Origin of the sequence: Streptosporangium sp. NPDC048047 (assembly GCF_040653115.1) — a bacterium.
GTDB lineage: Bacteria > Actinomycetota > Actinomycetes > Streptosporangiales > Streptosporangiaceae > Streptosporangium.
This window is the reverse complement of sequence record NZ_JBEZNH010000011.1, coordinates 1-57671: the sequence shown is the minus strand read 5'-3', so window position 1 is coordinate 57671 and position 57671 is coordinate 1. Positions and strand designations below refer to the sequence as shown.

The following is a 57671-nucleotide window of genomic DNA, read 5'->3' as shown; positions in this document are numbered from 1 at the left end:
GGGCCCGGCGTCCGGGCCGGGGGAACGAGGCCGGGACCGGGGCCGGTGGAAGCGGGCCCGGCCCCGGATGACGGCCGGGGCCGGGACCCGGATCCACCGGGGCGGGCCGGCCCCGGCCCGGGATGACGGCCACGGGACGCCGCCCGCCCCAGTCCGGCGGGCGGCGTCCCGGCCGTCCGGTGACGGCGCCGCCGGAGACCTTCACGGGGGAGACCTCCCCTCCGGGGCGCCGTACCGGGTCAGGAGTGGGCGACGAACCGCCCGAACCGGCCCCGGTGGTACAGCAGCGGCAGGTCCCGGTCGTGCACGCTCGCCTCGGCGACCAGGCCGACGACGAGGATGTGGTCGCCCACGTCGACCGTCCGGTGGGGCAGGCAGACCAGGTGGGCGGAGACGTCCTGCAGCAGCGGCGCCCCGAGCGGCCCGGGACGCCACCGGGTGGGTTCGGCGAAACGGTCGACGCCCTTGCCGGCGAACCGCGCGGCCAGTGCCGCCTGGTCGCCGGCGAGGATGTTGACCGCGAAGTGGTCCGCCGCCCGCAGCCGGGGCCAGGTGGCCGAGCCCCGGTCCACGCAGAAGGAGACCAGCGGCGGCTCCAGACTGACCGAGGAGAACGAGGTCGCGGTCAGCCCGGCCGGGATGCCCCCGCTCTGCGCGGTGATCACGACGACCCCCGCGGCGTGTACGGCGAGGGCCCGCCGGAACGTGTCGTGGTCCACGGGCCCGCCCCACGGGGTTTCCGTCGCTCCTCCGCCGACGGGAACGGGCACGATCCGGGATGGCTCCGGCACATCCCCGCTCACCGGAACGGGCACGGGCCGGCGCCGCGGGGTCTTCGTCGCGGTCCCGCCCTGGGACGCGGACCGGTTTCGCGAGCTCTCCGTCATGTTCCCGCTCCCTCCCTGACCGCCGCCGCCACTTGGGGGGCGACCCTGCCGGCCCAGCGCGCGAGGACCTCGCCGAGATCCGGGATCTCCGCCTCCAGGAGCGCCAGCCCCGGGGTGGGGACGTGCGCGCCGAGCTCCACCAGGAGGGGCCGCAGGTGCACCTCGACGGCGAGGGCGTGCCGGGGGTCGCCCATGACCAGCACCGGCAGCGCCACGCCCCCGGCCAGCGCGGCCGGGGGCAGCCGGTCGAGGAACGCCTTGAGCAGGCCGGTGTAGGTGCCCTTGTAGGTGGGGCTGGCCACCACGAGCACGTCCGCGCCCCCGACGAGTTCCAGCGCCACCTCCACGCCCGCGGACGGGCCGGGCGCGAGCAGCTGCGGCCCGAGCGCCGACAGGTCCACGACCTCGTGGGTGCCGTCGCGCCCGATCCGCTCTCCGACCGCCTCGGCCGCCGCGATCGCCGCGATCCGCGTCCTGGACCCTCCGCGGGGGTTGCCGACCAGCGTCACGATGGAGGTCACGAGGCCACCACCGCGTCCACCGGCTCCACCGAGCCCGCTGAGCCCACTGAGCCCACCGTGGCCGGCGTGGCCGCCCCGGAGGGCCGCGCGTGGCGGGAGGCCGGCCGGGGCAGGTCGTAGTTGTCGCGCAGAGTGCGGCCCTCGTACTCCCGCCGGAACAGGCCCCTGATCTGCAGTTCCGGCACGACGTGGTCGACGAAGTCCTCCAGGCCGGACGGCAGGACCGGCGGCATGATGTTGAAGCCGTCGGCGGCGCCGTTCTCGAACCAGAGCTGGATCTCGTCGGCGATCCGCTCGGGGGTCCCGGCGACGACCCGGTGTCCCCGGCCGCCCGCGAGGCGGCCGAGGAGCCGCCGGACGGTCAGGTTCTCCCGGCGGGCGAGGTCGATGACGAGCCGACGGCGGCTCTGCGCCCCCTCCGTCTCGGCGGAGACGTCCGGCAGGGGGCGGTCCAGCGCGTCCTCCGTCAGCTCGATGCCCACCAGGTGGGACAGCTGGGCCAGGCCGTACGCGGGGATGATGAGGTCCTGCAGCTCCTGTTCCAGCCGGCGCGCCTCCCGCTCGGTGGAGCCGATGATCGGGGAGATGCCGGGGAGGACCAGCAGGTCGCCGGGGCCCCTGCCGTACCGGGCGAGGCGGCCCTTGATGTCGGTGTAGAACGCCTGGGCGTCGGCGAGGGTCTGCTGGGCGGTGAAGACCGCCTCGGCGTACCGGGCCGCGAAGTCCTTGCCGTCCTCGGAGGAGCCGGCCTGCACCAGCAGCGGGTGGCCCTGCGGCGGGCGGGAGGTGTTGAGCGGGCCGCGGACCCGGAAGTGGGGTCCTTCGTGGTCGAGCGGGTGGATCCGGCCGGTGTCGGCGTAGAGGCCCCCGAGGCGGTCGCCGACGACGGCGTCGTCCTCCCAGCTGTCCCACAGCCCGGTGACGACGTCGAGGAACTCGGTGGCCCGGGCGTAGCGGTCGGCGTGGGCGGGGCGGTCGATCCCGAAGTTGCGCGCCTCGGCCTCACCCGCGGAGGTGACGATGTTCCAGCCGGCCCGGCCGCCGCTGATGTGGTCCAGCGAGGCGAACTTGCGGGCCACGTGGAACGGCTCGTTGTAGGTGGTGGACACCGTCGCGATCAGGCCGACGTGGTCGGTGACCGCGGCCAGCGCCGCCAGCAGGGTCAGCGGTTCCAGGCCGCCCAGCGCGTTGTGCCGGACGTCGCCCTGCAGGGCGAGGCCGTCGGCGAGGAAGACCGAGTCGAGCCGGCCCCGCTCGGCGATCCTGGCGAGCTGCTGGTAGTGCCGGACGTCGGTGAGGCGGGCGGGTTCGGTGCTCGGGTGGCGCCAGGCCGCCTCGTGGTGGCCGACGCCCATGAGGAAGGCGTTGAGGTGGAGCGTCCGGATGGGCATCAGGTGGTCCTCCAGGTGGAAAATCGCCGCTCCACGCCGAGCAGGAGCAGGTTGAACAGCAGGCCGAGGGCGGAGATGGTGATGATCCCGGCGTACATGTCGGGGATGCGGAAACTGAACTGGGCGTCCTGTACGAGGTAGCCGAGGCCGGCCTTGGCCCCGACCATCTCGGCGAACAGCAGGACGAGGATCGAGGAGGCGCCCGCCAGCCGGATGCCGGTGAAGATGGTGGGGACGGCCGCCGGGAGGATGACCTTCCGGAAGAGGCTGAGCGGGCCGAGCCCCAGGGAGCGGGCCGACTTGACCAGCAGCGGCTCCACGGTCCTGACCCCGCTGACGGTGTTGAGCAGGATGGGCCAGGAGCAGGCGTAGAACACGAATACGATCTTGGACGGCTCCCCCAGGCCGAGGATCAGGATGAACACCGGCAGGAGGGCCACCGCCGAGGTGTTGCGGAAGATCTCCAGGATCGGATTGAGGAAGTCGGCGACGGGCCGGTACCAGCCGATGGCCAGCCCGAGCGGTACGGCCAGCACGACGGCCAGGCCGAACCCGGCGAGGGAGCGGACCAGCGACGCCTGGAAGTGCTCCAGCAGCTGCCCGCCGAGCAGCAGGTCGTACCAGGCGCGCAGCACCTCCGACAGCGGCGGCACGAACACCGGGTCCACCGCCCCGGTCCGGGGCAGCAGCTCCCAGATCGCGGCGAGCAGCACCACGGCCGGCGCCCGCCGTACGAGGCGGCCGGGCCTGACGCGGCGGCCGAGCCGGGCCAGGCCGCCGAGCCGGGTGGACCGCGAGGCCGCCGGGCTCTCCGGCGTCTCCGGGTTCTTCGGGATCTCCGGGTTCTCAGGGACAGCGGGCGGCACCGGGCTCGGGGCCGGGGTCACGACAGGGGTGGCGGACGGCGTCAGGGCCGGGGCGGCACCCCGTGCGGATCCGGTCGCGGGTGCGGCGAGGATGTCAGTCAACGGTCCGCTCCTGTTCCCGGCCGGCCGCGACCTCGTTGCGCAGCAGGCTCCAGACGTGGTGGCGGTACTCGCCGAACACCGGGTCGGCGCGCAGGTCGCCCTCGCGTGAGTCGAACCGGACGTCGACGATCTCCTTGATCCGGCCGGGGCGGGAGGTCATGACGGCGACCCGCTGGCCCAGGTAGACGGCCTCGTCGATTCCGTGGGTGATGAACACGACCGTCTTGTGCGTCTTCTCCCACACCCGCAGCAGCTCCTCCTGCAGTGACTCCCGGGTCTGGGCGTCCAGTGCGGCGAACGGCTCGTCCATCAGCAGCACGTCGGGGTCGAAGGCGAGGCTGCGCGCGATCGCGACGCGCTGGCGCATGCCGCCCGACAGCTCGTGGGGGTAGCGGTGCTCGAACCCGGTCAGCCCGACCAGGTCCAGGTAGTGCCGGGCCCGCTCGCGCCGTTCCCGCCGCGGGACGGCCTTGGCCTCCAGCCCGAACTCGATGTTGGTCAGGGCCGTACGCCACGGGAGCAGCGCGTACTGCTGGAAGACGATGCCCCGGTCGAGGCCGGGACCGTCGACGGCGCGGCCGTCGATGAGGATCTCACCGCTGGTCGGCGTGGTCAGTCCGGCGATCAGGTCGAGCAGGGTGGACTTGCCGCAGCCGCTCGGGCCGACGAGGGTGAGGAACTCCCCCTCGCGGACGTCCAGGTCCGCCCCGGTGACCGCGGTGAACGGGCGGTCCGAGCCGCGGGTGCGGAAGACCTTCCCGACGTCCCGGATCCCGATCTTCACCGGCCGTACGGCCGTCCCCGTCCCGGCGTGCCGCACGCCGGCTTCCGTCCCGGTGCGCTCCGCGGCGGCGCCGGGGGCGGCCGGTACGGCGGTGCCGTCCGCGGAGATGTCCTCCGCGGTGTCCCTGTCGGTGAGGTGCGCGCTCACGAGGTCCTCCCGTTCGCGAAGGGGTTGAACTCGTTGGTGTAGACGTCGGACGCCTTGACCTGGCCGGGCCTGATCTCGCCTTCGCGTCCCAGCCAGTCGATCCAGGTCTGGAAGTCCTTGTCGGCGATCGTCCCGCCCCGGGCGGCCACACCGCCGCTCTTCCAGAAGCCGACCGTCGAGGGGTCCTCGTTACGGCCCCGCCGGGCGATGATCTCCCGGTACCTGGCGATCACCTCCTGGCGGGAGTGGGTCTGCGTCCACTTGACGGCCTTGGCGAACGCCTCCACGAACTTCCGGGTGGTGTTCGGGTTGCTCCGGATGAACCGCTCGGTCAGCACGACGCTGCCCGCGGTGAAGGAGCCGAACAGGTCGATGTCCTTGAACAGGGGGCGGATGCCGCCGCGCTCCAGGGCCTTGTCCCGCAGGATGCCGGACAGCGCGGCCACGTCGATCTGGCCCTGGCGCAGCGCCTGCTCGGTGTTGACGGGCGGCACGACGACGAGCTCGACCTTGTCGATCTCCTGCGGGGTCAGGCCACCGCGCTTGAGGTACTCCTTGAGCACGGCCTCCAGGTGGGCGCCCAGGGTGTTGACCCCGATCTTCTTGCCGATCAGGTCGCGGGGGCCCTTGATCGGCGAGTCGCCGGCGACGTAGTAGCCGATGTAGCTGTCGGCGTCGCTGCCGTAGTAGCCGATCACGGCCTTGATCGGGGCCTTGGCGGCCTTGAGCTTGACGATCGCGCCGTTGAACGCGCCGCCGAAGTCGGTCTGCCCGGTGGCGGCGGCCTGGATGTCCTGCGGGCCGGAGATGGTGTTGCCGATCCACTTCAGTTTGATCGGCCCGAGGTAGCCGAGCGACTCGGCCAGTTCGGGGAAGGTGACGGCGCCGACGCTGCCCTGGTAGCGCAGCTCGGTCACCTCCGGCGCGCCCGGCTGGGAGGAGCCGGAGGCGGAGGCGGAGCCGCAGCCGGCGAGGGCGGCGACGAGGAGGAGGGACAGAAGGGCGTGTCTGGTTCTGATCACGGGGGTGGTTCCTCGTGGAGGGGCGCGCTCGTGCGGCGCCGTGCCGCTGGCGGGGCGCGCCGGAGGGAAGTGAGGGGAAGGACGCGTGGGCGTCGTCGGCCACGCGGGGACGCGAGGGTTCGGATGCGGCGGCAGGCCGGCCGTACGCCCTCGGGGAGTGCGGTCGGAACGACGGTGATGGTCCGCGATCAACGACACTGCGCGCTGGCGACGTGGCAGAAGTCCACGTGCGAGCGGCGCGTCAGGTGAAGCCCCAGGCTCATGTCCTCGAACCTACGATCCCCCGCCGAATAAGTCAACTTTTCCTACTAAGATTACAGGAAATAGGGGCGGACCTGCCCATGACGACGCGCCCGCGCGCGCCGGAGGCCCCGTGGCCGATGCCCTCACCCGGCCGGCGCGACCGCTCCCCACCTGGAGACGCGACCGCTCCCGCCCGGGACCGTGATGGCTCCCCGCCCGGAGACGCGACCGCTCCTCACCCGGGGCCGTGACGGCCCCTCAGCCGCCGTGACCGCCCTCGCGGCGCAGCACCGCGGCCGGCGCGGGGATGGCCGGGAACGGATTGTCGGGCAGCAGGATGAGCCGCCGGGTCCCGCCCTGCAGCGCGGCGTCCAGGTGCAGCAGCGCGGCGCCGACGCCCGCCGCGCCCGCCATGTAGCCGGTGTCGGCCGACACCTCTCCCGGCCGCAGCCGCCGGTACGCCTGGTACCAGCGCAGGCCCCGGCCGTCGTGGCCGTCCGCGCGGCCGATCAGGTCGTCGGCGAGCCCGCGGGCGAACTCCAGGTACGGCTCCCGCCCGGTCTCGGACCACAGCCCGACGAACAGCTCCAGCAGGCCGGCGGTGCCGCAGCACTGGCAGGCCGAGTTCCAGAACCCGGCCGTGCGCCGGTACGGCACGCCGCTGCGCATGACGCCGCGCGCCAGCCGCTCCACCCACTCCAGGTCGGACGCCTCGCCCGTCACCCGGTACAGCTCGTAGAACATCCTCGCCACACCGGCCGAGCCGGAGCAGAACCCGAGGTAGTGCAGGCCGCGCCCCTCCGGCAGGTGGTGCGGGACGACCGCGCACTCGCCGCTGACGACGCTGACCGCGCGGACGAAGTCCGCCCCCCGCCGCGCGGCCTCCAGGAACCGCACGTCGCCGGTGACGCCGTACAGCCGGGCGAGCAGGAAGGCGGTGCCGGCCGTACCGGACAGGAAGCCCGGGGTGACCGCGTCGGCGGGCAGGCCGGGACAGTCGCCGAAGAGATGGCCGGGCACCGGCTGTCCGGCGATGCGCTCGCCCGCCTCGACGGCCGGCTCCTCCAGGGCGGGAGCCCCGAGGACGGCGGCGGCGTGCAGCAGGCCCAGCACCACCCCGCCGTCGCCCCGCTGGGCGGGCTCGCGCGACCAGCCGAGGCCGCCGCGCACGGGACGCGCGGCGCGGACGATCCGGCCGGCGGCGGCCAGGGCCGCCTCCTCGAACTCCTCGTCGCCGAGCACCCAGCCCGCCTGCGCCAGCGCGAACACCGTTCCGGCCAAGCCGTGGTAGAGGGAGACGTCCTGCTGCTCCCGCCAGGTGGCGGCGAGGTGGCGGGCCCCGGCCCGGGCGTCGTCCAGGTAGGCCTCGTGGCCGGTGGCGGCGGCGAGTTCGAGGAAGAACAGCACGATCCCGGCCGCCCCGGCGTAGAGCGAGCCGGGCTCCGGGGAGAGCGCCGACCTGCCGCGCGGGTCGGGGTTGGCCCGCCAGTGCCGCCCCCGTTCGTCGTCGACGGCCGCCGATCGGATCCAGCGGCCGGCCATGATGGCGGCGGTCAGGGGCGTCTCGGCGTGGGCGCTCTGTGAGCGTGTCGGATCCAGGCCCATGGTCAAACTATCCCACAAAATTGGTAGGGAAGACCGGTATTCACCACGGCGTACCGAGGGACGACGATGCCCCTGCCCGACTTCCTGGTCGCCGGCGCTCCCAAAGCGGGGGCGGGCCCTCCTCACAACCCCGCCGGGACGGCGGAGGACGGCCGGCGTCAGCCGCCCGGCCCTCCATCGGGCGCCGCGCCGTCTCGGGCGGTGCGCCCCGGGCCGGCTGGCCCGCGACCCGGGCCGGCCGGCCCGGCGGCCGCCCTCAGGACCCTTCGGCCGGCTGCCGGCCGAAGGCGTGGCGGAGGGTGTACTCGGCGGTGGCGAAGTCGCCGCCCTGGAGCGGGCCGGCGGCGTAGTACTCCGCCACCCCGGGGATCCGGTCGGCGTACGCCTCGGCGTCGTCGAGGGGCCGGTAGCCGAGCCCGTCGTCGAGCTCCCAGTACCGGCGGGTGTTGGCCGAGACCGCGTACGCGGCGGTGAAGGTGACGCCGGGCCGGGTCAGCGCGGCCCAGACGAACCCGGCGCAGTCGCGCGGGCTCAGCCAGGTGGCCAGGTGCCGCGGCTCGCTCGGCTCGGGTTCGAGGCTGCCGATGCGCAGGCACACAACCGACAGGCCGAACTTGTCGGCGTACAGCCGGCCCAGCGCCTCCACGGCGACCTTGCTGACGCCGTACAGCCCGTCGGGGCGGGGCGGCGCCGACGCGGAGACCGGCTGCGCGGCCGGATAGCAGCCGGTCAGCCGGTTGCTGCTCGCCAGCACCACGCGCCCGACCCCCGTACGGCGCGCCGCCTCCAGCACGTGGTGGGTACCCAGGACGTTGCCGGCCAGGAGGTCGGCGAGCGGCGCCTCGTCCGGCACCCCCGCCAGGTGCACGACCGCGTCGGCGCCCTCGATGACCGAGGCCACATCCTCGATGTCGGCCAGGTCGGCCCGGCGGATCTCCTCGTCCGGCCCCTGGGCGGTCAGCGGCTCCCGGTCGACCGAGACCAGCCGGCGCAACCGGCGCCGCAGCGGCTCGCGCAGCACGGATCCGACCCGGCCGGCGGCACCGGTGAGCACGACTCTCTCAACTGTCATGGATCGGGATTATGGCAGCGGCCGCCGACATCTTCCGATCACGCGGCCCGCCGGGCCGGTCGTCCCGTCGCGGCGGCCCGGAACCCGTCCGGCGGCCGGTGTCGTGAACCCCGCTAAAGCCGCGGATCGCCCACCGGACCCGCGGGCGGGTCCGGGAGCGCCCCGACGTACACCCAGGCGCCCTCCTCGCGGACGAAACGGCTGTGCTCCTCCAGCCGCCCCTCGGCTCCGCGCTCCACGTAGCAGGCGCGGAAGCGCACGGTGCCCTCGGTGTGGAACGCGCTGCCGCCGGTCGTCTCCAGGACCTCCAGGCCGGTCCACCGCAGCGAGCGGTCGAGGTCGAGACGCGGCGGGCGGGTCCGCGGATGCCAGGTGCGCAGGAGGTACGCCGTGTCGCCGACGGCGAAGGCGCTGTACCGCGAGCGCATCAGCGCCTCCGCGGTGGGCGCGGCGGCCTCCCCCCGGTGCAGCCGTCCGCAGCAGTCGCGGTATGGCGCGGGCAGCCCGCACGGGCAGGGACCGGCGGAGGCGGCGGACGGGCGCGGAGAACGTGGGCTGCGTCGGGACACGCCCCCATTGTGCCCGCCACCGTGCGCGACGGCGCCGGTGACGGCCTCCTCGCGACCGTCCGGACCCCGCCCCGGCTCGATCCGCCGGCGGTCCCGGGGCCGCCGGGGCCCGCCGGGTCGGTTTCACCGACGTGGAGCTGGAGCGGTGCGACCTGTCGAACCTGCGGGCCGGGATGTCGTCGATGCACCGGGCGCGGGTGTCGGCGAGCCGGCTGACCGGCATGGCGTGGACCGGGTGCGTCTTCCGGGAGGTGACGTTCGACGGCTGCCGTGCCGATCTGGCGGGCTTCCGCTTCTCGTCCTTCGAGAACGTCGTCTTCCGCGACTGCGTCATGCCGGAGGCCACCTTCCAGAACGCCGACCTGCGGGGGTCCGGTTCGAGAGCTGCGACCTGACGAGGGCCCAGTTCTCCGGCGCCCGGATGGACGGCGCCCGCTTCACCGACTGCGTGCTGCTGGGCATCGGCGGCGTGACCGCCTTCGCGGGTGCGACCGTCGGCGGCCGGGACGCCCAGGGGCTCGTCCACGCCCTGGCCGGCGCGATGAGCATCACCATCGAGGACTGAACCCTCACTCGTCCTCCGGGAAACGGGGGTGGCATGCTCGTCGGGACGACGGAAGACGGCGGACGGCCGGGCGCGCGGCGCGTGGGTGACGCGGCACGCGCGGACGGCGGAGAGGCGGCGGTGATGCGCACCTGGCTGACCGAGCGGTTCGGAATCGAGGTACCCGTAGTGGGCGCGCCCATGGCCGGTGTGGGCGCGGGCCGCCTGGCCGCGGCCGTGTCGGCGGCCGGGGCGCTGGGCATGATCGGCGTTTCCGCCACCGCGACGGCCGAGTGGATCACGGAGCAGGCCGCGATCGCGGGCGGGGACGGACGGCCGTACGGGATCGGGCTCATGGCCTGGGCGCTGGACGGCGTCGAGGGCGGCCCCGCGCAGCTCGACGCCGTCCTCGACGCCCGGCCGAGCCTGGTCTCGGTGAGCTTCGGCCCATACGCCGGTCACGTCGAGCGGCTACGGCGGGCCGGGATCACCGTGGTCACCCAGGCGGGCACCACCGGCGAGGCGCGTGCCGCCGAACGGGCCGGGGTGGACGCCGTGGTGGCGCGGGGCGCCGAAGCGGGCGGGCACGGGCGTGACGACGTGGCGACCCTGCCTCTGCTGCAGAGCGTCCTGGATGAGGTTCGGATACCGGTGATCGCCGCGGGCGGTGTCGCGACCGCCCGCGGGCTGGCCGCCGTGCTGGCCGCGGGCGCCGCGGGCGCCTGGGTGGGCACGGCTTTCATGGGCTGCGCCGAGACGACGCTCCCGGAGGCGGCCACCGGACGGGTGCTGGCGGCCGGGGAGACCGACACCGCCTACGGCCGGGTCTTCGACGTCGCCCAGCGGCTCGCCTGGCCGCCGGAGTACGGCGGGCGCGCGTTGCGCAACGCGTTCTTCGACCGGTGGGCGGGCCGGGAGGACGAACTGGCCTCGGACGAGAAGGCGCGCACCGAACTCGAGACGGCCCGCCGGTCCGGCGACTACGACACCGCCTACGTCTACGCGGGCCAGGCGGTGGGGATGGTACGCCGGCGGCGGACCGTCGCCGAGGTGGTCGCCGGGTTCGCCGAGGCGGAACGGCTCCTGCGCCGCTTCGCCACCTGACCGGGTCCGGCCTCTCCCTCGTCGCGCCGCACGCGCGCCGTGCCCTGCCGGGCGGCGAGACCGTACGGATTCACCCGGAACCCGGTCCGCCCGCTCACGGGCGGCCGGTCAGCCGTCGAGGGCGGCGGCCATGCGGTCGAGGTCGGCCAGCAGGGCGTCCAGGCGCCGGGGCGGGACCGCCTGGATCATGCGCCGCTCGACCGCGTAGACCGCGGCACGCGCCGCCTCCAGGCGGGCCAGTCCCTCATCGGTGAGGTGGACCGGCAGGGCCCGGCCGTGGTCGGCGGTCGCGGGCCGGGTGACCAAATCCGCCTCCTGCAGGCCGCGCAGCACCACGCTGGAGGACTGGCGGGTGACGAAGGTGCTCCGGGCCAGCTCGGCCCCGGAGATCCCCGGGCGTTCGTCCAGCAGTTCCAGGCACGCGTACTGCGGCACGGTCAGGTCGTGATCGCGCAGCACCTGGTCCATCGCGGACCGCAACGCCGCCGCGGCCCGCTTGAGCCGGTATCCCACATGGTCCGTGACCTTCTCGGTCTGATTCGGCGCCTCTTCTTTCATGTCAATATTTTGACATAGGCAACAGGGTGCGCGTACCTTCGGTCATGTCAAAGTCCTGACATAAGGACTCCGGTTCGAAACCCCCGGGAGCACCCCATGAGCGCCACCGTCACCGGCCCCGACTTCCTCGCCCTGCAGGTCCGCGACATCGAGACCGCAGCCGCCTTCTTCGAGGAGCACCTCGGCCTCGTCCGCGCGCCCGCCGCACCCCCGCGCGCCATCGTGTTCGACACCCGGCCGATCCCCTTCGCCGTCCGCGAGCCCCTGCCCGGCACCGACCTCGACGGCGGGCGGCCCGGCCTGGGCGTCGCCCTGTGGCTCGCCGCCGACGCCCAGGCCGTGCACGACCGCCTCGCCGCCGCGGGCGTGCCCATCCTCGTCCCGCCGCAGGACGGTCCCTTCGGCCGGATGTTCACCTTCACCGGCCCCGAGGGCTACGCCCTCACCGTGCACGGCGGCTGACGTGGGCGGCGACCCGCAGGCGCCTGCCCCGGGAAGTGCTCCGCCGCCGGGAACGAGGGCCGGAGGAACGCCCTTCGCCGGGCGCGGCGGCCGAGAGAGCGTCCGCCGTCAGGGCCGGCGGCCGGCGAAGCAGAGGAACCTCGTCTGCGGGCCGGCGCCGGCCGGAGGGTCGACCGCCGGGGAGAACGCGCCGGTGGCCTGCAGCGCGGCGTAGTGGGGACGCAGGGCCTCGTAGGTCCGCACGACGGCCTCGGCGTCCAGGGTCTCGTCCCCGCCGACGGCGCGGGCCAGGTCCCAGGTGTGCACGAGCAGTTCCAGCGCGCCGATCGTGTCGACCGCCTCCGCCACGGTGACGGAGCCGATGGGGGCGCGGAAGCCCGCGGCGGCCAGGTCCGGATCGGCGAGTACGGCGAGCACGCCCGCCCGGCACTCCGCGAAGGCGGCGGCCAGGTCCGCGCCCGGAGCCACCTCCGGGGCACCCGCCATGCCCGAGACGCCCACGCCGTGCGCCGGTTCCGGGCGCGTGCCGCGCACCGCCGCGATGATCCCGCGGTGTCCGTTGACGACGTGCGCGACGACGTCACGGGCCGTCCAGCCCTGGCAGGGGCTGACGGCGTCCCATCGGTCGCCGGGCGTCGCCTCGATCCGGGCCAGGAAGCCGTCCGCGAGCCGGCCGTATCTCTCCGCGATGTCAGACATCGTCATCCTTTCGTACGCCCCGGTCGTCCGGGGCGGGGAGGTTCGTGCCCCGGACGGCCGGAGCGGGGAAATTCGTGCTCCGGCCGTCCGGGATCGGGAGGTTCGGGTTCCAGCCGCCCGTAGCCGGGAGTCCTGGCTCCGGCCGTCCCGCCGCGAGGTCGGCGCCCCGGTCATCCGGGGGACTCTTCACCTCACCCGGGAAGGGTCCGGGAAGGGGAGGCGGTCCAGGACCTCCGCCAGGGCGGGCACGACGCGGGACCGCCAGCCGCCGCCCATGATCGCGTGGGCCCGCCGCTGGAGGGGTCGTCCGGGTCGAAGCCCTCGTGCGTCAGGAACAGCCGGGTGCCGGTGCCCTCCGGCTCCAGGGTCCAGGTGACCGTCCAGTCGACGCCGGCTCCGCCTCCGGGGGCGGCGTCGCGCCAGCCGAGGCGGAGCATCCGCCCGGGGGTGAAGGTCAGCACCTCGGCCTGGACGACGCCGGAGAACCCGGTTCCGGGCATCGCGACGCCGCGCATGGTGTAGCGGTGCCCGACCTCCAGCCGGAAGTCGCCGGGCATCAGCCACCTGGCGATCAGCTCCGGTTCGGTCAGCGCCCGCCACACCTTGGCCGGAGGGTGCGGCAGGAACTGGTCGAGGTGGAGAACGGTCGGGTCGTCGCCGGTCATCGGTGCCTCCGGTGGGGAGCCCGCCGCCCCCGGGCGGCGGGACGGCCGGGAACGGTCAGGGTTCGTCCATGTCGTCGAGCAGGTCGCGCAGCCCGGTGAGCCTCTCGCGCCAGAACCGCTCGAACGGGTCCAGCCACTCGCGCACCTCGTGCAGCGGGACCGCCTCCAGCCGGTAGAGCCGCTGCCTGCCCGCCTTGCGCTCGCTGACCAGCCCGGCGTCCCGCAGCACCCTCAGGTGCTCGGAGAGGCTGGGGCGGGCCATGTCGAAGTGGCCGGCGATCCGCTGGACGGGCTGGGGCCCCTCCTCGCGCAGCAGTCGCAGCACCTCCCGGCGCACCGGGCTGGCCAGCGCCGCGAAGACCCGGTCCCCGGCCATGTCCGCGGTTTTCGACGGCACGCCGCCGCCTGGCCGGGCGGACCCGGCGCGTGTGTCGGTCACGCGCCCACTATAGGTAGGAAATCTCCTACCTATCAAGTCGCTCCCTCCCGCCCGCCGCGCCCGGCCCGCGCCGCCGGGATGTCAGGTGAGGCAGCCGACGTGCGCCAGCGCCTGCTTCAGCAGGACGCCCTGGCCGCCCGTCATCTCCTGCTGCACCATCGGCGACGCCGCCTCCTCGGGGGTGAACCAGACCAGGTCGAGGGCGTCCTGGCGGGGACGGCAGTCCCCGGCGACCGGCACGATGTAGGCCAGCGAGACCGCGTGCTGGCGGGGGTCGTGGTAGGGCGTGACGCCCTCGGTCGGGAAGTACTCGGCGATGGTGAAGGGCTGCGGCGAGGGCGGGACGCGGGGCAGCGCCACCGGGCCGAGGTCCTTCTCCAGGTGGCGCAGCAGCGCGTCACGGACCCGCTCGTGGTGGAGGACCCGCCCGGAGACCAGGGCGCGGCTGACCGTCCCGTCCGATCCGATGCGCAGCAGCAGGCCGACGTGCGTGACCACCCCGGTGTCGTCGACGCGCACGGGCACGGCGTCGACGTAGAGGATGGGCATCCGCTCGCGCGTCAGCTCCAGCTCCTCGCGGGAAAGCCAACCGGGCGTTGTTTCGGTCATTTCGGTCATTGGTCGATCGTACGTCGCCGCAGGCCGCGGGGCACGGCGGCTCCCCTGGCTCCTCCCGCCTCCCGTGTCACCGGGCCACCGGAGGCCGGGGACCGTGAAAGCCGCCGGTCCCCGGGGAGCACCGGCGTCGGACGGGCAGCCGTTTCCAACCGGGTCACAAGTCCCCGCGGCCACCGTGAGGAGGAACATCCCCGACGACGAGGAGCAGCCATGCGAGTGATCAGAGGTATCCGGATGGCGGCCGCGGTGCTGGCCGTACCGTTCCTGGCGGTCATGACGAGCGATGTCGTGGAGGCCGGCATCCGCATCGCCAACCACTGCGAGCCGTCCCTTGCCGAGGACTGACGGTCTCCTGGGCCGCCGCCGGGCCCGTGTGGTCCGGCGGCGCGTCCTCCGGGGGGCCTACTGCCTGCGACGCGGCTGGTACGCCGAGGGCGAGCGGTGGGCGCGGCGCGCGGAGGAGGTCGCGCGCCGGGTGGATCCCGCCGCGCACCCGGCGCTCATGGTGGAGCTCGCCTCGCTGTGGCACGGGCTCCACCGCCATCGGCCGGCGCGCGAGTGCGTCCTGCGGGCGGCGGGTCCGCTGTCCGCCGCGCCGCCGGGTCCGGGACGCGACGGACCGCTCGCCGACGCGCTGGTCCTGCTGGGCGACGTCGAGCGCAGGCTGGCACGGTACGACCGGGCCGAGGCGTACCTGCGCCGCGCGGAGGAACCGGCCCGCGCGGCCGGCGGAACCGGACGGCGACGGCTCGTGGCGGTGCGCCTGGCCCTGGGGGTGTTGTGCAAGGAGACCGGACGGTACGGCGAGGCGGAGGTCCTCTACCGGGAGGCGCTGACCCTGCTGGAGCGGTACGGCGGTGACCCGCTGGCGCGGGCCGACGCGCTGCACAACCTCGCCGGGCTCGCCCACGCCCGGCGCGACGACGACGGGGAACGGCATATCCGGGCGGCGATCGGCATCAGGCGGGCGGTGCTGGGTCCCCGGCACGTCCAGGTCGCCGCCGACCTCACCGTGCTGGGCGCGCTGCTGACCGAGCGGGGCGACCTCGACGAGGCGGAGGACGCGCTGCGCCGGGCCGAGGGCATCCTTCGCGAGCACCTGGGCGGCGACCACTACGAGGTGGCGGTGTGCCAGGTGAACCTGGCGCGCCTGGACGCCCTCCGGGGCCGCGCCGGCGAGGCGGCGCGGCGGCGGCGGGACGCCCTGCGCGTCAAGCGCCTCGCCCTCGGCCCCGACCACCCGGAGGTGCTGCGCCTGGCGGCGTCCGTACGGGGGTGAGGAAGGACGTGGGCGGTGATCCCGGATCGGGCGGGCGAAGGCACGGAGGACCGGCGGCGGTTCCCGGCGGTTCCCGGCCGGACTGGGCGGAGCGCCGGCGGCGGCCTCAGGCCGGGCGGGCGAGCCGGGCGAAGGAGAGCACCACCACCGTCGACAGCAGCCAGCCCAGCAGGCCGGCCACGTTCAGCGACGCCGAGACCCACCGCCCCGCCGCGCTGCGCGTCTCCGGATACCACGTCGCGCGCTGGCCCAGGGAGACGAGCGGGATGACGGTGTCGACGGTGTAGAACAGCGGGTCGAAGCAGCGCACCTGCCCGTCCCCGCACGGCCCGGGACGGGCTCCGCGCGGCGCGGCGGTCGCGGTGCCGTCCCCGGCCGCCGACACGTCGTCCACGGTGACCAGCCGGCCGTCCACCGCGTAGACGTTCCCGCGCGGGTCGGTGGCCCGGAGGGTCTGCTGGACGACGGGACTCATCATCATGACGCCCACCAGGGCGAGCAGGGCGCCCAGCATCCACAGCACCCGGCCCGGACGGTAGCCGTAGCCGACGGTGAGGCCGTAGAGCGTGTCACGGGTGTTCCTGATCCACCGGCTCGGCGAGGGGCCGCCCGGCGGGGGCGTCTTCCTGGCCTGCCTCCGCTGCTCGATGAGCAGGTTCTCGGCCTCCACCGGGCGTCCGTGCTGACGGAACACCCTGGCCGCCTGCTCGTAGGGACCGGCGTCGAAGGGGACGACCGCGCGCAGCCAGTCGCGGCGGGCCCGCCAGTCCCACCCGCCGTCGAACCGGTCGTAGACGAAACCCGAGATCGCCGAATCCCGCGGCCACCGGGCCGGGTCGTCCGCGAGCACCGTGGTGGACGCGCCGGTCAGGTCCACTCTCGGCGGGATCTCGGCCCAGCGCAGCCGCATGCCGCTGCGCGCCGTGACCGAGACCGCGTCCAGCCCTCCGGCGAACGTGCCGCCGTCGCAGTCGAGCCGGCCCTCCACCGCGCACCGGTTCAGCGTCACCCTGCCCTCGGCGGCGAACCCGCCGCCGAGCAGCACCGGACCGCGGACCAGCGCCTGTTGCAGCGCGAGCGCCTCGCCGCCCGGATTGCGCAGGCGCGCGCCCTGGACATCCAGGACGCCGCCGAGGGTCGCGGAGCGGAACCCCGCCCTGCCGCCGTCGGTCTCGACGCCGCGCAGGTCGGCCACGCCGTCGATGGTGACGCCCTGGGCGGCGATGAGCGTGTCCCTCTCCGGCCGGCTCCACCGGGTGTCCCTGACGACCAGATCGCCCCTGATGTGCGCCCCGGCCAGCCGCAGCGTGCCCTCGACCGCCGTCCCCGCCTGGATGAGCAGGCCGGAGCGCAGTTCGGCGTTGGTCAGGTCGAGGGCGCGCCCGCCGCCGACGGTGAACGAGCTTCCCCGGTGGATCCCGACGGCGCCGAAGGAGCCCATCGCGAGGTCCACGCCGCCGCCGATCCGGCACTCGCCCTCGACGCTCAGTTCGCCGCCGACGAAGAGCCCCGGGGCGCTGATCGCGTCTCCCCCGTCGCGCCCGCCGGCGTACCCGGCGCCCCTGACCATCTCGGCGGGCTCGAAGGTGGCGTGGCGGATCAGGAGCCGCCCGGAGATCCGGGCGTTGCCGAGGTTGACGCAGCCGCGGACCAGCGGACGGCGACCGGTCTGGTCGTCGATGAGGAAGACGCTGCCGCCGATCTGCGCGTCCCCCAGGTCCAGCGCCAGTCCCCGGTCCGGGCGGGTCAGCCGGGCGCCGGTCAGGTCCAGCGACCCCGCCACCTGCACTCCCAGCAGCCGCAGTCCGCCGCGCGCCTCGAATCCGTGCAGCAGCCGGACCGTCCCGCCGACCCGCATCCGGTCGGCCTGGATCGCCCGGTCCGAGGACTCGATGACCGTGTCGAGGCAGAGCAGGCGCCCGCCGATCTCCGACTCGCACAGCCATACGGCCGCGCTGCGGGAGGTGCTGGCCGTGGTCCGCAGATCGCCGGTGACGCGTGATCTGGACAGGTCCAGGTCACGGCGGACTCTCAGCCCGTTGGCCCGCAGGCCGGGCACCGCGCAGCCGTCGAGTGCCAGCAGGTGCAGGTCGGCGCCGCCCAGGTCGACGGGCCGGTCGAAAACGCAGCCGGTGAAGCGCAGCGGGAAGGGGACCTCCATCCCCGTCAGGTCGAGGTCTCCGGTGATCCTGGCGTCCTCGACGGTCAGCCCTCGCGGGTCGATCTCCTCGCGTCCCCGCCGGCACAGCTCGCGCACCAGCCGGGCCTCGACGACGAGCCTCCCGCCGTTCCGCGCCCGTACGGCCCGCCCCTCCCGGCAGGCGCGCACCAGGGTCGTCTCGTCGACCGTCTGCGCGGCGCCGGACGCCATGCCGGCCGCCGGAATCCTGATATGCGACATCCCGCCATCCTTCCCGAGGATCAGGCGAAGCGCGGCGGGAAGGATCCGCCCGCCGCCGGACGGCTCACGGTGCGGCCGGGGAGCCTGGGGAGTCCGGGCCCCCGGGGACAGGACGCGGCGCGGGACGTCCACCAGCATGGCGGTGAGCTGCTCGTCTGTGACGATAGGTTCTCCACGTACACCGCTTGGTTGTCGCGGATGATGTTCGCGGAGAGCTTGTGAGCGAAGTCGCGGCGCGCGTCCCTTGATCACCGTCACCGACGACGGCTCCGATGGCAGGGACCGCGACCACCGCACCGGCGCCTCCCCGATCTTCGGCAGGTGCAGTCTCCCGCCCGCCGTGACAGTGAACCGGGCGTTGCGGGTGAAGCGGATCGCCTGCCGATTGTCCTTCTTCGACCGGAACCGGGGAGCGGCGACCTTCGGCCCTTTGCGCTTACCGGTGATGGAAGCGAAGAAGTTGCGGTAGGCGGCATTCAGGTCGGCCAGGGCCTGCTGAAGCACCACGGCCGACACCTCGCCTAGCCAGGCGCGCTCGGGCGTCTGCTTCGCCTCGGTGATGACCCGCTGGGACAACTCCCCGTCGGAGACATACGGCAGGCCGGCCCTGTGGGCGTCCTGCCGGGCGCGCAGCCCGTCGTTGAACACCCACCCGGGCACACCCAAACGCCCGCGCCAGCGCTTCACGCTGGGCGGCGTCCGGATAGAGCCGGTACCGGTAACGAAGCCGCACGGTCATCATCGTGCCACCCGACCATGACCGAACGCAGGGGAATCAGAGCGATCCGTGAACATATCGGCGACCACACCGACGCCACATACCATCTCGGCGAACACACCATCATGGAGCGCGGGAGGTCGGCCCTTGCCGCCGTGGTGGCCTCCACCTGGTGGACCGAGCAGCTGCCCGGCGACGCGTTCCAGCAGCAGGAAGACAACGTTGCGCTCCAGGTTCGCGTCGAACGGGGGATCGCCGACGTCGCGGACGAGGTAGGTCAGGTCGAGCGAGAGCGGCAGCCCGTTCAGGCGGCGCGGCCGCTCGAGGTAGAAGACGGACTCCGCAGCGACCAGGCCGAGCCGCCGCCCGGCCGCCGTCGGCTCAATGCGTCGTCTACTCCCCCGTGGCCGTCCCCGCGGCAGCCTGAGACGCCCGGTCCGCCGGGCCGGCCCTGAAAGTTACAGGAGGGCTCGGCCGGACCGGCAGGTCACAGCGGTCCCGGCGGCCGGTCGCTTCCGGCCGCCGGAACCGCGCCCCTACGATCCGTTCAACCGACGGCGGAGGGGACGATGACGCGGAGGAACGCCTTCTCGGCGATGCTGGCGGCGCTGGCCGGAGCGGTGATGTTCATGGCCGCGGCGTTCGCGGCCTCCGCGCCCGCGGACGCCGCGGCCACCAGGATCATGCCGCTCGGCGACTCGATCACCGGCTCCCCCGGCTGCTGGCGGGCCCTGCTCTGGAACAGGCTGCAGAGCAGCGGGTACACCGACATCGACTTCGTGGGCACGCTGCCGCCGCAGGGCTGCTCGGTGGCCCACGACGGCGACAACGAGGGGCATGGCGGCTACCTGGCGACCAACATCGCGAACCAGAACCTGCTGCCAGGCTGGCTGGAGGCCACCAGGCCCGACGTCGTGATGATGCACCTCGGCACCAACGACGTGTGGAGCAGCATCGCCCCCGCGACGATCCTCGACGCGTTCACCAAACTGGTGGGCCAGATGCGGACCTCCAACCCCGACATGAGGATCCTGGTCGCCAAGATCATCCCGATGAACCCGTCCACCTGCGCCGAATGCGGGCAGCGGGCGGTGAACTTCAACAACGCCATCCCCGCCTGGGCGGCGGCCACCTCCACCGCGCGGTCGCCGATCGTCGTCGTGGACCAGTGGACGGGCTTCGACACGGCCACCGACACCTACGACGGCGTGCACCCGAACGCCACGGGCGACCGCAAGATGTCCGACCGGTGGTACCCGGCGCTCACCGGCCTGCTGGACGGCGTCCGCCCGAGCCCCACCCCCTCGATCACGCCGACCCCCACCGTCACCCCCACTGCCACTCCCACGGCCACCCCCACCGTCCCCGCGGGCGGCTGCTCGGCCACGTTCAGGAACACCAACCAGTGGGCGGGCGGCTTCCAGGGCGAGGTCACGGTCAGGAACACCGGAACCGCCGCGATCCGCTCCTGGACGGTGCGGTGGACCTTCGCCGACGGCCAGCGGATCACCCAGGTCTGGAACGGCGAACTCTCCGCGAACGGCTCCGCGGTGACCGTACAAAGCCTCTCCTGGAACGGTTCCCTCGCCGCGGGCGCCTCGACCGCCTTCGGCTTCCTGGCCTCGTGGAACGGCGTGAACACCGCGCCGGTCCTCACCTGCTCGGCGGCCTGACCGCCCGGACCGCCGTCCTCCGAGGGGCACCGGATCCGAGTCCTCCGGCCGTCAGGCCGGGTCGAACGTCACGACCCGGGGCTCACCCGCCGCCAGGCGCAGCTCGTCGGGCCCCGTCACGCCCACGGGGAGGGCCAGGGCGACGACGCGGTCACGCCCGGCGGTGAAGGACGCCCGCCGGAGGAGGCCGCCGGACCATTCGAGGTCCACGATGACCGGGCCCCGGGCGCGCAGGCCCGTCACCGCGCCCGCCGGCCAGCCCGGCGGGAGGGCGGGCAGCAGCCGCAGCGTCCCGGTGTGACTCTGCAGCAGCATCTCGGCCACGCCCGCGGTGAATCCGAGGTTGCCGTCGATCTGGAAGATCCGCGGGGGGTGCAGGCCCATGAGGTTGGCTGCGGTGTGCTCGCGCAGCGCCTCGCGGACGGCCGTCTCCGCCGCCGCGCCGTCGCGCAGCCGGGCCCACAGGCAGATCGTCCAGGCGCGGCTCCAGCCGGTGCCGCCGCCACCGGCCGCGAGCCGGGCCTCCAGCGACCGCCGGGCCGCCGTGGCGAGCTCCGGCGTGCCGTCCACGTCGATCTCACCGCCGGGGAACAGCCCGTAGAGGTGGGACAGGTGGCGGTGGCCCGGCTCGTGCTCGGTGAACGGCCGCGACCACTCCAGCAGGCGGCCGTCCGCGCCGATCACGGGGCCGCGCACCCGGGCGAGCGCGTCGCGCAGCCGCCCGGCGAACCCCGCGTCACCGGCCCGTACGGCCAGCCCGGCCGCGGTGCGGAACAGCTCGCGGATCAGCCACACGTCCATGGTGGCGGTGACGTCGACCGACACGTGCTCGCCGCGGGCGTCGAGGAAGGAGTTCTCCGGCGAGGTGGACGGCGCGGTGACCAGACGCCCCGCGCCGTCCTCGACGAGCTGGCCGAGCACGAACTCCGCGGCCCCCCGCACCACCGGCCACGCCCGCGTCATCCGGAAGCCGTCGTCGCCGGCGAAGTCGGCGTGCTCGGCCAGATGCCTGACCAGCCAGGCCCCGGCCATCGGCCACATCGACCACATCGCCTCGCCGGGCATCGCCCAGCTCGCCCGCCAGAGGTCCGCGTTGTGGTGGGCGACCCAGCCTTCGCCGCCGTAGACCTCGCGGGCGGTGCGCGCGCCGGAGCAGGCCAGTTCCTCCACCAGGTCGGCCAGCGGCAGGTGGCACTCGGGCAGGTTCGTGGTCTCGGCGGGCCAGTAGTTCATCTGGACGTTGATGTTGGTGGTGTAGTCGCAGCTCCAGGGGGGCCGCACGTCCTCGTTCCAGATGCCCTGGAGGTTGGCGGCCTGCGTACCGGGCCGGGAGGAGGCGATCAGGAGGTAGCGGCCGTAGGCGAACAGCAGCGCGGCGAGCCCGGGGTCGTCGGCGCCGGCACGGACCGCGGCCACCCGTTCGTCGGTGGGCCACTCGTCACCCGGCCGCTCGTCGGTGGGCCGCCCGCCGTCCGGCCGCGCACCGGTGGGCCGCCCGCCGTCCGGCAGGGGTGCACGGGTGCCGTCCCCCGCCTCCCTCCTCTCCGGAGCCTCGCCGTCCCCCGTCTCCGGCCGCCGCTCCTGCGCCTCGCCGAGGCGCAGGCTCACCCGCGAGAACAGCCCGGCGTGGTCGGCGACGTGCCGCGCGACCAGTTCGCCGGCCCCGTACGGCTCCGCCGCGCCGATCGTGGCCAGGCACCGCTCCAGCGGCTCTCCCCGGTCGTCCCCCGGCTCCCGGTCCCAGCCGCGGAACGAGGTCTCGGCGGCCAGCGCCAGGGTGAGCGATGTGGCCCCCTCCACGGTCAGCGTCCCGCCTGCGGCGCGCACCGCCCCTCCGTCGGCCCATGCCCGTACGGCGACCGCGAGGAGCATGCCCTCACCGGCGCGGTAGACGACGGGCTCGGGGACCGGCCGGTGCGGTTCGACGTGGGCGGGCGCGCGGGCGGTCAGCGTCAGCGTGCGCGCGTCGGGGTGGCCCGTCTCGGCCTCCGCGTGCGGGGTGCGCAGCCCGGCCCGCAACCCGAGGGCGGAGGAGGAGGTCAGCCGTACCAGGAGGAGCCCGTCGGGCGCCGAGGCGAGCACCTCGGTGGTGACGCCGCCGGCGGAGGTGACCGCGACGGCGCGGTCGAGGTCGAGCTCCCGGTGGTACTCCCCACACGGCTCGTCTCCCCCCGGATCTCCCTCCCCCGGCTCCCCTCCCCCGGTCCCGTAGGTCAGCAGGAGATCACCGAGGGGCTGGTAGGACTCGCTCTCCGGCCCCTGGAGCCTCCGTACGGCCTCCTCCGCCGCCCGGCGGTCGTCCTCGTCGAGCAGGAGGCGGCGGATCTCCGCGAGGGCCCCGGGACCGTCGCTCACCCCGGCCCCGTGCGGCCCGCCCGACCACAGCGTGTCGACGTTGAGCGCGATGCGCTCCCGCCGCGGGCCGCCGAACACCATGGCCCCGAGACGGCCGTTGCCGACGGGCAGGGCCTCCATCCAGTTCCTGGCCGGACGCGGATACCAGAGCCTCAGGGTCATGTCTCTCCTTCGGGAGCCTGCATCGGGCCACGGCGGTTCATCCGATGAACACCGCGGTCACCCGGAGAATCCTGCCGGATGAGCCGGAACGCACCTGCAAGTGATCCTCAAACCCCGTGCAAGTTGGAGCCCCTACCTTCGGGGTGTGTCCAGAAGACTGATCCTCGGCGGCGCCGCGATCGCGGCGAGCGCCACGCTGCTGCTCCCCGCCGTCCCGGCCTCCGCCCGTACGGCCGGCGCCACCCCCGCCGCCTCCACCGTGAGCACCGCCGCGACCGCCCCGGCCACCACGCGGGTGATCACTGCCGGGGCGGCGGCCACCGCGACCGCCGCGACCTCCGCCCCGGCCCCGGCTACCGTGGCCAGGAAGCTGTTCCGCGCCTGGCTGCGCGCCGACCGCGGGGCCGCGGCCCGGGTCGCCACGCCGTCCGCGGTGCGCGCGATCTTCTCCTACCGCTACCGCGCCCCGGACGAGTTCGCCGGGTGCCGGGGCGCCGCGTGCCGCTTCGTCCACACCAGCGTGCGTGTGCGGGGCGGCCTCAACGGCGTCCTCATGGTCGTCTCCGGCTCGAAGGTCACCAGGGTGTACACCTCGCGGCTGCTCACCAAGCCCTCGGCCGCCGCCGGGCACCTCTTCTCGGCCTGGCGGCACGGTGACCGGAACGCCGGACTGGAGGTCGCCAGCACCGCGGCGGTCGGCAGGCTGTTCCGGACCGCGTACGACCCGCGCGGCGTCCGCCACATCTTCCAGGGATGCACGCCGGAGCCCCGGGGGCACGCCTGCGCCTACTCCTACGAGGGCGGCGCCATGGTGATGCACACGCGCGGCTCGGCCGCCGGCGGCTACGAGGTCCACTCCATCGGCTACATCGCCGACTGAACCGCCCGCGGGTCCCCCTCCGCCTCCCCGCGGCCGGACGCCCCCGCGGCCCCGGCCGGCCGTCGCCCCCGCGGGCGTGCGACCGGCCGGGGTGTCAGCCGGTCAGCGGTTGGTCCACAGGTGCCAGAGCCAGTCGCCCTCGGAACAGGTGTAGGTCTCCCAGTGGCCCCGGTCTATCCCGCCCTGGCCGGCCGCCACGCAGGCGGAGTGGGTCCAGTACCAGTCGCGGTACACGTCGTTGCTCGCGGCCGACCGCGGGGCCGTGTCGGCGAGCGCGGGGGCGCAGAGCAGGGCGGTCGTCACGAGGGCCGCGGCTCCGGCCTTGGACACCGATCTGATCATGATGGTCCTCTCTCGGAAGGATGCATGACGGTCACATTATGACACCGAATCATTACTCTCCGCATGCACGTCGATTACCCGCCGGGCGATCGGAGGAACGAGCCCGGGAGGCGGCCCGCAAGGCGGCAACCTTAAAGCGGATATTTAATGACAAAGGCGGAGTCGGCCATAAAACCGGGCGGCGAAGAACAAGCGGTGGACCGGTCGGCACCATGTCCGCCGGCCGCCGTCGCGATGGTTACCAGCGCGTAGAGTCACCGGCGACAAGCACCCTTTACTATCTGAAATTCATGACTTTTCTAGGAAAAGTCAGTAAATATCACTAGAAAACCCGATACCCCGTGCGATCAGTGAGTCACACCGTGAAATTCTCCGGTGAATGACCTTACGGAGTGTTACTTTTCGCGAGCAAGGCGGAACATCACGCAAATCTAAATATGTCCGGTTCGCCTCGTTAATGTAACGAAACGATCTTTGCGTTGTATGGCCCGTATACCTTTGCGAACCTTGCCCGCGTACGTCCCTACACACCCCCCGCCCCCAGAGGAGATCGCAGGTGGCTGGCAAACTCCCGCTGCTCGAACCGGTCTGCAAGGCCTTCGAAGAGCAGGTGCGGCGCACCCCCGAGCGGACGGCGGTCGTCGCCGGGACGACCCGCACGACCTACACCGACCTCAACGCGCAGGCCAACCGGATGGCCCACGAGCTCCTCTCCCGGGGAGTGGGCCGGGGCTCGACCGTCGGCGTGTGCCTGGACCGCGACGAGAAGCTGATCGCGGCCCTCCTGGGCGTCTGGAAGACCGGCGCCGCCTACGTGCCGCTGGAGTCCGCGTTCCCGGCCGACCGGCTGGAGTTCATCGTCGAGGACGCCGGGGTGTCGCACGTGGTCACCTCCGCCGCGCTGGCCGGGCGGCTGCCGGAGACCGAGATCGTGACGGTGGACTCCGTCGGGGAGCGGCCTTGGAACGATCCCGGCCGGCCCACCGACCCGGCCGATCTGGCCTACATCATGTACACCTCCGGCTCGACCGGCCGCCCCAAGGGCGTCATGGTCGAGCACCGCAACGTGATGACGCTGCTGCGCTGGGACGCCGACCACTTCACCGAGGAGGAGCTGGCCGGCTTCCTCGCCTCGACCTCGGTCTGCTTCGACCCGTCGGTCCCCCAGCTCTACCTCCCCCTGCTGCTCGGCGGCACGGTGATCATCGCCGAGAGCCCCCTGGCGCTGCACTCCCTGCCCGCCAGGGACGAGGTGACGATGGTCAGCGCGGCGGCCTCGGCGCTGACCGCGCTGCTGCGAGAGCCGCTGCCGCCGAACGTCCGCACGGTGCTGTCCAGCGGCGAACCGGTGAGCCGGGCGCTGGCCGACCGCGTCTTCGCCAACCCCGGCGTGCGGCGCATGGTGAACCTGTACGGCCCGACCGAGTGCACCGTCCACTGCTGCGCGCACGAGATCTCCCGGGACTCCACGGGCGAGCCGCCGATCGGCACGCCGTACGCCTGGTCGGAGCTCTCGGTGCGCGGCGCCGACGGCGCGGTGCTGGGCGACGGCGAGATCGGCGAGCTGTGGGTGGCCGGCCCGCTGGTCGGCCGGGGCTACCTGCACCGGCCCGACCTGACCGCCGAGCGGTTCGTGACCGACGCGGCGGGCGTGCGCCACTACCGCACCGGCGACCTGGTCCGCCGGGAGGGCGGGGTCCACTTCTACGAGGGGCGCATCGACGACCAGGTGAAGGTGGCGGGTTTCCGCGTCGAGCTGGGCGAGGTGCAGGGCAGGCTGGCGCGCCACCCGCTGGTGAACCACGCCGTCGTGCTGGCCCCCACCGACTCCGAGGGCACCCGGCGGCTGGTCGCCTACGTCGAACCGGCCGGTCCCGGCCTCGACGACGGGAGCCTGCGGTCCTGGCTGCGGGAGTGGCTGCCCGATTACATGATCCCCGCGAGGATCGTCTTCCTCGACACCATCCCGGTCGGCCCCACGGGCAAGGCCGACCGTTCCCGGCTGCCCGCGGTGACGTTCTCCTCCGCCGCCGGAGCAGCCGGGACCGCAGGAGCCGCCGGAGCAGCCGGGACGGCCGGAAGCTCCGGAGCCGGATTCGTCGCCCCCCGCGACGAGACCGAGCGGCGGCTCGCCGCCGTCACCGCCGAGGTGCTCGGCGCCGAGCGGGTCGGCGCGCACGACCACTTCCTCGACCTGGGCGGCCACTCCCTGGCCGCGGCCAAGATCTGCGTCAGGATCGAGCACGAGTTCGGCGTCCGCGTCCCGCTGACGACGTTCCTGGCCCGCCCCACGGTCGCCGAGCTGGCGGCGTACGTCGCGGAGGCCGCCCCCGTGGCGGTGACGCCGCTGGTCCGCAACGCCGGGCGGACCACCTACCCGCTGACCGTGACCCACCGCGACATGTGCCTGATGCGCGAGGTCAGCCAGAACCACGGCTCCACCGCCATCGCCTTCCGCCTGGGCTTACGCGGCCTCGCCTCGGCCGAGCCGCTGCGCGCCGCGCTGGACGGGATCGTGCGCCGCCACGAGGCGCTGCGCACCGTCGTCACCGACGGCGTGACCGCCGAGGTCGGGCCGCCGGTCCCGGTGCCGCTGACCGAGCACCGCCCGGCGTCCGAGGAGGAGGCCGCCGCGCTGCGCCGGGCCGCGGTCGCCTGCGACTTCGACGTCACACGGGACTCGCCGCTGCTGCGGGCCACCCTGCTGTGGTCGGGGCCGGACAGCGCGGAGCTGGTGCTGCTGACCGACCACACCGCGTTCGACGGCTGGTCGCTGGGGGTCGTGATGCGCGAGCTCCTCGACGGGCTCGCCCACTCCGGCGACATCTCCCTGCCCGAGCCGGCGCTGCAGATCGGCGACGTCGCGCTGCACGAGCAGGACACCGTCCTGGACACCGCGGCGCTGCGGGCCTTCTGGGCCGATGAGCTGGCCGGAGCCGTCCCGCCGTACGAGCTGATGTCCGGCTTCGACGGGCGTCCCAGCCGGATGAGCGGCGAGCGGCTGGTCCGCAGGATCGACCCGGCGACGGCCGCGCGGATCGGCGAGCTCGCGGCCGACTGCGGCGCCACCCCGTTCGCCGTCCACCTGACGGCGCTGGGCGTGCTGGTGGCGGGGCTGACCGACCGGCCGGACATCGTCCTCGGCGCCGCCGTGGCCGACCGCGCCGCCCCGGGCATGGAGTCCGTGGTCGGCGTGCTGGTCGACGTGGTGCCGGTGCGGCTGCGTCTGGACGACGGGCTGTCGCTGCGCGAGGCCGTACGGCACGCCGGAGCCGCGACGGCCCGGGTGATGGACCACCGCGCGCTGCCCTCGCGGGACCGCGCGGACGCCAGTGGCGTCGAACGGCCGCCCGGCGCGGTCCTGACACCCGTCACGCTGTCCATCCAGCCCGCGGAGGTCCCCCTCTCCCTGGAGCGTGACGGCGTGGGCGTGGACCTGATCGGCGAGCTGGACGCGGGCAGCGCCCAGGCGCCGCTGATCGTCTACGTCAACGACACCGTGGCCGGGCCCGAGCTGCAGGTGGAGTACGACCTGGAGCACCTGGACCGGGCCGCGGCCGAGGACCTCACCGACCGGCTGGTCCGCCTGCTGGAGGACGCGCTGGCCCACCCCGACCGGCCGCTGTCGGCGTTCGAGGTGGTCGGCGCCGAGGAGCGGGCGGCGCTGCTGGCCGCCGGGACCGGTGCGCCGCTGCCCGCCGACACGCCGCGGACCGTGGTGGAGGCGGTGCTGGAGCAGGCCGTACGGCGACCGGGCGCGCCGGCGGTCGCCGACGCCGAGGGCGTCGTGACCTACGGAGAGCTGGTCTCCCGGGCGCGGCGGACGGCCGCGACGCTCGGCCCGGCGACGGCGGGTTCCTGCGTGGGCGTGTGCCTGCCCCGCGACCGCCACCTGCCCGCGGCGCTGCTGGGCGTGCTGCTGGCCGGCGCCGCCTACGTCCCGCTCGACCCGGGCCACCCCCTCGAACGGCTCCGCCACCAGGTCGAGGACGCGGGCGCCAAGGTGATCCTCGCGGCGGGCGAGGGCCTGGAGGTGGCCTCCCGGTTCGGCTGCACCGTCGTCGACCTGGCCGGGCCGCCCGCGGCGGAGACCACGGACCTCCTCCCGGCGGACGGCGACGGCTGCCGGGTGGAGCCGGGCGACCTGGCCTACGTGCTGTACACCTCCGGCTCCACCGGCCGGCCCAAGGGCGTCGAGATCACCCACGCCAACCTCGCCGCGTTCACCGCCTCGATGCGGCTCGCGCCGGGGATCCGGCCCGACGACGTGATGCTCGGCCTGACACCGTTCTCCTTCGACGTGTTCGGCTTCGACCTGTGGGTGAGCCTCTGCCACGGCCTGCGGCTGGAGCTGCTGGGCCGCGACGACGCGCTCGACGGGCGGGCCGTCGCCCGGCGGATCGCGGAGGCCGGGGTCACGCTGATGACCGCGACCCCGACGACGCTGCGCATGCTGGTCTCCTCCGGCTGGCGCGGCGGGGACGTGCGCGTGGTCAGCATCGGCGAGGTCCTCGACGCCGCCCTGGCCGCCGACCTGGTGGAACGGGCCGGTGAGCTGTGGAACGCCTACGGCCCCACCGAGACCACGATCTACTCCACCATGGTCCGCGTCACCGCCCCGGTGGGCGACCCGGTGTCGATCGGCGTCCCGCTGGCCGGGGAGCGCGCCTACGTGCTGGACCGGGCGGGCCGGATGCTGCCCCCCGGGAGGGCCGGCGAGCTGTGGATCGGCGGCGTCGGCGTGGCCCGGGGATACCGCGGCCGGCCGGAGCTGACCGCCGCGGCGTTCACCGAGGACCCGCTGGACCCGGCGGGCGGCCGCCGCTACCGCACCGGCGACCTGGCCCGCTGGCGGCCCGACGGCACACTCGACTTCCTCGGCCGCCGGGACCGGCAGGTGAAGGTCCGCGGCCACCGGATCGAGCTGGGCGAGATCGAGACCTTGCTGCGCGAGGGCGAGGACGTCGCCGACGCGGCGGTCACCGTCCACGGCGGCGACCACCTGGTCGGCTATGTCGCCGCGCCGCCGGGGACCGACACCGGCGGGCTGGAGCGGCGCCTTTCCGCCCGGCTCCCCGAGTACATGGTGCCCCGCCGCTGGGTGGTCATGGACGCCCTGCCCCTCACCGCCTCCGGCAAGGTCGACCGCACCGCGCTGCCCGAGCCCGGCGGCGAGGCCGGGTGGATCCCGCCGGGCACGGAGGCCGAGCTGCTGGTCGCCGAGGTGTGGGCCGCCGTGCTGGGCCGCTCCGACCTCGGCGCGCACGACGACTTCTTCGCCGTCGGCGGCCACTCGGCGACCGCCGCGCTCGTCACGGCCCGGCTGGGCGACGCCCTGGGCCTGCGGCTGCCGGTGCGCATGCTGTTCGAGCGGCGCACGCTGGCCGGCTACGCGGCGCGGCTGGAGGAACTGCTGCTGGACGACATGGAGGGGGAGGCGTGAGCGGGCCCACGGCGGCCGGCGACCGGTACGGCACGCCGCTCGCCGGCCACCCGCAGGACACGCCGCCCACCACCGCCGCGCGTGATACGCCGCCCACCGCCGCCGACCCGCACGACACGCCGGTCACCGTACCGGCGAAGGAGGCCCCATGACCGTCAGCGACGAACGTCGCGGCGCCCTTTCCGCCCGGCTGGCGGCGGCGCGCCGCGCCGCCGCCCAGACCGTCCCGGCGATCCCCGTCCGGGAGGCGACCGGCGGCCCCGCGCCGCTGTCGCCCGCCCAGGCCCGGCTGTGGTTCCTGTCCCAGCTGGACGACCTGGCCGCCTACAACGTGCCCACCGCCGTACGGCTGCGCGGCCCGCTGGACGCCGAGGCGCTGACCGGGGCGGTGCGCGACCTCGCCGACCGGCACGAGGTGCTGCGCAGCCTCGTCACCGACGAGGGCGCCACCCCGGTCGAGGCGGGCCGGGTGCCCGTCACCGTGGAGGACCTCGGCGACCCCGCCCTGCTGGGGGCGCGGCTGGGCGAGGAGCTGGCCCGGCCGTTCGCGCTGGACGCCGAGCCGCCCGCCCGCGCCCTGCTGCTGCGGCTGCCCGGCGGCGAGGACCACGTCCTGTCGCTGACCGTGCACCACATCGCCTTCGACGCCTGGTCGCGGAACCTGGCGCTGGCCGAGCTGGCCGCCCTGTACGCGGCGCGGCTCGGCCGCACCGCCCCGCCCGCGCCGCCGCAGGTGCGCTACGCCGACTACGCGGCGTGGCTCGCCGGGCGGCCGGAGGGCGACGTCACCTGGTGGGCCGAGCGGCTGGCCGGCCTCGAACCGGTGCTGGACCTGCCGGTCGACCGGGCCCGGCCGTCGGTCGCCGACTGGACCGGCGCGGCCGTCCCGGTGCGGCTGACGCCCGCGCTGACCGCCCGGGTCCGCGAGGCCGCCGCCGAGACCGGTTGCACGCCGTTCATGGTGCTGCTGGCCGCCTGGCAGGAGCTGCTGGGCCGCGTCTCCGGCACCGACGACGTGCCGGTCGGCGTGCCCGAGGCGGGGCGGCTGCACCCCGACACCGCGCGCATGCTGGGCTGCTTCGTCAACACGCTCGTCCTGCGCGGCGACCGGTCCGGCGAGCCGACCGGCCGGGAGCTGCTGGCCCGGACCAAGGACGCGGTGCTGGACGCCCTCACCCACCGCGACGTGCCGTTCGAGCGGATCGTGGAGCGGCTGCACCCCGAGCGCAACCTCTCCACCACGCCGATCTTCCAGGTGATGCTGAACGTCCTGGACGACCCGCCGCAGGCGCTGGACTTCCCCGGCCTGACCGCCGAGTCCGTCGACCCGGTGCTGCGCACCGCCAAGTACGACCTGAACCTCGCCTTCGTCAACGCCGGCGAGGACTACGACGGCGAGCTGGTCTACCGCACCGACCTGTTCGACGAGTCCACCGCGCTGCGGATGACCGGCTGGTACCTGAACCTGCTGGAGGGCATGCTCACCGACCTGGACGCGCCCGCGGCGGCCGTGCCGCTGGAACCGGTGACCGGGCCCGCCGTCTCGGGCGCGCGGATCCCGATGGACCTGACCCGGCCGCTGCACGAGGTGGCCGCCGGCTGGGCGCGGCGCACACCCGACGCGGTCGCCGCGGTGGACGCCTCCGGCTCGATCACCTACGGCGAGGCGGACCGGATGGCCGGCCGCCTGGCCCGGCACCTGATCGCGGCCGGGGTGCGGCCCGACGAGCCGGTCGGCATCCTCGTCGACCGGCACCGGGGGCTGGTCCCGGCGCTGCTCGGCGTGCTGCGCGCGGGCGGCGCGTACCTGCCGATGGACCCCGCCTACCCCGACGACCGGCTGGCCTACATCCTGCGGTCGGCCGGCGCGCGCGTCGTGCTGACCGACCGGGAGTACGCGGGCCGGGTGCCCGGCGCGCTGGTGCTGCCCGACCTGCTGGCCGCCGATCCCCCCGGGACCGGCGGGCCCGGCGGTTCCGGGGAGCCGGTGGACGCCGGCGTCACCCCCGGCCACCTGCTGCACGTGATCTTCACGTCCGGCTCCACCGGGCGGCCCAAGGGCGTGGCGATCGAGCACCGCTCGGTCCTGCACTACCTGCACGGCCTGGCCGGGCTGGTGCCCGAGGGGTGCGAGTCCTACGCGGTGGTCTCCACGATCGCCGCCGACCTGGTGATGACCTGCCTGTACGGCCCGCTGTTCCAGGGCGCGGCGGTCCACCTGGTGGACCAGGAGACCTCCACCGACCCGGAGGCGTACGCCGCCTACCTGGAGAGCCACCGGGTCGATGTGATCAAGATGGTGCCCAGCCACCTGGAGCTGCTGGCCGCCCACGGCGACCTGGCCCGGATGCTGCCGCGCCGGCTGCTGATCCTCGCCGGCGAGGCCACGTCGTGGGAGTTCGCCGAGCGGATCCGCGCGGCCCGCCCCGACCTGGAGGTTCAGATCCACTGCGGGCCGACCGAGACGACGGTCTCGGTCCTCGGCGGCCGGGTGCCCGAGGTGCCGTCGGGCTCGGGGTCGGTCCCGCTGGGCCGGCCGCTGGCCGGCGTCGACTGCTACGTGGTCGACCCGGCGGGCCGCCCGCTGCCCGCCGGGGTGCCGGGCGAGCTGTGGATCGCCGGGCCCAGCCTGGCCCGCGGCTACCTGAACCGCCCCGACCTGACCGCCGAACGGTTCGTCTCCGACCCGGTGAACGGGACCGCCCGCTGCTACCGCAGCGGCGACCGGGTCCGGCTGAACTCCGCCGGGCTGGTGGAGTTCCTCGGCCGGGTCGACGACCAGGTCAAGATCAGGGGTTTCCGGGTCGAGCTGGGCGAGGTGAAGGCCGCGCTGCAGGAGCAGCCCGGCGTCCGGGAGGCCGCGGTCCTGCCGGTCGGCGAGGGCCGCTCCCGGCGGCTGGCCGCCTGGGTCGCGCCCGCCTCGGTGGACGTCGCCGCGATCCGGGCGGGGCTGCGCGAGCGGCTGCCCGACTACATGGTGCCGTCCGGCATCGTCGTCCTGGACGACCTGCCGCTCACCCCCCTGGGCAAGATCGACCGGGCCCGGCTGCCGCTTCCCGAGGCCGCGCCCGCCGGTGAGCGGGTCGCGCCGGGCACGCCGACCGAGCTGCGGATCGCCGAGGTCTGGTCCAGGCTGCTGGACGTCGCGGAGATCGGGATCGACGACGACTTCTTCCACCTCGGCGGCGACTCCTTCCGCGCGGTGCGCGCGGTACGGGAGATCGACCCGGCTCTTCGGGTGATCGACCTGTTCACCCGGCCCACGATCCGCGAGCTGGCCGCGCACCTCGACGGCGGCGCCCAGGCCCCCGCCGGGCTGCTGCACCGCCTGGCCGGTCCGCGCCGGGCGAGCCGTACCGTCGTGTGCCTGCCCTACGGCGGCGGCTCGGCCGCCGCGTTCCAGCCGCTGGCCACCGAGCTGGCGCGCCTCTCCCCCGCCACCGCGGTGCTCGCCGTCGAGCTGCCCGGCCACGACCCGGCGCGGCCCGGCGAGGACGTGCTGCCGATGGACGAGCTGACCGACCGGGTCCTGGCCGAGCTGGCCGGGCAGGCCGACGCGACCGGCCCGATCGTGCTGTACGGCCACTGCGTCGGCTCGGCCGCCGCGACCGAGCTGGCCCTGCGGCTGGAGGAGGCCGGGACTCCGGTCGCCGGCGTCTTCGTCGGCGGCAGCTTCCCCGACGCGCGGCTGCCCGGCCGGCTGTCGGCCTGGTGGAACCGGAGGTTCCCGGCGCACCGCTGGTCCTCCGACCGCGCCCAGCGCGACTTCCTGCGCACGCTGGGCGCCCTCGACGAGGACTTCGGCGACACCGGGCTCATGCTGCGCGGCCTGCGGCACGACGTGGAGGAGGCCCAGGGCTGGTTCAGCCGCCGCCTCGGCGAACCCGCCGAGCGGCAGCGCAGGCTCACCGCGCCGCTGCTGTGCGTGATCGGCGAGCGGGACCGGGCGACCGAGCTCTACCAGGAGCGCCACCGCGAGTGGGGGGCGTTCGCCGACCGGGTGGAGCTGGCCACGATCCCCAAGGCCGGCCACTACTTCCTCAAGCACCAGGCCGCCTCCCTGGCCCGGCTGATGTGCGACCACCTGGACCGCTGGAACGCGGGCGACCTGCCCGAGCCGGTCGGGGAGGTCGGGGTGTCGGGCGGAAGCGCCCGCCGCGACCTGCGCCGCTTCTACACCGTCGCGGCCGGGCAGACCCTGTCGCTGCTCGGCGCGGCGCTGACCTCCTTCGCGCTGGGCGTGTGGGCCTACCAGAAGAGCGGCCGGGTGCTGGACTACGCCCTGGTCAGCATGCTCGCCCTGCTGCCGTCGCTGCTGGCGGCGCCGCTGGGCGGCGCGCTGGCCGACCGGGTGGACCGGCGGCGGATCATGCTCGTCTGCGACGGCGTCTCCGCCGTGGCCACCGCCGGCCTGGTGATCCTGCTGTGGCTGGGACGGCTGGAGATCTGGCAGGTCGGGATCGTCGCCGGGATGCTGTCACTGGTGGCGGCCTTCCACCGGCCCGCCTACCTGGCGGCGGTGGCGCAGCTGGTGCCCAAGCCGTACCTCATGCAGGCCAACGCGCTGGCCAACCTCGGCACCGGCCTGGGCATGCTCATCGGCCCGCTGGGCGGCGCCGCGCTCATCTCGCTGGTCGGCCTGCACGGCGTGGTGGCCGTGGACGTCGTCACGTTCCTCGCCGGGCTCGGCACGCTGCTGGCCGTACGCTTCCCCGACCGGCTGTTCTACCGGCTGGAGGAGTCCTTCGGCCAGGCCATCGTCGGCGGCTGGCGCTTCCTCGTACGGCGCCGCCCGCTGATGATCATGATCGGGTTCTTCGTCGTGCAGAACTACCTGAACATGCTCGCCGTGTCGGTGACCGTGCCGGCGGTGATGTCGTTCAGCGACGTCGGCGGCGTCGGCCTGGTCACCGCGATGCAGGGCCTGGGCGCGGTGCTGGGCTCGCTGGTCATGGTGTTCTGGGGCGGCACCGAGCGGCGCGCGATCGGCATGGTCGGCTTCGTGGTCGGCCTCGGGATCGGGGTGCTGCTGGTCGGCCTGCGGCCCTCGCTGCCGTTGGCGGCCCTGGGCGGCCTGCTGTCGTGGGCCTCGCTCAGCGTGCTGAACGCGCACTGGCTGTCGATCATCCAGCTCAAGGTCGGCCTGGAGCTGCAGGGCCGGGTGCTGGCCACCAACCAGATGATGGCGGTGTCGATGACGCCGCTGGCGTTCCTGACCGCCTCGCCGCTGGCCGACGACGTCTTCGGCCCGCTGCTCGCCCCCGGCGGCCTCCTCGACGGCACCGTCGTCGGCGACGTCGTCGGGGTGGGTCCGGGCCGCGGCGTCGGCCTGCTGCTCGTCGCCTGCGGCGCGCTGCTGGCGCTGTGGGGCGCGCTGGGTCTGTGGTACCGGCCGCTGCGGCGCATGGAGGACGCGCTGCCCGACGCGGTGGCGGGCGCCGAGATCGCCGACGACCTGGACGCGGTCCAGGCCGAGGCGGACGCCGCGCTGCTGACGGGGGCGGCTCCCGCACGGTGAGTCGGACGGGGCCCGTCCGGTTGCCGGGCCCCGGTTTCCGCGGGGCCCGGCCGGTCGTCACCGGCCGGGCCCCGCCGCATCCGTCGGCCGTCACCGGCCGGGCCCCGTCGCGTCCGTCCGCGTCGCGTCCGGTGTGTTTCCGTGACCGGTGGGGTAGGAGTGGTGATCATCCATCACGTCCGCGCACCCGGAAAGGAGCGGGCGGGCGACCGTACGGCGGGCGGACCTGCCCGGCGGGACACGAGGAGGCAGGACCATGTACCTCGCCCACTATCTGGGAATGCTGCACCGCTCGCTGAACGAGCTGGCCGGCGCGTTCAGCGAGATCGGCCGGGGCCACACCGGCGAACCGGACCTCCACGACGCCTGCGAGCGGCTGGCCGGCCAGTGCGTGGAGCACTCCCGGAGGCTGGAGCCGTTCGTCGAGCGATACGCGGAGGAGACGTCCGGCGAACCGGAGCGGCCGCACTCCACGCTGTTCTCCGGCACCCGCACCGGCGACCTGGGGCTGCTGCGCGACCTGCACGACCTCTACCTCATGGCCGCCGAGTGCGACCTCTGCTGGACGCTGATCGGGCAGGCCGCCCGGGACGCCCGGGACGAGGAGCTGCTCGGCGTCGTCGGCTCCTGCGCGCGGGAGACCTCCGAGCAGACGCTGTGGCTGCGCGACCGGATGAAGCAGGCCGCGTCCCGGACCCTGGTGGTCGTCGCCTCCTGACGGAACCGGGCCGGGCGCCGGCTTCTCGGGCCGGCGGCGAGGGGAAGGCCGCCGCACCCCGCCGCCATGCCCGGTTCGCGGCGCCTCCCCGGAGCCCGGAGCGCGACACGGAGATCATTCAATCGCCACCGAGGGCGATGAGATGAGAGCGAACAGTAACATCCCCGTGAAGTTGATCTACGAAGGCATCTTCACAGAGGGGGAACCACGTGCTCAGATCGCATCGCCCGAGATCCGCGCTCATCGTGCTGGCCTGCGTCCTGCCGGTGTTGCCGGCCTCCGCCGGGGCGCGGGTCGCGGCCGACACGGGCGCGCACGCCGCCGCACCGCAGGCCGTCACCCGGGCCGCCGCGCCCTGCATCCGGCAGGGGCAGGCGACCTACCCCGTCGACTACTACTGGAAGAACGCGCTCGGCATGAGGCTGGGCAGCGGAAAGGTCTCGGCCGACACCTCCCCGTCGCTGTGGGGCGGGCAGATCACACCGGGCGGCACCTTCACCCTCACGGTCACGCACCGCACGGCCCAGTGGCCGCTGCTGGTCAGGACCTACACCACCACCTGGGACCTGTCGTCCCTCCTGGCGAACGCCGACGTCGTCAGCCAGTCCGGCACCGGGACCATCGGCGGCAACACCCTGACGATCACCTCGCCGGGCACCAAGACCGACCCGCCCCCGAAGGTCATCACCTTCCGGGTCAGGCAGGGCACCGCCGGCAACGCCATGACCATCCGGCCGACCGGGATCAGCAGCGTCGTCGCCGCCCCCGGCCAGCTCGGCGGCAACACGCCCGCCCCGCCGATCCAGATCGCGAACGGGCAGTCCATCGCGCCCACCACGGCCATCGACGACACCGCCACCACCGCGCCGGGCACGGCCGTCAGCGTGCCCGTCCTGGCCAACGACACCGCCACCGCACCGGCGGTCGGCGGCGTCACCAAGCCCGCGAACGGCACCGCGACCGTCTCCGGCGGCAACGTGGTCTACACGCCCGACCCCGGCTTCAGCGGCACCGACACCTTCACCTACACGATCACCACCGACTGCGGGACCAGCACCGCCAAGGTCACCGTCACCGTCCCCTGCAACTGGAAACCGGTCAGCCTGGTCAACGGGAGCTTCGAGGCGCCGCCCGTGGCCACGATCGACTACTCCATCCCCGACGCCTCCACCAACCCGCCCGTCGGCTGGCAGACCACCGCCACCGACCGCAAGCTGGAGTTCTGGCGCGGCGGCGCGAGCGGGGTCCCGGCGGCCGACGGCCAGCAGTTCGCCGAACTGAACGCCAACGAGGTCTCCACGCTCTACCAGGATCTGCCCACCGTGCCGGGGACACCGATGACCTGGTCGCTCTACCACCGCGGCCGCCTCGGCACCGACGTGATGCGGGTTCTCGTCGGCCCGCCGGGCGCGACCGTGGCGCAGACCCCGACCGGCGCCTCCTCCCCCGACATCTCCGACGACGACACCGCCTGGCGCCGCTACACGGGGACCTACATCGTCCCTCCGGGACAGACCACCACCCGGTTCGCCTTCGAGTCGGTGTCGGCCACGGGCGGCAGCCCCGCGCTCGGCAACTTCCTGGACGGCGTCACGTTCAACACGCCGCCCTGCCCGTGAACGACCGCTGAGCCGCAGGCGCTCAGATCCCTGACTGCGGAACAAGGGGCCCGGGGAGAACGGCACGCGCCGCCACCGGGCCCTTGACCGCCCGCCACCCGGAAGGACGGGACCGTCTCCCCCAGACTGGCCACAGGCGCGGACAGACGAGCCGGACCGCATGAAGGCGCGGTGACGGGAACCGGGCCGACGACGACTGCCCCCACTACCGGCCCGTTTCGTCACGAGACCATCACACCACGTCCATTCGGGCTGCTCACGGGCACTCGCCATGCAATCGTCCGCATGGCGGCCACCAGAGAAAGGCATCCAATGCTCAACGGCTTACCCGGTTACGCGGTCATCGACGTGGAAACCACGGGACTGCACCCCGCCTTGCACGACCGGGTGATCGAGATCGGCGTCGTGCATCTCGACCTCGCCGGCCGTGTCACCGGCGAGTGGGGCACTCTGGTCAATCCCGGACGCGACCTCGGCCCGCAACACGTCCACGGCGTCACCGCCGCCGACATCCGCCACGCCCCCGCCTTCACCGACATCGCCGGCACACTGGCCGCCCTGCTTCGCGGACGCGTCCCGGTCGCCCACAACCTCCCTTTCGACCTGGGCTTCCTGACGCACGAGTTCCAGCGTCTCAACGTGACCGTGCCGCTCCGTCACGACCTCGGCGTGTGCACCATGACGGAGGCCGTACGCTTTCTCCCCCACGCTCCGCGTACCCTCGCCGGCTGCTGCGCCGTGGCCGATATCCTGCTCGACGGCCACCACGACGCACTCGTCGACGCCCGCGCCGCCGCCGGTCTGCTGCGCCATTACCTCACCCTGACCGGCCCCACTCCCCCGTGGCATCCCCTGCTCGCCACCGCGACGCGGACGCCCTGGCCCGCTCTCTCCGAGACCGGGATCTCCTGGGTACGGCGCGGCGTCTCCGCCGAACGCGACGCCCACTTCCTGGCCCGCATCCTCGACCGGCTCCCCCGCGTGCCGCAACCCGTGATGGCCGACTCCTATCTCGCCCTGCTCGACCAGGCCCTGCTCGACCGGCACATCTCCGCGAGTGAAGCCGACGCCCTCGTCCGGCTCGCCGCCGACCTCGGTCTCACCCGCGCCGACGCCGAACGGCTGCATCGCGACTACCTGACCGCGCTGGCGCACGCCGCCCTGGCCGACGGCGTCGTCACCGCCTCCGAGCGGCAGGATCTGGACCTCGTCGCCGCGCTCCTCGGACTGCCCGACGGCTCCGCTGACGAGGGGCTCGCCCTCGCGTCCCGGGAGCCCTCTCCCACGGTCGCCCGTTTCCAGCTGTCCCCGGGCGATCTGGTGGTGTTCACCGGTGAGATGGACGGCGACCGGGAGAACTGGGAGGACCTCGCACGTCGAGGGGGCTACGTTCCGCATCCCAATGTCACCAAGAAGGTCCGGCTCCTGATCGCCGCCGACCCCGACACGCTCTCCGGCAAGGCGCGCAAGGCCCGCGCCTACGGCGTTCCCATCGTCACCCCCGAGGCGTTCAGCCGCATGACCTCCTGAGGCGGGTCCCGCACCAGCCAGGAAAACGACGGACGTGGTTCATCGGCGCACAGCGCTTCGCGTTGCACGACTCCTGTCGCGCCCGTGCCGCCAGATCCCGTTTTGCCGAACTGGAGGGAATCCGCGGTTCCGCGCATGCGCCTCCATGACAACGTGATCATCTATGGGTGGCACGCTGATCCTTTAAGGGTGCCGTCGTCAATTGAACGGCATCGGGGAACGTACCCACGAGAGGACTTGATCGGACACCGGAGACGGTGTTCGGGTCATGCGGCGTGGGTGTCGGTGCCACGGAGTATGTACAGGTCATCGCCGAACACGGCCGAGATCTGGAGCCGCCCGCCGAGGGCCTGTACATAGCGGGCGATGGCCTCCACGGTGGACACCTCACCACGTTCGATCTGGGAGACCCGGCTCTTGGTCACTCCCATCAGGTCAGCGACCTCGGTCTGCGACAGGCCCAGGATCCTGCGCCGTTCGGCCAGCCGGTAGCCGTCGATGTACGCCTGGTTACGCCGTCGGGCCTCGGTCACGGCCTCCTCGCCGCCGGAGGCGGCCACGATGTCGGTGCGGACGTCGCTCCACTTGGGAAAATTCGTCATCGGTCCTTCTCCTCCGTCTCACGTTCGGCCAGGTACTCCCCGTACAGTTTTTCGGCAAGGGGGATGGCCTGCCGATACCAGCCCGACCAGTCGCCGGACTTGTCCCCGCCGAGCAGCAAGATGGCCGACCGCCATGGATCGAACACGAACAAGATCCGGATTTCGGAGCGGCCCGCCGAGCCGGGGCGTAGTTCCTTCAAGTTGTGGACCTGGGAGCCCTCCAGTTTGTCGACCAGCGGGCGGCCCAGGCTCGGGCCGGCTTCGGCCAGTCGATCGATGGCATCGACGACCTGCACCCGGGATCACTCGTCCAGGGCGTTGATCCAGGCCAGGATCTCGTTGGTGACGCGGATCTCCCACTCCTCCATACCCAGAAGTGCAGTAAATCCTTTACCAGGAGGAGCAACATCGCGACACCGGATCCCTGGGCCTTTTCATCGTCAGGCGATTTCACAGTTCTACAGGGTGGCCACGGAAGCGCAGCCCGTCTTCGGGTCGCCGGTGTTCGGCCGGCCGTACAGCGGCGGCACCGGCAACATCGAGGTCCGGAACCGGTCGGCCTGTAGTGAAGATCAAAATGAGCCGGTAGGGTGCGGCGAATGCCGATATCGCGTGGTGTCCGCGCAGCGTCCGCCCTCATGCTGCTGGGAAGCGTCGTCGTGGCCGGTGCGCCGGAGGCGGCCGAGACGTCCACGTGCGACTTCGGAGGCTTCGGCTCCATATCGATGACCTGCTACGACTCCGAGGGGCGCCGGGACACGGAGCTGGAGGCGAGGATCCGGGCGCGGGCGCTCAGCCCGGCTCAGGCACGCGCGGCCGGCTGCGAACCCGTCTTCTGGGAGGAAGAGGGATCGGGACCGGAGGTGATCACCGAACCGCTCCTCACTGACGAGCAGGCGGCCGCCCTCAGCCCGCGCACCCTCGACCCGGCGGTTACCGCCCGGGTGAACCGGGCGTGGGACGGGATCGAGCGCTGGCTCGGCGCGCACGCCTCGGCCACGCTGCGCAACCTCCGGCATCCGGCGCAGGCGCGGGACGTCGCCCGGTGGGAGCACTACCAGCGGGCCCGGCTCCCCGACGACCTGTACGCGTCGCTGCTCCGCCACGACGGGGCCGACAGGAACTTCGATGCCGGGTTCCAGCTTCCGTTCTCCCACGGCCTGGCCTCGCTGACCAGCTTCGCCAGTCTCCGCGCGTACAACTGCCATGAACTGGTGATGGAGGGTCCGCCGGAGGCGGCGCACCCCGAGCGCGGCGCCTGGCACGGCAGCCTGCTGCCGTTCGCCGCCACGGGCTACGGCCAGGAGCTGTTCGTCGATCCGCGCACCGGCCGGGTCGGGGAGAAGGAGTACGGCCGGAACCTGCGCTACGACGGCCCGATGGGCTGGCCCTCCTACCTGGCCCTGCTGGAGGCGCTGGCCTCCTCCCTGGAGAGCGGTACAGCATTGCGCGGCCGGTATCCGTCCGTCACCGCGGGCTGCGAGCTGCGTTGGAGCGAGGAGCCGGCCGGCGCTCTGCCCGGCGGCTGCGCCGGCGCGCCGCGCCCGTCACCGACCCCCACCCCGACCCCGTCCCCGGACTCGCCGGAGCTCACCCCGGCGCAGGCCCGCGCCAGCGGCTGCCGCCCCGCCCAGCGGCGGCCCGTCGTGCGACCCGTGGACCCCGCAATCAGCGCGCGGGTGAACGCGACATGGCGGCGGATCGAGCGCTGGCTGGCCGCCAGGGCGCCGGTGAGCCGCCGGAGCCTGTACGGCCCGGCCGACCCGGGACGGATCGCCAGGGCCGAGGCCGCGATGGGCATGAGGTTCCCCGACGACCTGCGCGCCTCCCTGCTGCGGCACGACGGCGCCCGGTACTGGGGCGGGTTCGGCCCCGCCCCGTTCTACGAGTTCATGTCGGTCAAGGCGTTGCGCGCGGACTGGAAGATGCTGTGCGGCGGCATCCTGGGCGGGCCCGAGGAGATGGTCGGCTACTGGTGGGACGGTCATCTCCTGCCGTTCGCGACCGCCATCGACGGCGGCAACCTGTTCATCGACACCCGCACCGGCAAGACCGGCGAGTACTTCAACGAGACGGGGCTGCAACTCGACGGCGACGTCGTCTGGCCTTCCTATCTCGCCCTGCTCAGGGCCACCGCCAGCTCCCTGGAGACCGGGAGACCGATCCGCGGTTGGCGTCCCGTGGTGCGGAAGGGTGAGCTGGATTGGGAGGCGCGGTGACGCGATCAGCCGGCCACCGGTCCTGAGCACCCGCCGCATTAGCCGGCGTCGCCCCGACGAGGAGCCGGTGTGCGGCGACGGCGGCCCCGTCAGCGGATGTCATTGTCGGGGTGAGCCTGGTCGTACGCGTGCCGTGCCTCGGCGATGACGGCGCGGTGGGCGAGTGACCAGTCGGCGAGTGCCTTGACCAGGTGGGTCAGATCGGCTCCGGTCCCGGTCAGGCGGTAGTCGACCTGGGCCGGGACGGTCGGGTACACGGTGCGCAGCACGAGGCCGTCGCGTTCGAGCCTGCGCACGGTGAGGGTGAGCATGCGCTGGGAGATGCCGTCGATGGCGCGCTGCAGTTCGCGGAACCGGCGCGGCCCGCCCGCGAGCTCGACGATCACGAGCACCGACCATTTATCACCGATGCGGTCGAGGACATCGCGAATGCCGCAGTCGGGGTGGTCCGCGCGTCCGCAGGGGTCGAGGCCGGCGGGGGCGGTTACCCCGGTGTGCGTGAGTGACATCGAACTGCCTTCTTGTGGCCGGTGGGCGGGCGATCCAGGATCAAGCTTAGTTACTGATGAGAACCACGACGGAAGACTGTGATCGACATGATCCTGGTGACAGGAGCCAACGGGAACCTGGGCTCGGCCACCCTCGCCGCGCTGCACGCCCGCGGCATCGCCGCGACGGGCGGAAGCCGCACGCCGGGCGAGAGTATGCGGCGTCTCGACTTCGACGACCACGCGGGTCTCGATCTCGCCGGGGTGTCGGCCCTGGTGCTGGTCTCCGCCGGTTACGCCGAGGACGACCAGGTCGTCGAGCGGCACGCGGCGGTCCTGGACGCCGCCGTCCGCGACGGCGTCGGCCATGTCGTCTACACGAGCCTGACCACGGCCGGCGACCATCTCGGTTTCGCGGCGGCGCACCGTGCCACCGAACGCCTTGTGCGGGCGAGCGGACTGCCGTGGACGATCCTGCGCAACGGCCTGTACGCCGAACTCTTCGGCGGCCTGCTGATGTGGGCCGAAGACGGCGTGGAGTCCCCGTTCGGGGACGGGGCCCTGGCGGCGGTCGCGCGGGAGGATCTCGCCGACGCCGCGGCGGTCGTCGCGGCGGGTGCGGCGCGACACGGTGGGCGCGTCTACGACCTTGTCGGTACGCCGATCACGGCGGGTCAGGTGGCCGACCGGCTCGGGGTCCCGCACCGCGCCATCGGCCTGGGCGAGTACCGGCGCAGGCTCCTGGAGACGCCGGGGCTCCTGCCGTTCCAGCCGCCCATGCTCGCCTCGATCGCCACGGGCATCCGGCACGGCTTCCTGGACGGCACCGCTCCCGACCTCACGGACCTTCTCGGCCGCCCGGCCCGCGACCCGCTGGCCGCAGCCGTCGCGGTCGCCTCCGCCACACGCCCGAAGGCCCACGTCTGACAGCACGCGTCTGACCGCCGTACCGCGCGCCGGGCGGTGAACCGGGTCCTCCCCGCGGCCGTCTCGGGAGGACCCGGTCGCGGCCACGGGCAGCCCGGCGCCTTCCGGCGCTCAGCCGGCGGACGGCGAGCGGTGGACGGGGCCGACGGGCCGGTCGCCGCGCAGGGTGACGGCGCACAGGATCGACACCAGCGACGGGCGGGGCATGAGGAAGGCCGGTCATGGGGACACGGCGGCGGCCGGTCCGCCCGGCCGGTACGCCGCGTCCGCCAGGAGGCGTGCCGCCGTCTCGACGTCCCGCTCGGTCGTCCACCGCCCCAGTGAGAGACGCACCGCGCCCAGCGCCCGGTCCCGGTCCAGCCCCATCGCCAGCAGGACGGCGGAGGGCTCGGGGTCACCGGTGTGGCAGGCGGAGCCGGTCGCGGCGGCGACCTGGGGCGTCACGGCGAGGAGGTCGGCCCCCCTGACCCCGGCGACGCTGACGTTGAGGGTGCCGGGCAGCCGCCGGCCGGGATGCCCGTTGAGCAGGACCCTGCCGGGCAGCCGCTGGTGCAGCCGCAGGTGCAGCAGGTCGCGCAGGGCGCTCAGCCGGGCCGCCTCCCGGGTCGTCTCCTCGGCGGCGATCCGGGCGGCGGCCCCCAGCGCGACGGCGTAGGCGGTGTTCTCGGTGCCGGCCCGCCGCCCTCCCTCCTGGCCTCCGCCGTGGAGCAGCGGCTCGACGTCCACCCCCTCGCGCACGTAGAGCGCGCCGATCCCCTTGGGCGCGTACAGCTTGTGGCCGGCCACGGTGAGCAGGTCCACGCCGAGGTCGCCGACCGCCAGCGGGATCTTCCCCGCCGCCTGGGCCGCGTCGGTGTGGAACAGCGCCCCGTGACGGTGCGCGATCCCGGCCAGCTCCGCGACGGGCTGCAGGACGCCCGTCTCCCCGTTGGCCGTCATGATCGAAACCAGGTGCGTCCGCGCCGTGACGGCCGCCTCCAGCTCGGCCGGATCGACCAGGCCGCGCTCGTCCACGGGCAGGAGGGTGACGCGGACGCCGTGCAGCCGCGCGAGGCTCTCACAGGTCCGCAGCACGGCGGGATGCTCGGTCCGCTGGGTGACCACGTGCCCGCCGGGCGGGACCAGCCCGCGGATCGCCGTCACGTCGGACTCCGACCCGCCGCCGGTGAAGACGATCTCCTCGGGCCGGCTCCCGATGAGCCCGGCCACCTCGCGCCGGGCCTCGGCCAGGGCCCGGCGCGGCCGCTCGGCGTAGGCGTAGGAGGTCGAGGGGTTGCCGAAGAACCGGCTGACGTACGGCCAGGCCGCCTCGGCGACCCGCGGATCGACCGGCGTGGTCGCGTTGTAGTCGAGGTAGATGACGTCCTCGTCGAGGCCCGGATGACCCACGTCGCACCCGCTCTCGGTCAGGAGGGCGGCGGGCGGCCCCGCGCGCCGCCGCTCAGGAAGCCCGTCCTCCGGAAAGCATCGCACGGGCTCTCCGGCCACGAGGAACGGCGCGTGCTTCCCGTACGGCTTCCCGCCCGTTCCCCGGCTCCCTGGGAGCAGCCGGACGGCACCGTGACGTCCGGCGGACCGGTTCCTTCAGGGCCGAGGCGTTCGCCGGCGCTCCGATCCGGCGGTGAGGGCCGGCCGCCGGGAGAGGCGGCGGGGCCGGCCCGGTGCCGTCCGAGGTCAGCGGACGGGCAGGCCGGTGACCGCGCGGCCGATGATGAGGCGCTGGATCTCGGACGTGCCCTCGAAGATGGTGAAGATCTTGGCGTCGCGGTGGAAGCGCTCGACCGGGTGCTCGCGGGTGTAGCCGGCTCCGCCGAGGATCTGGATGGCCTGCTCGGTCACCCAGACGGCGGCCTCGCCGGCCACGAGCTTGCACATCGACCCCTCGGCCTGGCCGAAGGATCGCTCGTTGCGGGCCATCCAGGCCGCGCGCCAGGTCATCAGGCGGGCCATGTCGACGCGGGTGGCCATGTCGGCGAGCCGGAACGCGATCGCCTGGTTCTCGCCGATCTTCCGGCCGAACTGCTCGCGCTCGCGGGCGTAGTCGCGGGCGTACTCGTACGCCGCGCGGGCGATGCCCACGGCCATCGCCGCCACCACCGGGCGGGTCGTCTCGAAGGTCCGCATCGCCCCCTGCTCGCCCGCCCGCCCTCCGGCGCGGACCCGCTCCAGCCGGGCCTCCAGCTTCTCCCGGCCGCCGACCAGGCACGAGCCCGGCACCCGGACGTCCTCCAGGACGACCTCGGCGGTGTGGGAGGCGCGGATGCCGTGCTTCCTGAACTTCTGGCCCATCGTCAGGCCCGGCGTGCCGGGCGGGACGATGAAGGACGCCTGGCCCCGGGTGCCCAGCGCCGGGTCCACCGAGGCGACGACGACGTGGACGTTCGCGATGCCGCCGTTGGTGACCCAGGTCTTGACGCCGTTGAGGATCCAGTCGTCGCCGTCGGGGACGGCGCGGGTCCGGATGGCGCCGACGTCGGAGCCTGCGTCGGGCTCGGAGGCGCAGAACGCGCCGACCTTGACGTCGTCGGGGGTGCCGAACATCTGCGGCAGCCACTCCCCCACCTGCTCGGGGGTGCCGCCGGAGGCCAGGGACGCCGCGGCCAGGCCGGTGCCGGCGATGGACAGGCCGATGCCGGCGTCGCCCCAGAACAGCTCCTCGAACGCGGCGATCAGGCCCAGGCCGCTGGGCTCGAACCACTGCTGCGCGAAGAAGTCGAGCGAGTACAGCCCGATCCGGGCGGCCTCCTGGATGACGGGCCAGGGCGTCTCCTCGCGCTCGTCCCACTCGGCCCCGGCGGGGCGGACGACCGTGCGGGCGAACTCCCGCACCCAGTCGCGCACCTCCCGCACGTCGTCACCCAGCTCCGGGCAGAAGCCGGCCTCGCTCATTGTGATCAACTCCTTTCGCGCGCTGCCCACCGTAACGGCTCGCCCGGCCGCCCGGTAGGCCAGGGCGTACGGCGGGGCCGCCGGACGGCCGGTGCGGCGGCCGCGGGTTCCGGGACGCGCGGGTTCCGGGACGCGCGGGCGCCGCGGGCGGGATCACGCGCGGCCGGTGCGGGCGGCGGCGGCCAAGGCCAGGACGCCGAGGAGGAGCAGGGCGGCCGTGCCGTACATCAGGAGGCCGAACCCGCCGCCGGCGAAGGCGGTGGCGAGCTGCGGTCCGAGGCTCCCGCCGAGGAAGAGGGAGAAGGTGAACAGGGACAGGGCGGTGCCGCGGGCGCCGCCGGCGATCGCGCCGATGTTCTCGTTGACCGCGGGCGTGCCGGCGGCGACGCCGAAGACGTAGAGGGCGAGGAGCAGGGCGAGGCCGGTCACGCCCGGTTCGGCGGCCCCGGCGACGACGAGCGCGAGGGCCGCCACCACGAGCAGTGCCGTCGCCCGCCGGGGGGCGGGGAAGCGGGCCAGCACGGGGGTCAGCAGCGGGACGGCCAGCATGGACGGCAGGCCGCTGATCCGCAGGGCCAGCAGGGCCTGGGGAGAGCCGGTGATCTCGGCGGGGCCGGCGAGCTGCAGGCCGGTGTAGACGGCGACGAACGTGGTCAGGATGGTGACGGTTCCGGCGTAGCGGAGCAGCAGCGCGGGGGTGGCCAGCAGGGACGGGATCGCGCGGTAGGCGGAGACGAGGGAGCCGGTGGCCGTACGCGGCGGGTCGGGCAGCATGACGGCGCGGGCGGCGACGGCGGAGGCCGCGAACCCCGCGGCCGACAGCAGGAACACCCCGCGCCAGCCGATCGCCCCCGCCAGCGCCTGGGCGGCGACCTGGAGCAGCACCGCGGCGGCGAGGAAGGCGCTGGTGATGGTGGCCAGTGACAGCGTACGGCGGTGCGGGGTGACGCGTTCGCCCAGGTAGGCCATGGCCGCCGGGGGGAAGACCGAGACCGCGACGCCCTGGAGCACGCGGAGCCCGATCGCCGCGCCGGGTCCCGGCGCGACGGTGACGAGGGCGGTGGCGACCGCGGCGGCCAGCAGGCCGGCGAGGATCAGGCGCCTGCGGCCGTACCGGTCGGAGAGCGGGCCGAAGATCAGGAATCCGGCGGCGTAGCCCACGCCGAACGCGGTGACGAGCCAGGTGAGGCTCGCCTGGGCGGCGCCCCAGCCGGCGGCCATGCCGTGCAGCAGGGGGATCACCACGTACAGCTGGCCGCTGGACAGCACGGCGGCGAGGGAGAAGACGGCGAGGGTGCGTCCGAGGGGGGCGAACCCGCCGGAGCGGAGGGCCGCGGCCTGGGTGGCCGGGGCCGGCGGGGAGATCGTCATGGCAGGACCGTAGCCAACCAACCGGTTGGAAGTCAACCAACCGGTTGGTTCCACGGAAGGGCGGTCGTCCCGTACACTCGGCGCATGCCGAAGGAAGCCACCAGGGACGCCCTCCTGTCCGCCGCCCGCGCCGAGTTCGCCGCCCACGGCATCGCCGGGGCCCGCGTCGACCGCATCGCCGAGCGCGCCGGAGTCAACAAGGAGCGCATCTACGGCTACTTCGGCAGCAAGGAGAAGCTCTTCGACCAGGTCATGATCACCGTGATGGACGAGCTGACCGCGGCGGTCGCCATGCCCGGCGACGACCCGGTCGAGTACGTCGCCAGACTCCACGACTACTACGGCACCCACCCGGAGCTGGTCCGCCTGCTGATGTGGGAGTCGCTGCACTACCGCGACGGCGAGCTGGAGGGGCAGGAGCACCGGGTCGCCAAATGCGAGAGGAAGGCCGAGTCGCTCGCCGTGGGACTCGGCCGCGAGCCGTCCCAGGAGACGGCGCGCACCATGATGACGCTGATCGGCCTGGCCGCCTGGCCGGCGGTCATGTCGCGGCTCGGCCGGATCATCCTCGGTGACGAGGCGGCGACCGAGGAGGGGCGGCTGCGGATGCGCGAGCACCTCGTCTCCTTCGCGCGGACCGCCCTGGCCGGTGAGGCGGACGGCGCCCGCCCGGCCCAGGGCGGGGAACCGGCGACCGCGGACGGCGCCCGCCCGGCCGGCCCCGCCGAGTAGAAGGGCCCCGCCACGGGCCCCCTCGACCCGCCGGGATGCTCCGTGGGCCGTCTCCATGCCCGCGGGCGGCGAGAGGGGCCGGTGGCGGGCGCGCACCGAGCGCATCCGCCACCGGCCCGTTCCCGTCACCGGCCCGTTCCCGTCACCGGCCGCCCCCGGTCGTGCCTGGCGGCCGGCGCTCGTCTCAGAGCCGGTCGAGGATCTTCCGCATCTGCCCGATCTCGGCCCGCTGGGCGATCACGATGTCGGCGGCGAGCTTCTTCGCGCCGGGGTCGGCGCCCTGCGCCCGCTCGGTCTCGGCCATGTCGACCGCTCCCTCATGGTGGGCGATCATCATCTTCGAGAACATCCGGTCGAACCCGGCGCCCTCGGCCGCCTTGAGACCGGCCATGTCCTCCTCGCTCATCATGCCGGGCATGTCGTGTCCCATGTGGCCGCCGTCGGGCATCTCGGGCGCACCCCATGCCTTGAGCCAGCCGGTCATGGTGGCGATCTCCGGGTCCTGCGCTCCCTTGATCTTCGCCGCCAGGTCCCTCACCTCCGGGTCCGAGGCCCGGGTCGCGGCGAGTTCGGCCATCGTGACGGCCTGCCGGTGGTGCGGGATCATCATCTGGGCGAACATCACGTCGGCGGCGTTGAATGCGGCGGTGTGCGAGGTGCTCGCGGCGGGCGTGGGCGCCCCGCTCGGCATGCCGGTCATACCGGTCATGCCGTCGTGATCCGGCCGGGCGGCCGTCGTGCCGTCCCCGCCGCCGCAGGCGGTGAGCAGCGCGAGGGCGCCGGCCCCGGCGACGACGGCGAGGGCGAACCTGCGCGGGGCGGGGCGGTTGAGGTGGTGTGTGGACATCTTCGCGTTCTCTTTTCGTTTCCGTCGGGTCTGCGAACCGGTCGTCCGCGGGCGCGCTTCGACCGCCGCCCGCGGGAGCGGCCGGCCTATATGCGCAGGACCGACAGACACGCGAGACGCAGAGCCGTCCTTCGCGGGGGCGGCCGGGCGACGAACGGCACCGGCCGTACGCCGGCGGGCCGCGCCTCCAGACTCCGGCGCGTCCACATCCACGCCGCTCCGGCGAGGAGCAGCGACACGAGCGAGGTGAGCACGGCCAGGCAGACGGAGGACGGATCGGAGGAGGGAAGGGGGCCGCCGGGGCCGGAGAGCGACCGCCGGAGGTCCGGTGCCGGGTGTGACGCCGCGTCTCCGTGGTCGCCGAACGGGAGGGCGGCGGACGGGAGGGCGCGGACCGCGGCGGATGGGAGAGCCTGAACCGCGGGGGCGGCCTCGACCATGCCGGGCATGCCGTCGTGCCGCCCGCCATGGTCGAGGTGCCCGAGCGTGTGCATCCCGGCGACGCCGAGGACCAGGGCGACGAGGAGCAGCCAGCGATGCGCAGGAAGGGCGGGCCGGCGGGCCGTGCCGTCCATCTCCCCTCCCTCACGCTCGCGCTCCGCCCGTCGGCACGGGCCTGTCACCGCAGGAAAGCATAGGTCGGTCCGGCACCGGTCCCGCGGCGGGCACGGCCGTACCGGGTTCGCGACGGGGCGGCTCCAGTCGCACCCGGAACGAGGGTGGGCCCGGTGAGCCGCCGGGACGCGGCGTGTCTACCGTGGGAGGAGGGACCGCACGAGCGGTTGGGGGGTCGAGATGACACGACACGCGGTAACGGCGCGGATCGCGGCCGGGGCGCTCCTGGCGGCCGTGGCGGTGGGCGTCACCGCCACCGGTGCGGCCGGGCAGCCGACCCCGGCCCCTTCCGGATCGCAGAGCGCCTGCCCGCCCACCGGCCCCGGCATGGGACCGGGCATGGGGCCGGACATGGGTTCGAGCATGGGACCGGGTATGGGGCCGGGCGGCCCGATGCACGCGGCGGACAACGAGTACGCCTACCTGGCGCGGATGATCCCGCACCACCGGGAGGCCGTCAGCGCGGCGGAGCAGCTACGGCGCTCCGACCGGCCGGAACTGCGCCGCCTGGCCGAGTCGATCGTCACCACACAGAACGCCGAGATCGCGAAGATGCGGGGCTGGCTGGCCGAGTGGTACCCCGGGTGCCCCGCGGAGATCCGGCAGCGGCCGATGATGAGCGACCTGTCAGGGCTGTCGGGTGAGGCGCTGGACCGGACGTTCCTGCGGGAGATGATCCGGCACCACATGATGGCGGTCATGATGTCCCAACGGCTGCTGGCACACGGGGACATCCGGCACCCGCAGGTCGCGGAGTTCGCGCGCACCGTGCGGGACGACCAGTGGGCCGAGATCCGGCGGATGCACCGGTGGCTGACCGAGTGGTACGGCGAGCGGGGCATGCCGCACGGCCCGATGCCGACGCCCACGGGCACGGCCCCCGCTCCCGGCCCGGAGACGCCTTCGGAACCGGCGCCCACGCGAACGGGCTGACTCCCGGATCTCGCCCCCATGATCCGGGGCGGCAGGCCGGGATCGGGCCCCGGGGCCGGACGCACGGCCCGAGGCCGGTCCCGGAGTCCAAGGCGTCCGAAGCCGTCCTGACCTTCGCCCCTGCCACCCCGGCCTCCCGGGAACATCCCGGCCGGCGGCCCCCGCCGCGCGGCGGTCGTGTACCCCTCCGGGAAGATCAGCCGGGGGCGTGGGAGCGCCGGTCGGGGACGGTGGACATCGGGGGGCGCTCGGCGACGGCCGTGTCGCGGACGACCGCCCGGTGCCCCACCGTCCTCTCGGACCCTCCGGTCCCTCCGGTCCCTCCGGTCCCTCCGTCCTTTTCGGTGCTCCCGGCTTCGCGGCGGAACTGCACCAGCCGGGGGGACGGCTCGTGCAGGGGGATCATCTTGTTCTGGCGTTCCAGCCGGGACCAGCAGGTCTGCAGGATCTGTGCGGCCATCCCGCCGAGCGCCTCGGTGGACTGGTGGGAGTGGACCCGGCGGCCCAGGTCGACCTGGGCGAGGGCGTCGAGCCCGGCGAGCTCCAGCAGGTCGATCAGCAGGGCCAGTTCCACGCCGTAGCCGGTGACGAACGGGACGCGCTCCAGCGCCGAGCGCCGTCCCGCGTACTCCCCCGCCAGAGGCTGGACGAATCCGGCGAGCATCGGCCAGTGCAGGTTGAGCAGCGGGCGGGCGACGAGTTCGGTGACGCGCCCGCCGCCGCCCTGGACGTCCCACAGCGGCCGGTCGTAGCAGCCCTTGACGTAGACCACGTCCGGGTCGGCGAGCAGCGGGCCGAGCAGGCCGGTCACGAACGAGGTCCGGAACTCGCGCAGGTCGGCGTCGACGAAGACCAGCAGGTCGCCCGAGGTCGCGGCGAGCGATTTCCACAGCGCCTCCCCCTTGCCGTCCAGCGGCTTGAGGTCGGGGAGGACCTCGTCCTGCGCCACCACCCTGGCTCCGGCCCGGGCGGCGCGCGCGGCGGTGTCGTCCACCGAACGGGAGTCGACGACCACGAGCTCGTCCACCAGGGGGACGGTCTCCATCAGGTCGCGCCGGATCGCGGCGACGATGTCCCCGACCGTCCCGGCCTCGTCACGCGCGGGCAGCACGACGCTGACGGTCGCGTCGCCCTTGGCCTCCAGCAGCCACGGCAGCGGCCAGTCGTCCGACGATGAGGTGCGTCGCCGCAGCCATGCCTCCACCTCAGGCAGCACAGCCCACCCTTCTCACCGTCGACGACCTACGGCTCTCACCATATGTGTCGATAATCATGGACGAGTATCGGGGAACACCTCCTGTCTTCCGCGCTCCCTACAGGTGGGAGGATCGGCACAGACCGGAGGGAAAGGGGCACCATGGACCCGGTGGCCGTGATGAAGGCGGCACGCATCGTCCGTGACGAGCTTGACCGGCTGCTGGGCGGGTCTTCCGGGGAGCTGCGCGAGCAGCTCGATCCGCTGCTGGCGCAGGAGGGCCGGCAGGCTCCCGGACCGCTGGCGGACGCCATCGTGATGCTCATCGTCCAGTACGGCCCCGTCTGGGAACGGTTCAGCGAGCTGATGACCGCGGACGGCACGGACGGCGGCTCGGACAGTGACGCGCCCGCCGGTCCCGGCGCGCCGCACGGGGCCGCCCCCGCGCTCCCCGCCGGACCCGGCGCGTCGTTCCCCGCCACCCCCGCGCTCCCCCCAGGACCCGGAGCGCCGTTCCCCGCCGACGGCCCTGGACCGGCCGGGCCGCCGTACGGCCCGCCGAACCCGGGCGCGCCGCTTCCCGGCCCGCTGAACCCGCCGATTCCCCCCCATCCCGGGATGCCGTTCCCCGGCGCCGAGGGTCCTGGAACGCCGCCCGGCCCCGGAGGACAGAGCCCGGATCCCGGCACGCGCCCGCCCGGCCCCGGAGGGCCGAACCCGCCGCTCCCCGCGCCGGTCGGCCCGCCGCTGATCGCCGAGCCGGTGGACGTGAACCCGCCGGTCATCGGCCACGTGGAGCCGGAGCCGCCGGCCGGGCCCCCCGCCGGACCGGTCTCCCCGGAGTGGCCGTTCCCCGGCCAGGACGGCCGGGAGGCGCCGTCCCTTCCGTTCCCCGACGGCCGGATCGGGCCGGAGACGCCGTTCGCCGGACCTCCGGGCGGGAACGTCGTTCCGCAGGCACCGCCCGCCGCACCGCCGGGACAGGTGTGGCCGCCCCCCGGACAGACAGGACATGCCGGACCTCCCATGCCGGCCGGTGCGCCGCCCGCGCGGACCGGCCCCGCGTGGCCCCCGCCCGGCCTGCTGGGTTCCGCGCGGACCGAGGACGCCCAGGCCACCACGTCCGTACGGCGGGGCGGTCCGGAGGAGCCGCCGCACCCCGCCGGTTCGGCGCAGGGCGGCAGGGGCCCCTCGGTGCTCGGCCGGCTGACCGGCGCCTTCCGCAGGCGGCGCGCCGAACCCGCCCCGACCGGCCCGGAGTGGGCCGGGTTCCCGCTGATCCGGGTGACCGGCGAGGTGGTCGCCGGGACGGAGACCCTGGTGGAGGTCGGCGTGGTGCCCGGCGAACCAGGCGCCGCTCCCGGAACCGTCCCCGGCGCCACGCCCGCGAACCCGGGCGCGGGTCCGGGTTCCGCACCCGCCGGCCCGGCGGCGCCGTACGCCGGGGAGCCGTTCGACCTGGACGTCCAGCTCGTCGCCGAGGGGTTCGAGGCGCCCGGCGGCTGGCGGGTGCGGCTGCGCGTCGATCCGGCGACGCCGTACCCGAGGACGGCGGTGCGCCTGGTGGCGCTCCCGCAGGAGCAGCCGGTCACCGCCCGGCAGATCCAGGCGGTCCACTCGGTGCGCGGCCAGGTCACCGGGTTCGGGGTGCGCGCCCTCGCCGTCGTCGGCGCCCCCGGCACGCTCCCCCCGGAGGGCGAGGGGCAGCCGGCCGCCGGGACCCGGATCCGCACGGGAGGCGACGCCGAGCCGCCGGACGTCACCGCGGTCGTCGTCCACGGCGACCAGCCGGGACGGCTGTGGTGGACCTACCACTCGCCGCACTTCCTCACCCCCGACCGGGCGGAGGTCTGCGAACTGGGCACGCGGATCTCGGAGTTCGGGCGGCATCTGGCGGAGGAGGCCGGCAGCCTCGACGACATGGGACGCCGGATCGCCGCGCGGATCCCCCGGGGGTTCTGGGAACTGCTGCACGCGGTGGCGGCCCGGGTCGCCCCGCGCCGCCCGAGCGTGCTGATCGTCTCCCAGGAGACGCACGTCCCCTGGGAACTGGCCGCGCTGGAGCACCCGTTCGACCCGTCGATCCCGCCGTTCCTGAACTGCCAGACGGCGACCGGCCGCTGGCCGCTGGGCGGACGGCGCCCCGAGCTGCCACCGCCGGCGCGGGCGGCCGGGCGGAGCATGGCGGTGGTCTACGGCGGCGCCGAGCCCCACCCGCTGACCGGCGTGTACGGCGCCGCCCGGATCAGCCCCGTGCTGGGCGAGGTGCTGGCCCTGCTGTCCCAGCCCACGGACGTGGTGCACTTCACCGCCGGAAGCTCGGCGGCCGAGGCGCTGGGCAGGGGCATGGGCGGCGCGCCGTTCGTCTTCCTGGAGGAGCCGGACGACTGCCAGGCGTTCCTGCTGGCGGGCGCGAGCGCGGTGGTCGCTCCGCTCTGGCCGGTCGGCGACGACGGCCTGGCGCGGGAGTTCTACCGGCGCTGCCTGGCCGGGGAGCCCCCGGCGGAGGTGCTGCGCTCCCTGCGCTGCCAGGCGCCGGCCACCGCGACCGCCTACCGGTTCTTCGGCCACCCGTCGCTGACGCTGCCGCCCGGCGGACCGCCCGTGTGACAGGCCCCGGGCCCCGTGTGACAGGCCGTTCCGGCCCGGAGGCCGGGGTCGTACCCGGCGGGGACGCGGCGGCGCGGCTCAGCCGATGGCGTGGCGCTCCAGGAAGGTGTAGACGTCGGCCTCGTCCACCCCGGGGAAGGAACCCGGGGGCAGCGCGGCCAGGACGTGGGAGTTGCCTCTGGCCGACGGCCAGGCGTAGCCCTCCCAGCGGCGGGCCAGCTCCACCGGCGGGCGGCGGCAGCAGTCGCCGGTGGGGCAGCCGGAGCGGGTCCGGTTGACGGTCTCCCGCCCGCGGAACCAGCGCGACTCCCGGTACGGCACGCCCAGGGTGATCGCGAAGTCCCGCTCGCGGCTCGGATCGACGTGCGCGACGCAGAAGTAGGTCCCGGTGGGCGAGTCGGAGTACTGGTAGAAGACCGAGAACCGGTCGGGCGAGAGGAAGACCTGCCGACCCGACCACTGCTGGCACATCCGCTGCCCCTCGATCGCGCCCTGCTCGTCGGCGGGGAAGACGATGCCGTCGTTCTCGTAGGCCTTGTAGATGATGCCGCCGGCGTCGTTGCGGACGAAGTGGCACGCCAGGTCCAGGTGGTGGGTGGCGAGGTTGGTGAAGCGGTGCGCGGCCATCTCGTAGGAGACGGCGTAGACGTCGCGCAGGTCCTCCACGCTCAGCGCCCGGTCCTGCTTGGCCTCCCGCAGGTACGGCACGGCGGTGGCCTCGGGCACCAGCACGGCAGCGGCGAAGTAGTTCGCCTCGGTGCGCTGACGCAGGAAGTCGGCGAAGTCGCGGGGCTTGTGGTGGCCGAGGGCGAGGTGGCCGAGGGTCTGCAGCAGGATGGTGCGCGGGCTGTGCATGCCGAGCTGCTCGTGCTTGACGTAGATGCGCCGGTTGCGCAGGTCGGTGATGGAGCGCACCGAGCGCGGCAGGTCCTGGACCGTCTGCACGGCGTAGCCGAAGTGCGTGACCAGGGCCTGGACGGTGCTCTGCGACAGCGCGCCGGCGCGGTAGCCGACGGCCGACAGCGCCTCGGCCGCCGCCTTCTCGATCTCCTCGAAGTAGTTGCCCCGCTCGCGCTGCGTGCGGCGCAGCTCGGCGTTGGCGGCACGCGCCTCCTCGGGGGTGGCGGTGCCCTTGGCCTGGCGTGAGCGCAGCTCGCCGTACAGGCCGAGGATGTGTTCCAGCACGTCGTTGGGGACGCGGGCGGAGACCTTGAGCCTGGCCAGGCCGAGCCCGGCGTAGATCGGGTCGCGCTGCGCCTCCTCCAGTGCCATCTCCAGCTGCGCCCGCCTGCTGGGCGCCTGGCGGCGCAAAAGCTCCTCCACCGGCACGTTCAGCGCGGCGGCCAGCGACTTCAGCAGCGACAGCTTCGGCTCGCGCTTGCCGTTCTCCAGGAGGGACAGCTGGCTGGGGGCACGGCTGACACGCTCGCCGAGGTCAGCGAGGGTGAGGCCGCGCTGCTTGCGCAGGTGTTTGAGACGCTGGCCGAACGCGATCAGGTCCAGCTCCTGCGTCAAGGTCAGCGGTTCTTCACCCACCAGCGATCCCATGCTCCGATGCTAGACGAAATTTCAACGGATATTTCCATACGGCGAGGGTAGCTGTGACCCGCGTCACGCGATTGGTCTAGTCCACAGGGCAAACCGAGCGGTTCTTCTGTCTCGAATACCGGCGAGTATTCGCTATGTAGGAAAAAATGACGTTCTTTCGATCGCTTCTGCCTTGTTCGCCCGTTTCGCCCCGACTCACACTCGGATCAAGGCACCCAGGGGACGACAAGGAGTGAAAAAATGATCGATCGCCTCAAGGGAGCCGCAGAGGAACTGCGGCGCGAGTGGGAGAACGACCCCCGCTGGAAGGACACCGAGCGGGCCTACACCGCCGAGGACGTGATCCGGCTGCGGGGATCGGTCCAGGAGGAGCACACCCTGGCCCGGCTCGGCGCCGAACGGCTGTGGAACCTGCTCCACTCCGAGGACTACGTGCACGCCCTGGGCGCGCTCACCGGCAACCAGGCGGTCCAGCAGGTCAAGGCCGGCCTGAAGGCGATCTACCTGTCCGGCTGGCAGGTCGCCGCCGACGCCAACCTCGGCGGGCAGACCTACCCCGACCAGAGCCTCTACCCGGCGAACTCGGTCCCGGCCGTCGTGCGGCGCATCAACAACGCCCTGCTGCGCGCCGACCAGATCACCTGGTCCGAGGGAGACGGGAACGCGCCGCACTGGCTGGCCCCCATCGTGGCCGACGCCGAAGCCGGCTTCGGCGGCGTGCTCAACGCCTTCGAGCTGATGAAGGGCATGATCGCCGCCGGCGCGGCGGGCGTGCACTGGGAGGACCAGCTCGCCTCCGAGAAGAAGTGCGGCCACCTCGGCGGCAAGGTGCTCATCCCGACGAGCCAGCACATCAAGACCCTCAACGCGGCCCGCCTGGCGGCCGACGTCTGCGGGGTCCCGTCCCTGATCATCGCGCGGACCGACGCCCAGGCCGCGACACTGCTGACCACGGACGTCGACCCTCGCGACCAGGCCTTCACCACCGGCGAGCGCACCGCCGAGGGCTTCTACCGGGTCCGCAACGGCGTGGACGCCTGCATCGCCCGTGGCCTGGCCTACGCGCCCTACGCCGACCTGCTGTGGATGGAGACCTCCACTCCGGACCTGGACGTGGCCCGCGAGTTCGCCGAGGCGATCAAGGCCCGCTACCCCGACCAGATGCTGGCCTACAACTGCTCGCCGTCCTTCAACTGGAAGAAGCACCTGGACGACTCCACGATCGCCAAGTTCCAGCGGGAACTGGGCCACATGGGGTACAAGTTCCAGTTCATCACGCTGGCGGGCTTCCACTCGCTCAACCACTCGATGTACGACCTGGCCCACGGCTACGCCGAGGAGGGCATGAGCGCCTACGTCCGGCTGCAGGAGGCCGAGTTCGCCTCCGAGCGGCGCGGCTACACCGCCACCCGCCACCAGCGCGAGGTCGGCACCGGATACTTCGACCTGGTCAGCACGGCCATCGCGCCGGACTCCTCCACCACGGCCCTGCGGGGCTCCACCGAGGAGGAGCAGTTCGAGGCTCACTGACCCGCGGGAACGCGCGCCGGCGGCGGTGACCGCGAGCGCCGGCGCGGTCCGGGCCCATCCCCCTCAGGGCATGCGGGGGGCCGCCCGGACCGCGCCGGCGCGGGAACCGCCCCGGCCACGCCCCCGGGCTCGGACCGCCGGCCAGGGCGAACGCCCCGCCTCCTCACCCCCCGGGACACTGTTGGCGAATTGATCAACAGGTCAGGCGGCCAAACACAGAGCCGCGAAG

Annotated in this window: 47 protein-coding genes and 1 pseudogene; 20 read left to right on the top strand and 28 right to left on the bottom strand. The window is 74.1% G+C overall.

Translation table 11 applies throughout. The annotated features are described in order from the left end of the window. Positions 1-239 precede the first annotated feature (239 nt). From AB0D67_RS12480 to AB0D67_RS12440, 9 genes are all read right to left on the bottom strand, one after another. Positions 240-719, bottom strand: a complete 480-nt coding sequence (locus AB0D67_RS12480; protein ID WP_362932976.1) for a flavin reductase family protein — start codon at positions 717-719, stop codon at positions 240-242. A gap of 164 nt (positions 720-883) precedes the next feature. After that, positions 884-1408: an NAD(P)H-dependent oxidoreductase gene (locus AB0D67_RS12475; protein ID WP_362932973.1), complete on the bottom strand. Its 525-nt coding sequence runs from the start codon at positions 1406-1408 to the stop codon at positions 884-886. Then, a complete protein-coding gene (locus AB0D67_RS12470) occupies positions 1405-2799 on the bottom strand; it encodes an LLM class flavin-dependent oxidoreductase (RefSeq protein ID WP_362932970.1) in 1395 nt (464 codons plus the stop codon). Before AB0D67_RS12470 ends, AB0D67_RS12475 begins: the two co-directional genes overlap by 4 nt. Continuing rightward, entirely contained in the window at positions 2799-3767 is a 969-nt protein-coding gene (locus AB0D67_RS12465) for an ABC transporter permease (RefSeq protein ID WP_362932967.1), read from the bottom strand. Before AB0D67_RS12465 ends, AB0D67_RS12470 begins: the two co-directional genes overlap by 1 nt. Further along, positions 3760-4551 (bottom strand): ABC transporter ATP-binding protein, encoded by a 792-nt coding sequence (locus AB0D67_RS12460; RefSeq protein WP_362933335.1) that lies wholly within the window; start codon positions 4549-4551, stop codon positions 3760-3762. Before AB0D67_RS12460 ends, AB0D67_RS12465 begins: the two co-directional genes overlap by 8 nt. A 143-nt stretch (positions 4552-4694) precedes the next feature. Then, positions 4695-5720: an ABC transporter substrate-binding protein gene (locus tag AB0D67_RS12455; protein ID WP_362932964.1), complete on the bottom strand. Its 1026-nt coding sequence runs from the start codon at positions 5718-5720 to the stop codon at positions 4695-4697. A 501-nt stretch (positions 5721-6221) separates the two neighbouring features. Then, positions 6222-7568 (bottom strand): lanthionine synthetase LanC family protein, encoded by a 1347-nt coding sequence (locus tag AB0D67_RS12450; RefSeq protein WP_362932961.1) that lies wholly within the window; start codon positions 7566-7568, stop codon positions 6222-6224. Positions 7569-7824: 256 nt separating this feature from the next. Beyond that, on the bottom strand, positions 7825-8640 hold the full coding sequence (locus AB0D67_RS12445) for an NAD(P)-dependent oxidoreductase (protein WP_362932959.1): 816 nt from the start codon (positions 8638-8640) through the stop codon (positions 7825-7827). A 113-nt stretch (positions 8641-8753) separates the two neighbouring features. Then, positions 8754-9209, bottom strand: a complete 456-nt coding sequence (locus AB0D67_RS12440; RefSeq protein WP_362932956.1) for a YchJ family protein — start codon at positions 9207-9209, stop codon at positions 8754-8756. Between the two features lie 131 nt (positions 9210-9340). On the opposite strand from AB0D67_RS12440, the gene AB0D67_RS12435 reads away from it, so the two are divergent. The 3 genes from AB0D67_RS12435 to AB0D67_RS12425 all read left to right on the top strand — a co-directional run bounded on the left by AB0D67_RS12435 (position 9341) and on the right by AB0D67_RS12425 (position 10857). Beyond that, on the top strand, positions 9341-9604 hold the full coding sequence (locus tag AB0D67_RS12435; protein ID WP_362932953.1) for a pentapeptide repeat-containing protein: 264 nt from the start codon (positions 9341-9343) through the stop codon (positions 9602-9604). Positions 9605-9630: 26 nt separating this feature from the next. Further along, positions 9631-9774: a hypothetical protein gene (locus tag AB0D67_RS12430; RefSeq protein WP_362933356.1), complete on the top strand. Its 144-nt coding sequence runs from the start codon at positions 9631-9633 to the stop codon at positions 9772-9774. A 123-nt stretch (positions 9775-9897) separates the two neighbouring features. After that, positions 9898-10857 (top strand): nitronate monooxygenase, encoded by a 960-nt coding sequence (locus tag AB0D67_RS12425; protein WP_362932950.1) that lies wholly within the window; start codon positions 9898-9900, stop codon positions 10855-10857. Between the two features lie 108 nt (positions 10858-10965). On the opposite strand, the gene AB0D67_RS12420 is transcribed toward AB0D67_RS12425, so the two are convergent. Then, positions 10966-11415, bottom strand: a complete 450-nt coding sequence (locus AB0D67_RS12420) for a MarR family transcriptional regulator (protein WP_362932947.1) — start codon at positions 11413-11415, stop codon at positions 10966-10968. Between the two features lie 96 nt (positions 11416-11511). On the opposite strand from AB0D67_RS12420, the gene AB0D67_RS12415 reads away from it, so the two are divergent. Continuing rightward, positions 11512-11877 (top strand): VOC family protein, encoded by a 366-nt coding sequence (locus AB0D67_RS12415; RefSeq protein ID WP_362932944.1) that lies wholly within the window; start codon positions 11512-11514, stop codon positions 11875-11877. 108 nt (positions 11878-11985) lie between these two features. On the opposite strand, the gene AB0D67_RS12410 is transcribed toward AB0D67_RS12415, so the two are convergent. The 4 genes from AB0D67_RS12410 to AB0D67_RS12395 form a co-directional block, all read right to left on the bottom strand. Beyond that, a complete protein-coding gene (locus tag AB0D67_RS12410; RefSeq protein ID WP_362932941.1) occupies positions 11986-12576 on the bottom strand; it encodes a TIGR03086 family metal-binding protein in 591 nt (196 codons plus the stop codon). A gap of 191 nt (positions 12577-12767) precedes the next feature. Beyond that, positions 12768-13241, bottom strand: a complete 474-nt coding sequence (locus AB0D67_RS12405) for an SRPBCC domain-containing protein (RefSeq protein ID WP_362932938.1) — start codon at positions 13239-13241, stop codon at positions 12768-12770. A gap of 55 nt (positions 13242-13296) precedes the next feature. Then, entirely contained in the window at positions 13297-13680 is a 384-nt protein-coding gene (locus tag AB0D67_RS12400; RefSeq protein ID WP_362932935.1) for a metalloregulator ArsR/SmtB family transcription factor, read from the bottom strand. 81 nt (positions 13681-13761) lie between these two features. Continuing rightward, the gene (locus tag AB0D67_RS12395; protein ID WP_362932932.1) at positions 13762-14298 is read right to left on the bottom strand and encodes an NUDIX hydrolase family protein; all 537 of its coding nucleotides are present in this window, start codon (positions 14296-14298) and stop codon (positions 13762-13764) included. A gap of 210 nt (positions 14299-14508) precedes the next feature. Between AB0D67_RS12395 and AB0D67_RS12390 the strand changes: the two genes are divergently transcribed. Continuing rightward, complete coding sequence (locus AB0D67_RS12390; protein WP_362932929.1) at positions 14509-14643, top strand: hypothetical protein; 135 nt, start codon at positions 14509-14511, stop codon at positions 14641-14643. Next, the gene (locus AB0D67_RS12385; protein WP_362932926.1) at positions 14630-15577 is read left to right on the top strand and encodes a tetratricopeptide repeat protein; all 948 of its coding nucleotides are present in this window, start codon (positions 14630-14632) and stop codon (positions 15575-15577) included. The genes AB0D67_RS12390 and AB0D67_RS12385 overlap by 14 nt, the downstream gene beginning before the upstream one ends. 2644 nt (positions 15578-18221) lie before the next feature. Here AB0D67_RS12385 and AB0D67_RS12380 read toward each other — a convergent pair. After that, positions 18222-18711 (bottom strand): annotated as a pseudogene (locus tag AB0D67_RS12380) (transposase); the annotation flags it as partial. Positions 18712-18716: 5 nt separating this feature from the next. After that, on the bottom strand, positions 18717-19049 hold the full coding sequence (locus AB0D67_RS12375; protein ID WP_362933332.1) for a hypothetical protein: 333 nt from the start codon (positions 19047-19049) through the stop codon (positions 18717-18719). Positions 19050-19265: 216 nt separating this feature from the next. Here AB0D67_RS12375 and AB0D67_RS12370 point away from each other — a divergent pair, with 216 nt between their 5' ends. Continuing rightward, a complete protein-coding gene (locus tag AB0D67_RS12370; protein ID WP_362932923.1) occupies positions 19266-20369 on the top strand; it encodes a cellulose binding domain-containing protein in 1104 nt (367 codons plus the stop codon). Between the two features lie 51 nt (positions 20370-20420). Here AB0D67_RS12370 and AB0D67_RS12365 read toward each other — a convergent pair whose 3' ends face one another. Further along, complete coding sequence (locus AB0D67_RS12365; protein WP_362932920.1) at positions 20421-22886, bottom strand: glycoside hydrolase family 95 protein; 2466 nt, start codon at positions 22884-22886, stop codon at positions 20421-20423. 145 nt (positions 22887-23031) lie between these two features. On the opposite strand from AB0D67_RS12365, the gene AB0D67_RS12360 reads away from it, so the two are divergent. Beyond that, on the top strand, positions 23032-23766 hold the full coding sequence (locus AB0D67_RS12360; protein ID WP_362932917.1) for a hypothetical protein: 735 nt from the start codon (positions 23032-23034) through the stop codon (positions 23764-23766). Positions 23767-23868: 102 nt separating this feature from the next. Here the strand turns inward: AB0D67_RS12360 and AB0D67_RS12355 are convergent, their stop codons facing one another. Continuing rightward, positions 23869-24108 carry a hypothetical protein gene (locus tag AB0D67_RS12355; RefSeq protein WP_362932914.1) on the bottom strand — a complete coding sequence of 80 codons (240 nt, stop codon included), beginning with the start codon at positions 24106-24108 and terminating at the stop codon, positions 23869-23871. A 556-nt stretch (positions 24109-24664) separates the two neighbouring features. Between AB0D67_RS12355 and AB0D67_RS12350 the strand changes: the two genes are divergently transcribed. The 6 genes from AB0D67_RS12350 (at position 24665) to AB0D67_RS12325 (ending at position 38936) form a co-directional block, all read left to right on the top strand. After that, entirely contained in the window at positions 24665-29551 is a 4887-nt protein-coding gene (locus tag AB0D67_RS12350) for an amino acid adenylation domain-containing protein (RefSeq protein WP_362932911.1), read from the top strand. Beyond that, positions 29548-29703 (top strand): hypothetical protein, encoded by a 156-nt coding sequence (locus AB0D67_RS12345; protein ID WP_362932908.1) that lies wholly within the window; start codon positions 29548-29550, stop codon positions 29701-29703. The genes AB0D67_RS12350 and AB0D67_RS12345 overlap by 4 nt, the downstream gene beginning before the upstream one ends. After that, a complete protein-coding gene (locus AB0D67_RS12340) occupies positions 29700-35069 on the top strand; it encodes an amino acid adenylation domain-containing protein (RefSeq protein WP_362932905.1) in 5370 nt (1789 codons plus the stop codon). Before AB0D67_RS12345 ends, AB0D67_RS12340 begins: the two co-directional genes overlap by 4 nt. 256 nt (positions 35070-35325) lie before the next feature. After that, positions 35326-35787, top strand: coding sequence for a hypothetical protein (locus AB0D67_RS12335; protein ID WP_362932902.1), 462 nt, complete (start codon positions 35326-35328; stop codon positions 35785-35787). A gap of 209 nt (positions 35788-35996) precedes the next feature. Then, positions 35997-37406, top strand: a complete 1410-nt coding sequence (locus tag AB0D67_RS12330; RefSeq protein WP_362932899.1) for an Ig-like domain-containing protein — start codon at positions 35997-35999, stop codon at positions 37404-37406. A 312-nt stretch (positions 37407-37718) separates the two neighbouring features. Then, positions 37719-38936, top strand: a complete 1218-nt coding sequence (locus AB0D67_RS12325; RefSeq protein ID WP_362932896.1) for an exonuclease domain-containing protein — start codon at positions 37719-37721, stop codon at positions 38934-38936. A 266-nt stretch (positions 38937-39202) separates the two neighbouring features. Here the strand turns inward: AB0D67_RS12325 and AB0D67_RS12320 are convergent, their stop codons facing one another. Beyond that, positions 39203-39538, bottom strand: coding sequence for a helix-turn-helix transcriptional regulator (locus AB0D67_RS12320; protein WP_362932893.1), 336 nt, complete (start codon positions 39536-39538; stop codon positions 39203-39205). Then, positions 39535-39834, bottom strand: a complete 300-nt coding sequence (locus tag AB0D67_RS12315) for a type II toxin-antitoxin system RelE/ParE family toxin (RefSeq protein ID WP_362932890.1) — start codon at positions 39832-39834, stop codon at positions 39535-39537. The genes AB0D67_RS12320 and AB0D67_RS12315 overlap by 4 nt, the downstream gene beginning before the upstream one ends. Positions 39835-40176: 342 nt before the next feature. Between AB0D67_RS12315 and AB0D67_RS12310 the strand changes: the two genes are divergently transcribed. Continuing rightward, a complete protein-coding gene (locus AB0D67_RS12310; RefSeq protein ID WP_362932887.1) occupies positions 40177-41757 on the top strand; it encodes an SMI1/KNR4 family protein in 1581 nt (526 codons plus the stop codon). 89 nt (positions 41758-41846) lie between these two features. Here the strand turns inward: AB0D67_RS12310 and AB0D67_RS12305 are convergent, their stop codons facing one another. Further along, complete coding sequence (locus AB0D67_RS12305) at positions 41847-42266, bottom strand: helix-turn-helix domain-containing protein (protein ID WP_362932884.1); 420 nt, start codon at positions 42264-42266, stop codon at positions 41847-41849. 87 nt (positions 42267-42353) lie between these two features. Here AB0D67_RS12305 and AB0D67_RS12300 point away from each other — a divergent pair, with 87 nt between their 5' ends. Continuing rightward, a complete protein-coding gene (locus AB0D67_RS12300; protein ID WP_362933329.1) occupies positions 42354-43172 on the top strand; it encodes an NAD(P)H-binding protein in 819 nt (272 codons plus the stop codon). Between the two features lie 219 nt (positions 43173-43391). Here the strand turns inward: AB0D67_RS12300 and AB0D67_RS12295 are convergent, their stop codons facing one another. From AB0D67_RS12295 to AB0D67_RS12285, 3 genes are all read right to left on the bottom strand, one after another. Continuing rightward, positions 43392-44645, bottom strand: coding sequence for a cysteine desulfurase family protein (locus AB0D67_RS12295; RefSeq protein WP_362932881.1), 1254 nt, complete (start codon positions 44643-44645; stop codon positions 43392-43394). A gap of 201 nt (positions 44646-44846) precedes the next feature. After that, entirely contained in the window at positions 44847-46061 is a 1215-nt protein-coding gene (locus AB0D67_RS12290; protein ID WP_362932878.1) for an acyl-CoA dehydrogenase family protein, read from the bottom strand. Positions 46062-46214: 153 nt separating this feature from the next. Continuing rightward, complete coding sequence (locus tag AB0D67_RS12285; RefSeq protein ID WP_362932875.1) at positions 46215-47432, bottom strand: MFS transporter; 1218 nt, start codon at positions 47430-47432, stop codon at positions 46215-46217. A gap of 84 nt (positions 47433-47516) precedes the next feature. On the opposite strand from AB0D67_RS12285, the gene AB0D67_RS12280 reads away from it, so the two are divergent. After that, the gene (locus AB0D67_RS12280) at positions 47517-48164 is read left to right on the top strand and encodes a TetR family transcriptional regulator (RefSeq protein WP_362932872.1); all 648 of its coding nucleotides are present in this window, start codon (positions 47517-47519) and stop codon (positions 48162-48164) included. Positions 48165-48348: 184 nt separating this feature from the next. On the opposite strand, the gene AB0D67_RS12275 is transcribed toward AB0D67_RS12280, so the two are convergent. Both AB0D67_RS12275 and AB0D67_RS12270 read right to left on the bottom strand, forming a co-directional pair. Beyond that, positions 48349-49011, bottom strand: coding sequence for a DUF305 domain-containing protein (locus tag AB0D67_RS12275; RefSeq protein ID WP_362932869.1), 663 nt, complete (start codon positions 49009-49011; stop codon positions 48349-48351). A gap of 86 nt (positions 49012-49097) precedes the next feature. Next, positions 49098-49586 carry a hypothetical protein gene (locus AB0D67_RS12270; protein WP_362932866.1) on the bottom strand — a complete coding sequence of 163 codons (489 nt, stop codon included), beginning with the start codon at positions 49584-49586 and terminating at the stop codon, positions 49098-49100. Between the two features lie 220 nt (positions 49587-49806). Between AB0D67_RS12270 and AB0D67_RS12265 the strand changes: the two genes are divergently transcribed. Beyond that, positions 49807-50559: a DUF305 domain-containing protein gene (locus AB0D67_RS12265; protein WP_362932863.1), complete on the top strand. Its 753-nt coding sequence runs from the start codon at positions 49807-49809 to the stop codon at positions 50557-50559. Between the two features lie 196 nt (positions 50560-50755). On the opposite strand, the gene AB0D67_RS12260 is transcribed toward AB0D67_RS12265, so the two are convergent. After that, positions 50756-51775 carry a glucosyl-3-phosphoglycerate synthase gene (locus AB0D67_RS12260; protein ID WP_362932860.1) on the bottom strand — a complete coding sequence of 340 codons (1020 nt, stop codon included), beginning with the start codon at positions 51773-51775 and terminating at the stop codon, positions 50756-50758. 150 nt (positions 51776-51925) lie between these two features. Here AB0D67_RS12260 and AB0D67_RS12255 point away from each other — a divergent pair, with 150 nt between their 5' ends. Continuing rightward, entirely contained in the window at positions 51926-54364 is a 2439-nt protein-coding gene (locus tag AB0D67_RS12255) for a hypothetical protein (RefSeq protein WP_362932857.1), read from the top strand. A 78-nt stretch (positions 54365-54442) separates the two neighbouring features. Here the strand turns inward: AB0D67_RS12255 and AB0D67_RS12250 are convergent, their stop codons facing one another. After that, the gene (locus tag AB0D67_RS12250) at positions 54443-55879 is read right to left on the bottom strand and encodes a helix-turn-helix domain-containing protein (protein WP_362933326.1); all 1437 of its coding nucleotides are present in this window, start codon (positions 55877-55879) and stop codon (positions 54443-54445) included. Positions 55880-56152: 273 nt separating this feature from the next. Here AB0D67_RS12250 and aceA point away from each other — a divergent pair, with 273 nt between their 5' ends. Next, a complete protein-coding gene (gene aceA / locus AB0D67_RS12245) occupies positions 56153-57442 on the top strand; it encodes an isocitrate lyase (protein ID WP_362932854.1) in 1290 nt (429 codons plus the stop codon). Positions 57443-57671 lie beyond the last annotated feature (229 nt).

Bases quoted from the DNA above. Each gene is read 5' to 3' on its own strand.
- AB0D67_RS12270 (WP_362932866.1), bottom strand. From the start codon at position 49,586: ATGGACGGCACGGCCCGCCGGCCCGCCCTTCCTGCGCATCGCTGGCTG.
- AB0D67_RS12320 (WP_362932893.1), bottom strand. From the start codon at position 39,538: ATGACGAATTTTCCCAAGTGGAGCGACGTCCGCACCGACATCGTGGCC.
- AB0D67_RS12405 (WP_362932938.1), bottom strand. From the start codon at position 13,241: ATGACCGGCGACGACCCGACCGTTCTCCACCTCGACCAGTTCCTGCCG.
- AB0D67_RS12285 (WP_362932875.1), bottom strand. From the start codon at position 47,432: ATGACGATCTCCCCGCCGGCCCCGGCCACCCAGGCCGCGGCCCTCCGC.
- AB0D67_RS12325 (WP_362932896.1), top strand. From the start codon at position 37,719: ATGCTCAACGGCTTACCCGGTTACGCGGTCATCGACGTGGAAACCACG.
- AB0D67_RS12425 (WP_362932950.1), top strand. From the start codon at position 9,898: ATGCGCACCTGGCTGACCGAGCGGTTCGGAATCGAGGTACCCGTAGTG.
- AB0D67_RS12355 (WP_362932914.1), bottom strand. From the start codon at position 24,108: ATGATCAGATCGGTGTCCAAGGCCGGAGCCGCGGCCCTCGTGACGACC.
- AB0D67_RS12390 (WP_362932929.1), top strand. From the start codon at position 14,509: ATGCGAGTGATCAGAGGTATCCGGATGGCGGCCGCGGTGCTGGCCGTA.
- AB0D67_RS12410 (WP_362932941.1), bottom strand. From the start codon at position 12,576: ATGTCTGACATCGCGGAGAGATACGGCCGGCTCGCGGACGGCTTCCTG.
- AB0D67_RS12300 (WP_362933329.1), top strand. From the start codon at position 42,354: ATGATCCTGGTGACAGGAGCCAACGGGAACCTGGGCTCGGCCACCCTC.
- AB0D67_RS12470 (WP_362932970.1), bottom strand. From the start codon at position 2,799: ATGCCCATCCGGACGCTCCACCTCAACGCCTTCCTCATGGGCGTCGGC.
- AB0D67_RS12430 (WP_362933356.1), top strand. From the start codon at position 9,631: ATGGACGGCGCCCGCTTCACCGACTGCGTGCTGCTGGGCATCGGCGGC.
- AB0D67_RS12365 (WP_362932920.1), bottom strand. From the start codon at position 22,886: ATGACCCTGAGGCTCTGGTATCCGCGTCCGGCCAGGAACTGGATGGAG.
- AB0D67_RS12335 (WP_362932902.1), top strand. From the start codon at position 35,326: ATGTACCTCGCCCACTATCTGGGAATGCTGCACCGCTCGCTGAACGAG.
- AB0D67_RS12415 (WP_362932944.1), top strand. From the start codon at position 11,512: ATGAGCGCCACCGTCACCGGCCCCGACTTCCTCGCCCTGCAGGTCCGC.
- AB0D67_RS12290 (WP_362932878.1), bottom strand. From the start codon at position 46,061: ATGAGCGAGGCCGGCTTCTGCCCGGAGCTGGGTGACGACGTGCGGGAG.
- AB0D67_RS12265 (WP_362932863.1), top strand. From the start codon at position 49,807: ATGACACGACACGCGGTAACGGCGCGGATCGCGGCCGGGGCGCTCCTG.
- AB0D67_RS12280 (WP_362932872.1), top strand. From the start codon at position 47,517: ATGCCGAAGGAAGCCACCAGGGACGCCCTCCTGTCCGCCGCCCGCGCC.
- AB0D67_RS12340 (WP_362932905.1), top strand. From the start codon at position 29,700: ATGACCGTCAGCGACGAACGTCGCGGCGCCCTTTCCGCCCGGCTGGCG.
- AB0D67_RS12310 (WP_362932887.1), top strand. From the start codon at position 40,177: ATGCTGCTGGGAAGCGTCGTCGTGGCCGGTGCGCCGGAGGCGGCCGAG.
- AB0D67_RS12420 (WP_362932947.1), bottom strand. From the start codon at position 11,415: ATGAAAGAAGAGGCGCCGAATCAGACCGAGAAGGTCACGGACCATGTG.
- AB0D67_RS12445 (WP_362932959.1), bottom strand. From the start codon at position 8,640: ATGACAGTTGAGAGAGTCGTGCTCACCGGTGCCGCCGGCCGGGTCGGA.
- aceA (WP_362932854.1), top strand. From the start codon at position 56,153: ATGATCGATCGCCTCAAGGGAGCCGCAGAGGAACTGCGGCGCGAGTGG.
- AB0D67_RS12450 (WP_362932961.1), bottom strand. From the start codon at position 7,568: ATGGGCCTGGATCCGACACGCTCACAGAGCGCCCACGCCGAGACGCCC.
- AB0D67_RS12275 (WP_362932869.1), bottom strand. From the start codon at position 49,011: ATGTCCACACACCACCTCAACCGCCCCGCCCCGCGCAGGTTCGCCCTC.
- AB0D67_RS12370 (WP_362932923.1), top strand. From the start codon at position 19,266: ATGACGCGGAGGAACGCCTTCTCGGCGATGCTGGCGGCGCTGGCCGGA.
- AB0D67_RS12305 (WP_362932884.1), bottom strand. From the start codon at position 42,266: ATGTCACTCACGCACACCGGGGTAACCGCCCCCGCCGGCCTCGACCCC.
- AB0D67_RS12395 (WP_362932932.1), bottom strand. From the start codon at position 14,298: ATGACCGAAATGACCGAAACAACGCCCGGTTGGCTTTCCCGCGAGGAG.